Annotated in this window: 43 protein-coding genes and 1 pseudogene (1 of these 44 only partly in view); 17 read left to right on the top strand and 27 right to left on the bottom strand. The window is 72.9% G+C overall.

From position 1 onward, the window contains the following. The first annotated feature begins 198 nt into the window (after positions 1-198). On the top strand, positions 199-651 hold the full coding sequence (locus ACH4E7_RS06650) for a MarR family winged helix-turn-helix transcriptional regulator (RefSeq protein ID WP_396247879.1): 453 nt from the start codon (positions 199-201) through the stop codon (positions 649-651). Positions 652-730: 79 nt separating this feature from the next. On the opposite strand, the gene ACH4E7_RS06645 is transcribed toward ACH4E7_RS06650, so the two are convergent. The 5 genes from ACH4E7_RS06645 to ACH4E7_RS06625 form a co-directional block, all read right to left on the bottom strand. Next, entirely contained in the window at positions 731-1306 is a 576-nt protein-coding gene (locus ACH4E7_RS06645) for a GTP-binding protein (protein ID WP_396247878.1), read from the bottom strand. 53 nt (positions 1307-1359) lie between these two features. Continuing rightward, positions 1360-1743 carry a DUF742 domain-containing protein gene (locus tag ACH4E7_RS06640; RefSeq protein ID WP_355670498.1) on the bottom strand — a complete coding sequence of 128 codons (384 nt, stop codon included), beginning with the start codon at positions 1741-1743 and terminating at the stop codon, positions 1360-1362. After that, the gene (locus tag ACH4E7_RS06635; RefSeq protein ID WP_355670497.1) at positions 1740-2171 is read right to left on the bottom strand and encodes a roadblock/LC7 domain-containing protein; all 432 of its coding nucleotides are present in this window, start codon (positions 2169-2171) and stop codon (positions 1740-1742) included. The genes ACH4E7_RS06640 and ACH4E7_RS06635 overlap by 4 nt, the downstream gene beginning before the upstream one ends. Beyond that, positions 2171-4339, bottom strand: coding sequence for an ATP-binding protein (locus tag ACH4E7_RS06630; RefSeq protein WP_396247877.1), 2169 nt, complete (start codon positions 4337-4339; stop codon positions 2171-2173). The genes ACH4E7_RS06635 and ACH4E7_RS06630 overlap by 1 nt, the downstream gene beginning before the upstream one ends. Before the next feature lie 498 nt (positions 4340-4837). Then, positions 4838-6112: an acyl-CoA dehydrogenase family protein gene (locus ACH4E7_RS06625; RefSeq protein ID WP_396247875.1), complete on the bottom strand. Its 1275-nt coding sequence runs from the start codon at positions 6110-6112 to the stop codon at positions 4838-4840. A 427-nt stretch (positions 6113-6539) separates the two neighbouring features. Here ACH4E7_RS06625 and ACH4E7_RS06620 point away from each other — a divergent pair, with 427 nt between their 5' ends. The 3 genes from ACH4E7_RS06620 to ACH4E7_RS06610 all read left to right on the top strand — a co-directional run bounded on the left by ACH4E7_RS06620 (position 6540) and on the right by ACH4E7_RS06610 (position 11982). After that, a complete protein-coding gene (locus tag ACH4E7_RS06620; RefSeq protein WP_355670495.1) occupies positions 6540-7616 on the top strand; it encodes a GAF domain-containing protein in 1077 nt (358 codons plus the stop codon). Between the two features lie 248 nt (positions 7617-7864). Then, entirely contained in the window at positions 7865-9451 is a 1587-nt protein-coding gene (locus ACH4E7_RS06615) for a lipase maturation factor family protein (RefSeq protein WP_396247902.1), read from the top strand. Positions 9452-9654: 203 nt separating this feature from the next. Continuing rightward, positions 9655-11982 (top strand): hypothetical protein, encoded by a 2328-nt coding sequence (locus ACH4E7_RS06610; RefSeq protein ID WP_396247874.1) that lies wholly within the window; start codon positions 9655-9657, stop codon positions 11980-11982. 83 nt (positions 11983-12065) lie between these two features. Here the strand turns inward: ACH4E7_RS06610 and ACH4E7_RS06605 are convergent, their stop codons facing one another. The 4 genes from ACH4E7_RS06605 to ACH4E7_RS06590 all read right to left on the bottom strand — a co-directional run bounded on the left by ACH4E7_RS06605 (position 12066) and on the right by ACH4E7_RS06590 (position 15025). Further along, entirely contained in the window at positions 12066-13106 is a 1041-nt protein-coding gene (locus ACH4E7_RS06605) for a transglycosylase SLT domain-containing protein (RefSeq protein WP_396247873.1), read from the bottom strand. A gap of 49 nt (positions 13107-13155) precedes the next feature. Then, positions 13156-13962 (bottom strand): helical backbone metal receptor, encoded by an 807-nt coding sequence (locus ACH4E7_RS06600; RefSeq protein ID WP_396247872.1) that lies wholly within the window; start codon positions 13960-13962, stop codon positions 13156-13158. A 123-nt stretch (positions 13963-14085) separates the two neighbouring features. Beyond that, a complete protein-coding gene (locus ACH4E7_RS06595) occupies positions 14086-14241 on the bottom strand; it encodes a hypothetical protein (protein ID WP_396247871.1) in 156 nt (51 codons plus the stop codon). A 220-nt stretch (positions 14242-14461) separates the two neighbouring features. Next, positions 14462-15025, bottom strand: a complete 564-nt coding sequence (locus ACH4E7_RS06590) for a sigma-70 family RNA polymerase sigma factor (RefSeq protein ID WP_396247870.1) — start codon at positions 15023-15025, stop codon at positions 14462-14464. Positions 15026-15083: 58 nt separating this feature from the next. Between ACH4E7_RS06590 and ACH4E7_RS06585 the strand changes: the two genes are divergently transcribed. Next, positions 15084-15350, top strand: a complete 267-nt coding sequence (locus tag ACH4E7_RS06585) for a zf-HC2 domain-containing protein (protein ID WP_396247869.1) — start codon at positions 15084-15086, stop codon at positions 15348-15350. A gap of 330 nt (positions 15351-15680) precedes the next feature. Here ACH4E7_RS06585 and ACH4E7_RS06580 read toward each other — a convergent pair whose 3' ends face one another. After that, complete coding sequence (locus tag ACH4E7_RS06580) at positions 15681-16583, bottom strand: hypothetical protein (RefSeq protein WP_396247868.1); 903 nt, start codon at positions 16581-16583, stop codon at positions 15681-15683. Between the two features lie 102 nt (positions 16584-16685). Here ACH4E7_RS06580 and ACH4E7_RS06575 point away from each other — a divergent pair. Then, a pseudogene (locus tag ACH4E7_RS06575) lies at positions 16686-17023 on the top strand (cytochrome P450); the annotation flags it as partial. A 23-nt stretch (positions 17024-17046) separates the two neighbouring features. Here ACH4E7_RS06575 and ACH4E7_RS06570 read toward each other — a convergent pair. Continuing rightward, positions 17047-17739 (bottom strand): N-acyl homoserine lactonase family protein, encoded by a 693-nt coding sequence (locus ACH4E7_RS06570; RefSeq protein WP_396247867.1) that lies wholly within the window; start codon positions 17737-17739, stop codon positions 17047-17049. A 233-nt stretch (positions 17740-17972) separates the two neighbouring features. Between ACH4E7_RS06570 and ACH4E7_RS06565 the strand changes: the two genes are divergently transcribed. After that, positions 17973-19412: a CoA transferase gene (locus ACH4E7_RS06565; protein WP_396247865.1), complete on the top strand. Its 1440-nt coding sequence runs from the start codon at positions 17973-17975 to the stop codon at positions 19410-19412. 52 nt (positions 19413-19464) lie between these two features. Further along, positions 19465-20103, top strand: a complete 639-nt coding sequence (locus ACH4E7_RS06560) for a DUF6461 domain-containing protein (protein WP_396247864.1) — start codon at positions 19465-19467, stop codon at positions 20101-20103. A 58-nt stretch (positions 20104-20161) separates the two neighbouring features. On the opposite strand, the gene ACH4E7_RS06555 is transcribed toward ACH4E7_RS06560, so the two are convergent. Continuing rightward, a complete protein-coding gene (locus ACH4E7_RS06555; protein ID WP_396247863.1) occupies positions 20162-20761 on the bottom strand; it encodes an HdeD family acid-resistance protein in 600 nt (199 codons plus the stop codon). 153 nt (positions 20762-20914) lie between these two features. On the opposite strand from ACH4E7_RS06555, the gene ACH4E7_RS06550 reads away from it, so the two are divergent. Beyond that, positions 20915-22729 (top strand): NAD-binding protein, encoded by a 1815-nt coding sequence (locus ACH4E7_RS06550; protein ID WP_396247862.1) that lies wholly within the window; start codon positions 20915-20917, stop codon positions 22727-22729. Positions 22730-22872: 143 nt separating this feature from the next. Here the strand turns inward: ACH4E7_RS06550 and ACH4E7_RS06545 are convergent, their stop codons facing one another. The 3 genes from ACH4E7_RS06545 to ACH4E7_RS06535 form a co-directional block, all read right to left on the bottom strand. After that, positions 22873-23658, bottom strand: a complete 786-nt coding sequence (locus ACH4E7_RS06545; RefSeq protein WP_396247861.1) for an enoyl-CoA hydratase — start codon at positions 23656-23658, stop codon at positions 22873-22875. Between the two features lie 380 nt (positions 23659-24038). Then, positions 24039-25109 (bottom strand): enoyl-CoA hydratase/isomerase family protein, encoded by a 1071-nt coding sequence (locus tag ACH4E7_RS06540; protein ID WP_396247860.1) that lies wholly within the window; start codon positions 25107-25109, stop codon positions 24039-24041. A gap of 115 nt (positions 25110-25224) precedes the next feature. Beyond that, positions 25225-25545 (bottom strand): TetR family transcriptional regulator C-terminal domain-containing protein, encoded by a 321-nt coding sequence (locus ACH4E7_RS06535; protein ID WP_396247901.1) that lies wholly within the window; start codon positions 25543-25545, stop codon positions 25225-25227. A gap of 136 nt (positions 25546-25681) precedes the next feature. Between ACH4E7_RS06535 and ACH4E7_RS06530 the strand changes: the two genes are divergently transcribed. Then, positions 25682-26359 (top strand): SDR family oxidoreductase, encoded by a 678-nt coding sequence (locus ACH4E7_RS06530; RefSeq protein WP_396247900.1) that lies wholly within the window; start codon positions 25682-25684, stop codon positions 26357-26359. Between the two features lie 163 nt (positions 26360-26522). On the opposite strand, the gene fahA is transcribed toward ACH4E7_RS06530, so the two are convergent. The 7 genes from fahA to ACH4E7_RS06495 all read right to left on the bottom strand — a co-directional run bounded on the left by fahA (position 26523) and on the right by ACH4E7_RS06495 (position 35515). After that, a complete protein-coding gene (gene fahA, locus ACH4E7_RS06525) occupies positions 26523-27746 on the bottom strand; it encodes a fumarylacetoacetase (protein WP_396247859.1) in 1224 nt (407 codons plus the stop codon). Then, positions 27743-28654 (bottom strand): hypothetical protein, encoded by a 912-nt coding sequence (locus ACH4E7_RS06520; protein WP_396247858.1) that lies wholly within the window; start codon positions 28652-28654, stop codon positions 27743-27745. The genes fahA and ACH4E7_RS06520 overlap by 4 nt, the downstream gene beginning before the upstream one ends. Then, positions 28651-29853, bottom strand: a complete 1203-nt coding sequence (locus tag ACH4E7_RS06515) for a homogentisate 1,2-dioxygenase (protein WP_396247857.1) — start codon at positions 29851-29853, stop codon at positions 28651-28653. Before ACH4E7_RS06515 ends, ACH4E7_RS06520 begins: the two co-directional genes overlap by 4 nt. Before the next feature lie 58 nt (positions 29854-29911). Continuing rightward, on the bottom strand, positions 29912-31126 hold the full coding sequence (gene hppD / locus ACH4E7_RS06510) for a 4-hydroxyphenylpyruvate dioxygenase (RefSeq protein ID WP_396247856.1): 1215 nt from the start codon (positions 31124-31126) through the stop codon (positions 29912-29914). A gap of 239 nt (positions 31127-31365) precedes the next feature. Next, positions 31366-32745 (bottom strand): phosphoribosyltransferase family protein, encoded by a 1380-nt coding sequence (locus ACH4E7_RS06505; RefSeq protein WP_396247855.1) that lies wholly within the window; start codon positions 32743-32745, stop codon positions 31366-31368. A 349-nt stretch (positions 32746-33094) separates the two neighbouring features. Next, complete coding sequence (locus tag ACH4E7_RS06500) at positions 33095-34795, bottom strand: acyl-CoA dehydrogenase family protein (RefSeq protein ID WP_396247854.1); 1701 nt, start codon at positions 34793-34795, stop codon at positions 33095-33097. Positions 34796-34939: 144 nt separating this feature from the next. Then, positions 34940-35515: a PadR family transcriptional regulator gene (locus ACH4E7_RS06495; protein ID WP_396247853.1), complete on the bottom strand. Its 576-nt coding sequence runs from the start codon at positions 35513-35515 to the stop codon at positions 34940-34942. A gap of 185 nt (positions 35516-35700) precedes the next feature. Here ACH4E7_RS06495 and ACH4E7_RS06490 point away from each other — a divergent pair, with 185 nt between their 5' ends. Further along, positions 35701-36171 carry an SPW repeat protein gene (locus tag ACH4E7_RS06490; protein WP_396247852.1) on the top strand — a complete coding sequence of 157 codons (471 nt, stop codon included), beginning with the start codon at positions 35701-35703 and terminating at the stop codon, positions 36169-36171. A gap of 80 nt (positions 36172-36251) precedes the next feature. Here the strand turns inward: ACH4E7_RS06490 and ACH4E7_RS06485 are convergent, their stop codons facing one another. After that, positions 36252-37658, bottom strand: coding sequence for a class II fumarate hydratase (locus tag ACH4E7_RS06485; protein ID WP_396247851.1), 1407 nt, complete (start codon positions 37656-37658; stop codon positions 36252-36254). 167 nt (positions 37659-37825) lie between these two features. After that, positions 37826-38560 carry a carbon-nitrogen hydrolase family protein gene (locus tag ACH4E7_RS06480; protein WP_396247850.1) on the bottom strand — a complete coding sequence of 245 codons (735 nt, stop codon included), beginning with the start codon at positions 38558-38560 and terminating at the stop codon, positions 37826-37828. Positions 38561-38690: 130 nt separating this feature from the next. On the opposite strand from ACH4E7_RS06480, the gene ACH4E7_RS06475 reads away from it, so the two are divergent. Further along, entirely contained in the window at positions 38691-39014 is a 324-nt protein-coding gene (locus ACH4E7_RS06475; RefSeq protein WP_396247849.1) for a hypothetical protein, read from the top strand. A 187-nt stretch (positions 39015-39201) separates the two neighbouring features. Further along, positions 39202-41124 (top strand): cholesterol oxidase substrate-binding domain-containing protein, encoded by a 1923-nt coding sequence (locus ACH4E7_RS06470; RefSeq protein ID WP_396247848.1) that lies wholly within the window; start codon positions 39202-39204, stop codon positions 41122-41124. 30 nt (positions 41125-41154) lie between these two features. Here ACH4E7_RS06470 and ACH4E7_RS06465 read toward each other — a convergent pair whose 3' ends face one another. Next, positions 41155-41745 carry an XRE family transcriptional regulator gene (locus ACH4E7_RS06465; protein ID WP_355670459.1) on the bottom strand — a complete coding sequence of 197 codons (591 nt, stop codon included), beginning with the start codon at positions 41743-41745 and terminating at the stop codon, positions 41155-41157. Positions 41746-41985: 240 nt separating this feature from the next. On the opposite strand from ACH4E7_RS06465, the gene ACH4E7_RS06460 reads away from it, so the two are divergent. Together ACH4E7_RS06460 and ACH4E7_RS06455 are read left to right on the top strand one after the other, a co-directional pair. Continuing rightward, positions 41986-42759 (top strand): AzlC family ABC transporter permease, encoded by a 774-nt coding sequence (locus tag ACH4E7_RS06460; RefSeq protein WP_396247847.1) that lies wholly within the window; start codon positions 41986-41988, stop codon positions 42757-42759. Further along, positions 42759-43067 (top strand): AzlD domain-containing protein, encoded by a 309-nt coding sequence (locus tag ACH4E7_RS06455; RefSeq protein ID WP_396247899.1) that lies wholly within the window; start codon positions 42759-42761, stop codon positions 43065-43067. Before ACH4E7_RS06460 ends, ACH4E7_RS06455 begins: the two co-directional genes overlap by 1 nt. Positions 43068-43231: 164 nt before the next feature. On the opposite strand, the gene ACH4E7_RS06450 is transcribed toward ACH4E7_RS06455, so the two are convergent. Then, positions 43232-43543 carry a hypothetical protein gene (locus tag ACH4E7_RS06450; RefSeq protein ID WP_396247846.1) on the bottom strand — a complete coding sequence of 104 codons (312 nt, stop codon included), beginning with the start codon at positions 43541-43543 and terminating at the stop codon, positions 43232-43234. A gap of 32 nt (positions 43544-43575) precedes the next feature. Continuing rightward, complete coding sequence (locus tag ACH4E7_RS06445) at positions 43576-44115, bottom strand: GNAT family N-acetyltransferase (protein ID WP_396247845.1); 540 nt, start codon at positions 44113-44115, stop codon at positions 43576-43578. Positions 44116-44204: 89 nt separating this feature from the next. Between ACH4E7_RS06445 and ACH4E7_RS06440 the strand changes: the two genes are divergently transcribed. Both ACH4E7_RS06440 and ACH4E7_RS06435 read left to right on the top strand, forming a co-directional pair. Continuing rightward, on the top strand, positions 44205-45392 hold the full coding sequence (locus ACH4E7_RS06440; RefSeq protein ID WP_396247844.1) for an acyl-CoA dehydrogenase family protein: 1188 nt from the start codon (positions 44205-44207) through the stop codon (positions 45390-45392). A 73-nt stretch (positions 45393-45465) separates the two neighbouring features. Continuing rightward, a protein-coding gene (locus ACH4E7_RS06435; protein WP_396247843.1) for an ADP-ribosylation/crystallin J1 crosses the window boundary here: on the top strand, positions 45466-45675 show its 5' portion. 165 nt of this gene lie beyond the right edge of the window; the window shows 210 of its 375 coding nt (coding positions 1-210); it begins with the start codon at positions 45466-45468; its stop codon lies off the right edge, out of view.

Raw genomic sequence — 45675 nt, 5'->3', positions numbered from 1 at the left:
CTGTCCGCTGCCTAATCAGACGGGCTTGGACCCTCTACCGCTGGGATACCCGGCCTCGAAGCCCCCGCATCCGATGACCTACTGGCGGACGCCCTAAGTCCAAGTAATTGCAGAGACAGATAATCCGCGCCAACTGGCATACTTGTCAGAGGGGAGACGCAACGGGACGTACGGGCGAACGTGAAGGGAAGGCGAGCCATGGGGATCCGCGATGACGCCGCCGAGGTCCGGGCCAGCGGCTGGCGCACGCTCGCCGCACTTCACGGGCTGATCGACACCGCGCTGGAGAAGGCGCTCCAGGCCGAGCACCAGCTCTCGGTGGTCGAGTACACCGTGCTGGAGGCCCTCTCCCGGCAGGACGGCTGGCACATGCGGATGCAGCAGCTGGCCGGCGCGGCGGCGCTCAGCAGCAGTGCGACCACCCGTCTGGTGACCCGCCTGGAGGACCGGGGCCTGCTCAGTCGCTACCTCTGCGCGGACGACCGCCGGGGCATCTACACCGAGCTGACACCGGAGGGTCGCACCCTGCTGGAGGCGGCCCGCCCGGTGCACGACGCCACTCTGGAGGCGACCTTGGCCCAGGCCGCCGACGCCCCCGAACTGGCCCCGCTGGTCGACGCGCTCACCGAACTCACCCCGACCAAGGCCTGACCGGAGGACCGGGAGCAGCCGGAGGACCAGGAACAGTCGGAGGACCGGGAGCAGCCGGAGCAGCGGGAAGCGCCGGGCGTCACCGCCGCCCGGCCGCCAGCGCGTCCCGGTGCACCCGGTCGAGCAGGGCGAGCAGCAGCTCCTTGCTGGACGCCCGCTCCCGGACGTCGCACAGCACCACCGGCACCTCCGGCCCGAGGTCCAGGGCCCGGCGGACGTCCTCCGGGCTGGCCTCGCGGCGGCCGTGGAAGCAGTTGACCCCGATCGCGAACGGGATGCCCCGCTGTTCGAAGAAGTCCACGGCGGCGAAGCTGGATTCGAGCCGCCGGGTGTCCGCGAGGACGATCGCCCCGAGGGCGCCGAGCGCGAGGTCGTCCCACATGAACCAGAACCGGAACTGCCCCGGCGTGCCGAAGAGGTAGAGCACCAGGTCCTCGCGGACGGTGATCCGCCCGAAGTCCATCGCCACCGTGGTGGTCGACTTGTCCTGGACGCCTTCGAGGCTGTCGATCCCGATGCTGGCGCGGGTCATCCGCTCCTCGGTCTGCAGCGGTTCGATCTCGCTGACCGAGCCGACCATGGTGGTCTTCCCGACGCCGAAGCCGCCGGCGACGAGGATCTTGACCGCGCCCGGCACCAGGCTCTGGGTCGTCAATTCGGGTCTCCTGGATGGGAACGGGGTGGTGCGGTGAGGGGCGGGCCCGCCGGTCAGAGCCGGCGGACGCCCTCGATCACGGCCTGGATCAGCGAGATGTCCGGCGCCTCGGCGAGCTGGACCGGGGCCCGGGTGAGGATCAGCCGGGCCTCCGCCAGGTCGTCCAGCAGCACCTTGACCACGCTCACCGGCAGGTCCATGGTGGCCGCGATCTCGGCCACGGCCAGCGGGCGTTCGCGGCACATGTCGAGGATCGCGGCCGGTTCCGGTGCCAACCGGCTGGTGTCGGTGCGCGGGTCGGCGGTGACCACCAGGGTGATCAGCGCGAAGCCGTCACGGACCGGGCCGGTGCGCCCGTTGGTGATCGCGTAGGGGCGGACCAGGTGGCCGGCGTCCTTGTCGTAGAACCAGCCCTCGTCGGCGTCGGCGGTGGTCACGCACCGCCACCCGCGCCGACCTGGCCCGCGTCGCTGCGCGGCGCCGCGGTGAGGTACTGGCCGACCTGCTTGACCAGCATGTTGATCTCGTACGCCATCAGCCCGGCGTCCACCTGCTCGCTGGTGAGGACGGCGAGCCGGGCGCCCTGGCCGGCGGTGGTGACGAACAGGAACAGCTGGTCCATCTCGACCACGGTCTGCCGCACCCGCCCGCCGTTGAAGCGGTGCCCGGCGCCGCGGGCGAGGCTCTGCAGGCCGGAGGCGACGGCGGACAGGTGCTCGGCGTCGGCCCGGTCGAGGCCCTGGGACATGCCGACCAGCAGGCCGTCCTCGGAGAGGACGATGGCGTGCCGGGTCTCGGGTACCCGCGCCACCAGCTGGTCCAGCAGCCAGTTGAGGTCGCGCTGGGTGTCGGTGTGCTGCGTCATCACTGCTGTTCCTTGGCTTCCTGAACGGCGGAGGCTTCCGCAGGGGCTTCCTGAGGGGCGGAAGGGGCGGCCGGGTTGGGGGCAATGGCGGGTGCGTCCGGTTCGGTACCGGCCGCGCGGGCGCTCCGGGTGCCGCGCTGGATGGCGGCCATGGTGGCGCGCGAGCGCGCCGGTGAGGCGTCGGCGGCATCACGGCCGTCGAACCGGGGGCCGCTCGGGGCGGCGTGCGCCCCGGACGGCCGGGACGGCGACGTCGAGGACGCCGGCGACACCGGCGGCATCATCGCGCCGGGAGCGTGGGCCTCGCGGAGCTGCTCGGCGAGGCTGGCGTTGCGGACCCGCTGCGGCAGGACCCGCGGGGTGCGCAGTTCGCCGTCCGGGCCGTGCTCCACGTGGTCCTCCCGCGGGCGTTCGTGGGTGGGAGCCGAGCGATCGGCGGGGACCCCGTCGAAGGCGGCCGCCGGGTCCGCGAACGGTGCGTCCGGAAGACCGGAGGCGCCGGATGCGTGGCCGGAAGCGCCGGAAACCTGGCCGGGAGCGCCGGAGACAGGGCCGGAACCGATGCCGGCGGCGAGGTCCGCCGCGAGCCCGGCGGCGAGCTCCGGGGGATCCGTCGGAAGGTCGTACGGCCGGGGCAGTGCGGGCCGGGGCACGACCACCGCACCGGGCAGCCCGGGGATCTCGGCGCCCACCGGCAGCCCACCGTTGGACGGGGCGGCGCCGTCCTCCCCGTCCTGCCGTCCGAGCAGCTCACCGATGATCACACCACCGTCCGGCTCCCCGGGGTCCGCAGCCACGAGCCCTTCGGGAGCAGGCGGAGCAGACGGAACAGCCGGAGCTGAAGGAGCGGACGAAGCGGACGGACCATCGGTCGGAGCCGCAGACCCCCCGCCCAGCAGCCCGCTCAGTACCCCGGCCAGCGCACCCGACAGCTCCTCGTCGACCTCCCCGAGGTCGCCGTCCGCCGTCGGCTGCTGCTCCGGCACCGGCGTGCGGGTGACCCGTGCACCGGAGGGCAGTCCGGGCACCGCGGCCGGCTGCTCGGCCTGTTCCAGCAGCACCGAGGGCACCAGCACCACGGCCCGGGTGCCGCCGTAGGGCGAGGGCCGCAGGGTGACCTGGATGTCATGCCGGGCGGCCAGCCGCGCGACCACGAACAGGCCGAGCCGCAGGTCGTCGCCGAGCGCGGAGACGTCCAGCTCGGGCGGGTTGGCCAGGTACTCGTTGAGCCGCTCGTACTCGTCCTCGGTCATGCCGAGGCCGCGGTCCTCGACCTCGACCGCCAGGCCCTTGGGGACCTCCTGCGCGGAGACCTGCACCTGGGTGTACGGCGGGGAGAAGGTGGTGCCGTTCTCGATCAGCTCGGCGATCAGGTGGATCACGTCGGCGACGGCCTGCCCGCTGAGCGAGGCCCGGGGCACGCCCTGGACGACCACGCGGGCGTAGTTCTCGGTCTCGGAGACGGCGCTGCGCAGCACGTTGACCACGGGCACGGCGTTGCGCCAGCGCCGGGCGGGCAGCGCGCCGCCGAGGATGACCAGGTTCTCGGCGTTGCGCCGCATCCGGGTGGCCAGGTGGTCGACCGCGAACAGTTCGCGCAGCAGCTCGGGTTCCTCGTGCTCGCGCTCCAGGGCGTCGAGCATGCTGATCTGCCGGTGGATCAGGATCTGGGTGCGGCGGGCGATGTTGAGGAAGACCTTCTTCGTCCCCTCCCGGCCCTGGGCCTGGTGGACGATGGCCGCGACGGCGGCCTGCCGGACGGCGGCCAGGCCGTCCGAGGTCTGCTGGACCTCGTCGCCGATCCGCCGGGAGGGCGCCCAGGTGGGCGGGGTGGGGACGGTCTCCCCGGCGCGCAGCCGCCCGACCACCTCGGGGATCTCCTGCTGGGCGAGCGCGAGGGTGTCGGTCCGCAGGCCGGCCAGCCGGGCGGACAGCGTCCGGGCGGCCCGGACGCCGCGGATCAGGCTGAACAGCAGCACCACGGCGACGACGGCGGTGCCGGCCACCAGCGCGGTGCGGTGTTCGGTGTCGCGCAGCAGGTAGGCGGCGTAGCCCCAGGCGGCGGCGAGGCCCAGGCTGGGGACCAGCACGAGGGCGAGGAGCGAGCTGCGGAGGGAGCCGGACCGGCCGGCGCGGTGGCCCGTGCGGGGGGCCGATATGCCTGGCATCTGATTCCTTGGTGCAGGGCCGAGTTGCAGGCCGGGTCGCGGGTCCGAACGGCGGGGTCGGCCCGTGCGGACCGGACGGGCTTCAGGGCGCCGAGGCCGGGGTTGCCGGACGGAGTGACGGGGTGTCACCGTCCGGGCGGAGTGCAGCCACGGCCGCCGACGGCAGGAAACCTATCAGTCCCAGGTGCCCTCATCGCAACATCAACTGGCGATATGTGAACGGATGATGGCCGCGCCGCCCGCTCCCGGTGGATGCGTTCGTCGACGGAACGCCGCAGTTCAGTGCGGCAACGGCGAAGTGGGAACGGCTCTTCGGGGGACCGGGCGTGCCTCCCGAAGAGCCGTCAGGAACAGGTCAAACAGTCGTCGCGCTGAAGGTTCGCCGCCGTTCGGGCGGCGGTTTCCGGTGGTCTCCAGTGCCCGACGGCGGCCCCCAGCACCGGTTCCGAACCGGACAACCACTCAGCTCGGCCCGGCCCGGCTTCGACTCGGTCCGGCTCAGCTCGCCATGGAGATCGGCACCACCCGACCGCCGCGCGGGCGCGGTGCCTTCGCCTCGGCCTCCAGCTGGTTGAGCTCCGTCCACGCCCAGCTCGCCAGGTCGGCCAGCTCGGCCGACCACTGCTTGCCGTACGTGCCCGAAGCCACTTGGCCCAGCCGCAGCTTCTGCACGTCCGAGGTGCCGGCCGGGGCGTAGATGTGGGTGGCGTCCCGCAGGTAGCGGATGATGTTGTGCTCCTCCTGGGTGCCGCGCGCGGCGAAGATCTCCATCGCCTGGCGCGCCGAATCCATGGCGTACTCGGTGTTGACGAGCTTGGCGTTCATCAGCTCGGCGTCGCAGGCCTTGCCGAGGTCGAGCAGGTGCGAGGCGTGGTAGGCGGCCAACTTGGCCGTCATCAGCCGGGACTGCATCTCGCCCAGCTTCAGCGCGACGCTGTTCAACTGGTTGAGCGGCTTGCCGTACAGCACCCGCTCCTCGGCGTAGCGCACGGTGTCCTCGACGACGGCGACGTGGATGCCGAGCGCGACGGCGCCCAGGTTCAGCCGGCCGTACAGGGTGGAGGAGGAGTAGGCGACGTCGAGGCCCTGGCCCTCCCGGCCCAGCCGGTTGCCCGCCGGGATGCGGCAGTCCTCGAAGACCAGCTCACCGAAGCTGAAGCCGTGCAGCCCGCCCTGGGTGCCGATCGCCCCTGCGCGGAAGCCGGGTCGGTCGCTCTCGACCAGGAAGGCGGACAGGCCCTTGGTGCCGGTGCCGGTGCGGAGGACCACGCCGTGGACGTCGCCGATGTGCGAGTTGCCGACGAACACCTTGCGGCCGTTGAGCACGTACTCGTCGCCCTCGCGGCGGGCGGTGCCGGACATGCCGAGCACGTGGCCGCCGGACTCCGGCTCGGTGACCGCGATGGTCGGCAGCAACTCCCCGGACGCGAACTTCGGTAGCCACTTGCGCCGTTGGGCGTTCGAGCCGAAGTGGATGACCTTGGCGACGCCGAGCTGGGAGGCCTGTGTCATCGCGCCCATCGCACCGCTGACCCGGGCCAGCTCCTCCACGATGATGGTCTTGGCGAGGTGTCCCAGCCCGAGGCCGCCGAACTCGCGCGGGATGGTGACGCCTATCCAGCCGCGGCGGGCGATCTCGCGGGAGATCCCGAACTCGACCTCCCGGTCGGCCTCCATTCTGGCCACTTCGGGGCGCACCTCCTTCTCCGCGAACTCACGGACCTCCGTCCGGAGACTCTCGTGGCGCTCGTCGGTGAAGTAGTCCATCGCCATGCTCTGGTCCTCTCGTCGCGTGGGTGTCGTGCCTCCGTTCGTGCCGTCGATTCCGCTCCGACCGCTCCCCCGTGGATTTCGGGTGGGGGTGTGGAGGTGTGGCGGGGCCGATCGCGTTCTCACAACCGGGCCAATGCGGACCCCCGGGGCGGGTTGTCCCAGAGGGCGGGAACTACCGTCCGTGTCTTCGGCAGGGCTCATTGTCATATGCACACCCGGGCTCCACAGGTAGTTGATCTTGGATTGGCGGAATCCGGCTCATCTTTTTATCGAGTGGTTTGGTGTGGCGCCGGGAGGGAAGTGATCTTCATCCGCTCCGCCGATCCGCCGTGGGGCCGCTCACATGCTGCTTTGACTGTTCATCAGCAGGGGTGGCGAACGATCCCGATAGCACCGCGGCGCCCCGATGTCTGATTACATGTGCGCCATGACTGATGTGATGAGCACTCAAGGCCAGTTCCCGGGTGCTGCCGGGGAGTCCGAACGGACCCGCAGGCTGCGCAGCCTGGGACTCAACGAACCCTCCGCGGACGAGGCCTTCGACCGCTTCGCCCACCTGGCAGCCAGCATCACCCGCGCTCCCATCGCGATGGTCAACTTCATCAACGACGAGCGCCAGATGTTCCGGGGGCTCTACATTCCGCCAAACTCGTCCGACGTCGCGTCCGACGAAGGCGCCTCCTGGGCGGATCGGGGCATCGCCTTCGACCTCCCCACCCGTCAGATGCCGTTGAGTCACGGCTTCTGCCCGCACGTCGTCGCCCAGCGCTCGCCCCTCGCACTGGACGACATCCTCGCCTACCCCCGGTTCGCCGGAAACCCGGTCGTGGACGAGCTCGGCGTCCGGGCCTACCTCGGCGCCCCCCTCGTCGACGACACCAACACCGTCATCGGCACCGTCTGCGTCCTCGACCGGGAACCCCGGCAGTGGGGCCGCGAGCGACTGCGCGACATCCAGCACCTCGCCGAGGCGCTGCTCTCCGAGATCCGGCTGCGCGACAACCTGCTCGCCCAGCAGCAGGAGATGTTCGCCGCCTTCGACGGTTCCCCGTTCCCGATCATGCTGACCGACGGCCCCGGCCAGGAGATCCGCTACGCCAACGCCCAGCACGCCGACACCTTCGGTGCCCCGGTGGCGTACGGGTCGATCGGCACGGCCTACCCGCAGCTCGGCGCGGCCGGCCTCCAGCAGGCCGTCACGGAGGCGTACCACACCGGCCGCGCCACCGTCCTCAACGACGTCCGGGTCCAGTCCGGCCGCCCCGAGGCGCAGCGCATCCAGCAGATCTTCAGCTTCACCTGCACCCCGCTGCGCGGCGTGCGCACCGGCCAGGTCAACGGCGTCCTCACCGTCGGCATGGACGTCACCGCGCAGTCCCGCACCGAGGAGGAACTCGGCACGCTGGCCGCGCTGCTGGTCGACCGGCTCCAGCAGAACGGCGCCGCCACCGCGACCGGCCGCCCCGGCCTCGCCGGCGGGTCCGGACTCGTCCTGCCGAGCTGAGCCGCCGACCCGCCGCCCGCGCGCGGCACCGCGGCCGCCGGCTCCATCGTCCGTACCGTCCACCACCGTGGCGGGGCGCCTCTCACCCCCGAGGAGAGGCTCCCCGCCACGGTGCTGTGCGGGGGCATCGCGCAGCGGCGTACGGGCGCGCACCCCACCCCTCCGTCCCGGGCCGAGCGGGTGAACCGCCCGCCGCCCGCGCCCCGGCCGGGCCCGGCCGGGGGCCGTCGATGGTAGGCATGGGCCGCATGGACTGGTTCGCCGCCCCCGACTACTGGCTGAGCCGGCTGCTCGTCCAACGCCTGCTCGCCGGCCTCTACCTGATCGGATTCCTCGCCGCCGTCGCGCAGTTCCGCGCCCTCATCGGCGCCGACGGCATGCTGCCGGTGCCCCGCTTCACCGCTCGCGTCCCGTTCCGCCAAGCGCCCAGCCTCTTCCACCTCCACTACAGCGACCGCTTCTTCGCCGCCGTCGCCTGGGGCGGCGCCGCCCTGGCCGCCGCCGTCGCCGCCGGGCTCGGCGACGCCGTCCCGCTCTGGGCCTCCGTCCTGTTCTGGGCGGTGCTCTGGGTCCTCTACCTCTCCATCGTCAACGTCGGCCAGACCTGGTATTCCTTCGGCTGGGAGTCCCTGCTGCTCGAAGCGGGCTTCCTCGCCGCCTTCCTCGGCAACGCCGACACCGCGCCGCCGACCCTCGTCCTGTGGCTGATGCGCTGGCTGGCCTTCCGGGTCGAGTTCGGCGCCGGACTGATCAAACTGCGCGGCGACACCTGCTGGCGCGACCTGACCTGCCTGCGCTACCACCACGAGACCCAGCCGATGCCCGGACCGCTCAGCTGGTTCTTCCACCACCTGCCCGACCCGCTGCACCGGGTCGAGGTCGCCGCCAACCACGTCGTCCAGCTCGTCGTCCCGGTCTGTCTGCTGCTCCCGCAGCCGTTCGCGAGCTACGCGGCCTGCGCCGTGGTCGCCACCCAGCTGTGGCTGGTCGCCTCCGGCAACTTCGCCTGGCTCAACTGGCTGACCATCGCCCTCGCCCTCGCCGCGGTCGAACCGGCCCGCCTCGGCCTGCCCGTCCACGCCCGCCGCTACCCCGGCACCCCCGTCTGGTACGAGGTGCTGGTGATCGCGCTGACCGTCGCCGTCCTGGTGCTCAGCTACTGGCCGGTGACCAACATGGTCTCCCGCCGCCAGGTGATGAACCGCTCCTTCAACCGGATCCACCTCGTCAACACCTACGGTGCCTTCGGCAGCGTCAACCGGCTGCGCCAGGAGGTCGTGGTCGAGGGCACCGAGGACGCCGTGCTCACCCCGCACACCGTCTGGCGTGAGTACGGCTTCAAGGGCAAACCCGGCGACGTGCGCCGCCTCCCGCGCCAGTACGCCCCCTACCACCTGCGGCTGGACTGGCTGATGTGGTTCGCCGGCATCTCACCCGCCTACGCCCGCCCCTGGTTCCTGCCCTTCGTCGCCCGTCTGCTGGCCGGCGACCGGGCGACCCTGAGGCTGCTGCGCCACAACCCCTTCCCCGACGCCCCGCCGACCCACGTCCGGGCGACCCTCTATCTCTACCGGTTCACCGGATGGCGCGAGCTACGGGAAACCGGAGCGTGGTGGCACCGCATCGCGCTGCACGAGTACCTCGCGCCGGTCGACCGACACGCCCTCGGCCGGGCCGGGTACCATCCGCCGCTCGGCCGACCGGCCCGCGGCGTCCGCAAGGTCCCGCTGGACGGGCTCCGGCGGCGCCGACCGCCCCGGACGGAGCACCCCGGCCACCGGCCCGGCCACCCGTCCGGACCAGGGGCGGAGCACCCGGGTGGCCGTCCCGAGTAGCGGCCAGGCGGGCGGTATGGCATGCGACACCGGCCCGTCCGGCGGTGGGTGCGTGCAAGGCTCGAACGGGCACCCGTATTCTGGGCCTCCACAACCGGCGGCCCGACCGCGCGCCCCGGCCCCGCCCCAGGGGCATCCGCGCACCCGGTCCGTCGCCCCCCTCGCCGCCAGCCCCGCCGTCGACGCCCAGAACCGGACCACACATGACAGTGCTTCACTCGCGCAACGCCGACGCAGCCGACCCGGCGGACGTCGCCGGCGCCGCAGACGTCAAGGACCCCCAGGACGCCGCCGCGGAGCCCGACCTCCGCGAGGACCTCGGCCGCTACGCGGAACTCGGGGCCTTCACCCTCAGCGCCGACACCCACGCCTGGTACGCGGCCGTCGACACCGTCGCCACCCCCGATGACGCCCGCGGCGCCTCCACCGTCCTGGCCGAGCTGCGCGGCCGCGACCTCCAGCAGACCTGGGAAGCCGTCACCGCGCTGGCCGCCGAGGTCAAGCTCGACGAGCCCGACAGCGTCGCCAAGACCGCGCTGCTGGTCGAGCTGCTCCAGCGGGTCCACCGCACCTCCGCCGTCCTCACCTCGGCCGCCTACGACGTCGACCTCACCGCCCTCGCAGCCGCCACCGCCGACAGCAACTGGCGCCGAGAGAACGGCGTCAAGCTCTCCTGGCTGCGCGGCCGCTCGCTGCGCAAGCAGGCCGCCGCCCTGGCCACCGACCGCCGGGTCCGCCGTGAGGACCTGCACGAGGCCCTCACCTCCGCCGAGATCGAGCGCCGCGCCTGGGCCGCCCTCGCCCCTGCGGGCACCCTCCCGAGAGTGCCCGCCGACGGCTCCCTGGTCGACCGCACCGCCCAGGCCTTCGAGGCCATCAACACCGGCCTGCGCGACCTCACCCGCCTGCTGCCCGACCACGACCTGGACGGGCTCGCCTTCGCGGACCTGGTCGACCTGGTCGAGCGCCTCGCCGCCGACGAGGGCACCCTCTACCGCCTGCCCACCGTCCGCAGCCTGCGCGCCACCCTGGAAGAGGCCGGCCTCGGCGACCTGCTCGCCGAGCTCACCGCCGCCAAGGCCGACCGCCGTGCGGCCGAGGCCGCGTACGCGGCGCGGCAGGCGCTGGCGGGCGGGCAGCGGGACGGGCTGGCGGATTCGGGCGAGCTGGTTGCCGAGGAGCAGCGCGTCGAGGAGCCGGACGTCGAGGAGTCGGACGTCGACGCCGAGGCTGCTGCGCGTCAGGCGCTGGCCGGTGGACAGCGGGACGGGCTCGCCGAGGAGGCGCCGGTCTCGGTGACCGCTCCGGTTCAGGCCGAGGTTGTCGCGGCCGAGGTTCCGGCCGAGGCCGACACTGAGGTTGTCGAGGCGGCTTCGGACTCGGACCCGGACTCCGTCGAGGTCGAGTCGGCTGCGGCGGAGGAGGTGACGGAGGAGGAGGCCCCGGCGGCCGTGGTGTCCCTTCCGGCGCCGTCCCCGGCCGCGGACGACCTGGTGGCCGCCGCGACTGCGGCCCTGGCCGAGGCAGAGCAGGCGGAGGAGCCTGCCGCTGAGGTTGCGGCCGTTGAGGAGGCGCCGGAGGAGGCCGCCGAGACCGTGGCCGAGGCGGTTGAGCCCGAGGCTGCTGTCGAGGTTCCCGCCGTTGAGGTTGAGGAGTCGGCCGAGGCTTTGATCGCCGAGCCTGAGGCGGTCGAGGTGGAGGAATCGGCCGCTGAGGTCGAGGTTGCCGTCGAGGCCCCCACCGTCGAGGTCGAGGACGCTGCTGACGAGGTTGAGGAGCCCGTCGAGGCTTCGATCGTCGAGGCCGAGGCCGAGGCCGTTGTCGTCGAGCTCGAAGAGGCGGCAGCCGTTGAGGTCGAGGCTGCTGTCGAGGTTCCCGCCGTTGAGGTTGAGGAGCCGGCGGCCGAGGTTGAGGAGTCGGCCGAGGCTTTGATCGCCGAGCCTGAGGCGGTCGAGGTGGAGGAATCGGCCGCTGAGGTCGAGGTTGCCGTCGAGGCCCCCACCGTCGAGGTCGAGGACGCTGCTGACGAGGTTGAGGAGCCCGTCGAGGCTTCGATCGTCGAGGCCGAGGCCGTTGTCGTCGAGCTCGAAGAGGCGGCAGCCGTTGAGCCGGTGGCCGAGGTCGAGACTGTCGAGGAGTCGGCCGTCGAGCTCGTTGCTGAGCCCGAGCCCGAGGCCGTTGAGGTGGAGGAGCCGACGGCTGAGGTCGAGGTTGCCGTCGAGGCTGAGGAGCCTGTCGCCGAGCCCGAGGCTGTCGAGGAAGCCCCGGCCGTCGAGCCCGAGCCCGCAGCCGCCGAGCCCGCTGAGGCCCCCGTCGGCCGTCCCGAGAAGCCGGACTTCACCCCCGGCCGCCCCGTGACCGCCTACTCGGCCGACGAGTTGCTCGCCGTCGTCCGGTGGATCGACGGCGACGGTACCGAGCGGAGCGACGAGGAGCTGCTCCGGGCCGCCATGAAGGAGTTGGGCTTCGCCCGCCTCGGTCCCCGCATCAAGGAGGCGCTGGGCGCCGCCGTCTCCGCCGCGCGCGGCTGACGCCTCAGCACCCGACAGCAGGGCCCGGGACGCCCCAAAGCGTCCCGGGCCCTGTGCCGTATCCGTATCCGTATCCGCAGCCGTCAGCCGGCCTTGTTCCACGGCTGGCTGGACATCAGTGCCTTCACGTTGGCCACGTACTTCGGGTTCGGGATGTCCAGACTGCCGACGACCTCGCCCGTGGTCGGGTCGGTGACGGTGTTGTAGTGCACGTTGCCCGCGCCCGCGTTGTACGCCGAGACCACCACATCGAGCAGCGGCGTCTTGCCGGTGGCCGGGTCGGGGGAGAGGTCGTACTTGCCGCCGAAGGAGGAGTCGCCGTAGTAGGCGACCAGCCAGTCGAGCAGCTGGGTGCCGAGCTGGACGTTGCCGGTCAGGGTCTTGGGGTCGGAGGTGGTGCCGAACTTGCCGTTCATCCAGCTGACGGTGTTCGGCATGACCTGCATGGTGCCGATCCCGCCGTCGCAGGCGAGGATGCCGGACTGCCAGCCGCTCTCCTGCCAGGCGATGGCCTTGACCAGGTTGACCGGCAGCGGCGGGAGCTTGTCGGTGCCGCCCGAGCTGAGGGTGAGCACCCGGGACTGGCCGGCCGCCGCCGTGAGCGCGGTGCCGACGGCCTCCTTGGGCTCGTCCGGCTGGGGCTTGCTGGGCTGGCAGCCGCTCTGCAACGGCGGCACGTGCGGGGCCGGCGGTGCGGGCGGCGGCGGGAGCGCGACCGCGCCGGGCTTGGCGGTCGGCACCGGGGCGGCGATGACGGGCTTGGCGACCGGCGGCTGGGTGGCGGGCGCGGCGGCCGCGTTGCCGGTGGCTGCCTTGGCGTTGCCCGCCGGGCTGCTCGGTGCGGCCTTCGCCGTCTTGCCCGTGCCGGCACTGGCAGCGGCGCTCGGGCCGCGCGAGGCGCCGGGGCCGGCCGACGCCGAGTCGGTCGGCGCCGGGGTGGCGCTCGCGGACGGGCTCGCGCTCGGCGTCTCGCTCGACGAGGCGGTGGCCGCCGCGGGCGTACCGCTTGCGGCCGCGTTCTGATGGTCGTCGGCCTGCTTGGTGCCGCAACCCGCCAGGAAGGCGGTGGAGACGGCCGCGGTGGACACCATGATCAGTGTCCGCCGGGTGGTGCTCAGCTTCATGCGTGGTCCCCCCACTTGTCGCCGGTGATCCCGGCGAGTGGCGGTCATCCTACGGTGTGCCCAACGAGCCTTGTACGAACGGGTGCTCGATCGCTTGGCGCAGCACGGTCGGAGCGGTCGCCAGGGAGGGGCCGTACCAGGTGAGGTGCCGTCCGCTGACCAGGGCGGCCGGGACGTCCGGGAACGCCTCCGGGCCGTCCTCGGCGGTGAAGCGGTACGGCTCGTCCGGCAGTACCACCAACTCGGGTCGGCTCGCCAGGAGTTCGGGCAGCGGAACGGCCGGGTAGCGCTCGGGGTGGTCGGCGTGGACCAGCCGCAGGCCGAGGCGGTGCAGCAGGTCCCCGGCGAAGGTGTCGCGGCCCAGCACCATCCACGGGCGGCGCCAGATCGGCACCACGGCCCGTGGGCCGTCCGCCGCCGGCCGCACGTCGTGCCAGGCCGCTTCGGCCTCGTCCAGCCAGGCCGGGCGGGGCAGTCGGCAGGCGGCGGTGAGCAGTTGGTCCAGCGAGCGGAACGCGTCGTCCAGGGTGCGGATGTCGGTGACCCAGACCGGCACCCCGGCGGCCCGCAGCGCATCCAGGTCGGGGCGCCGGTTCTCCTCGTCGTTGGCGAGGACGAGGTCCGGTTCGAGCGCGAGGATGCCCGGCACGTCAGGGTTCTTGGTGCCGCCGATCCGGGTGACGGTCAGGTCGGCGGGGTGGCTGCACCAGTCGGTCGCGCCGACCAGCAGGCCGGGTGCGGTGGCGGCGACCGCCTCGGTGAGCGACGGCACCAGTGAGACCACCCGTCGCGGCGGGTGCGGCCCGAGCCGTACGGGCAGGTCGAGGTCGTCGCGCAGCACGGTGGGTTCGGCCATCCGGCCACCCTATGCGCCGGGCCACCGGGCGGGGCCGGCCGGCGGTCCGGACATCGCCGGGAACCCGCCGTGGGTGCCGCCCGACTACCTGGTCCGGGTCCGCAGTTCGGGCCCGCAGCACGATCACCGACCAGGAGTTGTCATGCGTCCTCGCGTTGTCATGTCGAGCATGGCGACGAACGAGAGCAGCCCGGCGGCGACGACCAGGCTCCAGCGGTCGACGGGTTGTGCCTGGTCGTCGGTCAGCGAGGCTGCGGTCGCCCGGTGTTGCGCCGCCATGAGATCCTCCGTTTCCCCGTAGCCGTTCCGGGCGCCGCCTCGGCGGCGGGGTTCGGTACAGCAGTCGGGGGCGCGGCGGCTCCGGTACCGAACACCTGGGGGAATTTTTCGAGGGGCGGCTTTCAGGTGACAGATGGCAGATGACGGCTGACAGATGTCGAAATCTGTCAGCCGTCATCTGTTATTTGTTATCTGTTATCCGTCGTCCGTTGGCCGCCGCTCAGCAGGCCGCCGCGAGCTCCCCGGTCTCGGCCGCCCGCAGTCGCGCCATCAGTTCCTCCCGCGCCCGGGCGACCCGGGAGCGTACGGTGCCGACCGGGCAGCCAGCGACCGCCGCCGCCTCCGCGTAGCTCAGACCGATCACCTGGGTCAGCACGAAGGCCTCCCGTCGCTGCGCGGGCACCCGGTCGAGCAGGTCCCCGAGGGCGATCCCGTCCTCGAATCCGGCCGTCGGGGTGCCGCTCTGCCGTTCCACCGCCTCCTGCCAGTCCGGCAGTGCCGCGCAGCGCGGCCGGGCGGCGGCCATCCGGTACCGGTCGATCACCGTGCGCCGGGCGATGGACAGCAACCAGGTGCGGGCCGAGGAACGTCCGGCGAAGGCGGGCAGGCCGCGCAGCGCGCGCAGGAAGGTTTCCTGGGCGAGGTCGTCGGCGGACTGGACGTCCGTCAGGTGGGCGACGAAGCGCCACACGTCCCGCTGGGTCGCGCGGACGAAGGCCTCGACGTCGGCCGCCCGGCCCGAGCGGGCGGTCAGCGCGAGCATGGTGAGCTGGTCGTCATCCACGACGGCCCCCCGTCCGGCCCGCCGTCCCGGTGCGGCAGTCGTGCGGGACGATGGTCACATGAGATGCGCGCAGTTCCGTACCGCTCTGTCCGCCCGGCTCGACGGTGAACCGAGCGGCCTGCCGGGCACCCGGCTGGACAAGCACCTCGCGCGCTGCACCGGCTGTCGGGAGTGGCTGGATCGGGCCGAACGGCTGCGCGGCCGGGTGCAGGCGGCCGCCGCCGACGGGCCGTCGGCGGAGTGGTCGGCCCGGCTGCTGACCCGGCTGAGGGCGGACGGTCCGGTCGGTGAGGCTCCGGAGGGGCCGCAGGCCGCGGAGCGGTAGGACGGTGGCGTCGGCCGGAGCCGGGGTGCCGTCGTAGTCAGGCATGGGAAGGTCCCGAGGGGAAGGCTGGGAACGGTGCCGCGCGGAGCGGCACCGAAGGAGTCCGTGGGCAGCCGCGCGGCACACCGCACTTCCTGTGGGAGGCGTCGGCGAACGCGGGCCCGAGCCCGGTCGGTACGGCGCACGGCGTACGGCGGCGCAGTGGCCCAGGGCGCTACGGCAGTGGGCACAGCGGCGACGGCGACGGCGGCGGTACGACGGGGCGACCTGCCCGTCGCGGAGGTCCCAGCGCGGACCGAGTTCGGCCGGGGGAGCGGTGCGGCGGGCGCGTCAGCAGGCGAGGGCGAACGTCGGCGGCCCGCGCCGGACGACGGCATGCGTGAGCGGCACCGACCGGGGCCGCCGGGCCGGTCGGTCGGCGGGCCGGGGCGGCGTCGGCGGCCGGTACCCGAACGGGCGCGCGAACAGCACCAGCAGCGGGAGCAGCAGCGCCCCCGCGACCACGCTCCCGAACGCGCCGAGCAGTTCGAAGAGCCGCACCAACGCCACGTCACCACGCCAGAGCAGCAGCGCACAGGCCAGCGCCGCCAGGATGTGGGCGACGGCCATCCCCGGCGACATGCCGTGGGACATCGCGTGCGCCATCCCGTCGGACATGCCGTGCGACATCCCGTCCGGCATCCCCGAGGACATCGGGTGCCGCATCCCCGGGGCCATGCCCGGCATCCCCGTCATCCCGGACAGCCCCATGTCCATGGCCATCCCGTCGGTCGACCCCGCCGCCACCCCGTGGTGCATCCCCGCCATCGGGCGCAGGCTGCCGGGGGTCGGCGGGACGTCCGGGTCGATGCCCGCCATCCGCGCCAGTTCGACGGGGGAGAGCCCGCCCGGTGCCCGGTCCGGGTTACAGAGCAGCAGGGCGGCCCAGTCCGTGGTGGCGAGCCGGCCGAGACCGCCGCCCGCACGGCCGAGCGACCCGGCCTGTTCGAACAGCAGGTGCAGTACGCTCTGCGCCGCGACCATCCAGGCGCTGATCACGCCGAGCCCGCGCCGCCTCCCGGCCAGCAGCCAGGTCAGCCCGAGGATCGACCCGAACGCGCCGAGCAGCACCGGCGGCGAGACCCCGGCCCCGGCCATGGCGACGTGCGCCGTGGCGGCCATCGCCACGCACAGCGCGGCGAAGACCGCGGCGCGCAGCAGGCGGATCCGGTCGGTCATCACGATGGCACTCATCGTCGCACCCGGCCCGCCCGGCCCGGACCGCACCCTCCGGTATTGGCCGGTTCCGCCCCGTGAGACCATGCCCGGCCGCCGACCAGCTGTCGCCCGCATGGCCGCCGCACCGTCGCCGTCGACCACGAGCTGGGCGGCCCCGGCGGAACGCTGCTGCGGGCGGGGAGAAGGTCGCGCTGCACGACGGCTCGGCGAACCGGGACGAGGCGCTCTTCCCCGACCCGGACACCTTCGACATCACCCGCAGCCCCAACCCCCACCTCGGCTTCGGCGGCGGCGGTCCGCACTACTGCCTGGGTGCCCACCTGGCCCGGCAGGGGACGGCGGCGCTGCCGCGCGAGCTGTACACCCGGCTGCCCGACGTCGGGTCGATTGGGGAGCCGGAGTTCGTCCCGTCCAGCTTCGACCACCGGGTCCGCTCGCTGCGGTTCGCCTTCTGAGCCCCGGCTGATCCGTCGACCCGTCAGACGAGCTCCCAGACCGCCTGGTCGTGTGCGAAGAGCACCCGGCGCGGCCCGTGCTCCGCCACCCGGTCCAGCCAGCCGCGGTACCCGGGCAGCGGCGCCGCCACCCCTTCGCGCGCGGCCTGCCGGGCGAGCACCGCCTGCCCGTACTCGGTGGCGAAGTCGTACGCCTGCCCGGCCAGCAGGACGGTGCAGTCGCCCAGCCGCTCGACCAGCAGGGACTGGTGGCCGTCGGTGTGTCCGGGGGTGGGCAGCACCCGGACGCCGGGCCAGACCTCGGCCTCGCCGTCGAGCTCGCGGTAGACGGCGTGGGGGAAGTCGACCAGTGCGTCGATGGTGTAGTCGCCGCGCCGGGCGGTCGCCAGCTCCTTCGCCTGGACCAGGACCGGTGTCCCGGCGAGCAGCGGGTTGCCGCCGCAGTGGTCGAAGTGCAGGTGGCAGTTGACCACCAGGTCGATGTCCGAGACCGAGACGCCGGCCGTGGCGAGCGCCTCCGGCAGCGGGCGGCGGACCGGACGGTAGTGCGCCTCGGTCTCCGGCGAGCCGGCGCCGATCCCGGTGTCGAACAGCAGCAGCCCCTCCGGGCCCCGGACCAGGTACGCCAGCACCGGCTCCACCCGCGGCTCGGGGCCGCCCACCTCGGAGGCCGGCCGGACGAAGTAGCCCAGGTCGAGACGGCGGATCGTGTACATTCGTCCCCCCTTGTCACTCGGCCCCCGTGCGTACGGCCGAACCGGCCGCCGTTTCGCACCCTACCCGCGGACCGCCGGCCGACCGCCGGTCCTTCACCGCTTCCCCATCGGACCCGGGCTGACCTGCGCGATTCCCGGCGGACCGGAGGGCGGACCGCCCGGGCTGAGAGCGTCGTCGGCGCTGGTGGCGGGCGTCACGGCGGGTGCCGGGGAAGCGGAGCACAATGCCGGACATGACTGATCGTCCGATGCCGCCCGAGGGCGAGCCCGCCGACCGTCCGACCGCCCACCGTCGGACCGCCGACCGTCCGACCACCGACCGTCCGACCGCCGACGCCTGGGCCGCCCTCGGCGGACCGGCCGAACTCCTGGACCGGGTGGGCTTCCACGGCCCGCAGGACGTCCTGCCCTCCGGTCTGCCGGTGCGCCGGTTCGCCCGCGCCACCGTGGCCGCCTGCTCGCTGGCCGCCGCCGAGCTGGCCGCCCACCGCGCCGGCGGCGCCGTCCCCGCCGTCCGGGTGGACGAGGGGGCCGTCGCCACCGCCTTCGTCAGCGAGCGGCACCTGACCGTCGACGGCCGTACGCCCGTCAGCTTCGCCCCGCACTCCGGCTTCTGGCGCACCGCCGACGGCTGGGTCCGCACCCACGCCAACTATCCGCACCACCGCGCCCGGCTGCTCGCCGCCCTCGACCTCGCGCCCGACGCCGGGCCCGAGCAGCTGGCCGAGGCGCTCGGCAAGCTACCGGCCGAGCAGATCCAGGAGCGCGCGTACCCGGCTGGGGCGCTCGCCGTGGCGGTCGCGCCGGTGAGCGCGGCCGTGCACCCCCTGGCGGAGCGCCGGGAGATCGGGGCCGCGCCCGTCCGTCCGCTCGGTGCGGCCCCGGTGGACCGGCCCGCCGCCGGGGTCCGGGTCCTCGACCTCACCCGGGTGATCGCCGGACCGGTCGCCACCCGCACCCTGGCCCTTCTCGGCGCCGACGTGCTGCGGATCGACTCGCCCCGGCTGCCCGAGGCGGAGGACGCCCACGCCGACACCGGCTTCGGCAAGCGCTCCGCCCGCCTCGACCTCGCCGACCCCGCCGACCGCGTCATCTTCGAGGGCCTGCTCGACACCGCCGACGTCGTGGTCACCGGCTACCGCCCCGGCGCCCTGGACGCCCACGGCCTCGCCCCCGACGCCCTGTTCACCCGCCGCCCCGACCTGATCGTCGCCCAGCTCTGCGCCTGGGGCTGGACCGGTCCCTGGGCCGGACGCCGTGGCTTCGACAGCCTGGTCCAGGTCGGCGTCGGCATCGCCGCCCACGAGGCGGCCCCCGACGGCCGCCCCGGTGTCCTGCCCGCCCAGGCCCTCGACCACGGCACCGGCTACCTGGTCGCCGCCGCCGTCCTGCGCGCCCTCACCGACCAGCGCACCGACCGCCCCGGCGGCCGCCACCTGCGCTTCTCGCTGGCCGGAACCGCCTCCTGGCTGCTGCACGGCATCCCGCCCGAGGAGCCGGTCGATCCGCGCGAGAGCGCCGAGCCGTACGACCCGGCGAGCTGGCTCACCGAGACCGACTCGGCGTACGGGCGGCTGCGGCACGCCCTGCCGCCCATCGGCTATGAGGGCGCGCCCACCGACTGGGCTCGCCCGCCGGGGCGTTGGGGGACGGACGTGCCGGTCTGGCTCTGAGCGGCCAGGGGTGCGGCGGGCGGTGTCAGCGGGGTCTGGCAGCATCCTGCGCATGACTGCCGCACACGCCACCGACTACACCTGGTTCGAGAAGCGCTACCCGGTCCTGGGCGAGGCCTACTGCCTCACCCAGGTCCAGGGAGTCGGTGCCGACGAACTGCTGCGCCGCTTCAAGGCCCTGACCGGCCGGGAAGTCACCGGGCTGGCCGCGGTGCTCGCCGCCTGGGAGACCTTCGACGACGGGGAGGACGAGGAGGCCGAGGAGCTGTTCGACCTGAACGAGGACCGGATCCTCGTCGCCGTCACCGAGTTCGACGGTTGGGCCCTGGCGGTCGAGCCGTACGGCTACCTCGGCAGCCTGTACGAGGTCGTCCCCCGGCTCGGCGAGGGCACCCGGCTGGTCTCGCGCTTCCGGAACGTCAACGCGGCGGACGACTTCCACTGGTGGGAGCACGGCACCTGCCGGCTGCACTTCGAGCCGCTCTTCGCCGACCAGCGGGACGGCACGGACGCCGAGGCCCCGAGCACCGTGGAGCTGCTGACGGCCTGCGGTTTCCAGCTGGACGGGGAGCGCCACGAGCTGCACACCGAGGCGGCGTTCGCGCTCGCCGAGCGGCTGACCGACGTCCGACTCAGCCCGGAACGACTGGAGGCCGCCACCTTCCGGCTCGGCTACGCGCCCCGGCCCTGAGCACGAGGCGGTAGCGCGGCGCCGAGATCGGTGGCGGCCTCCGGTGCGGTGGCGCTGGTCAGACCCCCGAGGGGATCTGCTTGGCCTGGCCGCGAATCCGGAGGGCCGTCGCGATCTCGACCACGCCCAGGATCAGCAGCCAGCACCCGGCCAGCACGGTCAGTGCGGTGATCGAGCCGACCGGCCAGACCATCAGCAGCACGCCGGCCAGGGTGTTGGCCGCGCCCGCGAAGGCCTGCCAACCGCGGGCGGGCATCAGCGGGTCGGAGATCGCGGCGGCGAGCTGGGTGATGCCGCGGAACAGCCAGCCGATGCCGATCCAGAGCGCGAGCAGCAGCAGTGACTGCGCGGCGCTGCGGAAGCAGAGCAGCCCGAGCAGCACGCAGATCGCGCCGCTGATGAAGGCCAGCACCCGCATCGCGGTGGTGGCGTGGGTGCCGAACGCGGCGACCAGCTGCACGATGCCGATCAGCAGCAGGTAGAGCCCGAACAGCACGCCCACCACCAGCAGCGTCTCCCGGGGCCAGGCGAAGACCGCGATCCCGAGGGCGAGCGAGGCCGCACCGGCGGCCAGCAGCACCTGCCAGGCGGCCCGGGCGAGCATGCCGAGCGGGCCCTGGACCGGGGAACCGTCGGGGGTGATGATCGGAGGGGCCACGGTGACGTACTCCTCGGGGCTGGGGGCGGAGAGCGAACCCCAGCCTCTTCGCTCCTCCGTCAGACCGCGCGTCGGGTACGTCCGTTCGAGTGACTTCCGACGGTCGCCGGAACGACACCCTCCGGTCGCTCGTCGTCGATATCATCCCTCGGTATGACTTCTGAAGGGTGGGGGACCCCTCCGGTCGAGCCGATCAGCCAGCACTACATCGTCTGCGGAGGCAACGCGCTGGCGCACCGGCTGGTGCTGGAACTCGTCGAGCACTACGAGGTCCCGGTCGTCGTCCTGGTCGCCGACCGTACCCGCGACCACGCGCCGCAGATCGAGCAACTCCCGGGCGTCGCCGCCGTGGTGGAGTACCCGAGCATCACCGACGAGGCGCTGCGCGCGGTCTCCATCGGCACCGCCCGGGGACTCGCCCTGGTCGAGGGCAGCGACCAGGACAACATCCACGCCGCGCTCAGCGCCCAGGGCCACAACGCCGACATCCGGATCGTGTTCCGGATGTTCAACCAGCGCCTCGGCGAGAACATCCAACGGCTGCTCAAGAACGGCGCCGCGCTCTCCGGTTCCGCCACCGCCGCCCCGGCCTTCGCCGCCGCCGCGCTCGGGCGGCCCAACTCGGTCGAGATCGACGGACGGTACCTGCACATCGCCTTCGACGACGCCATCGCCTCCGACCGGATCTGCGTGGTCGCCGACCAGGTCGACCGGCAGGACCTCAGCAAGATCCGCCTGCTGCCGGAGCAGGAGGGCGACTCGGCCGGCTTCGTCCGCCTCGCCCGCGAGTTCGGCGACGACGGACCGGTCATTCCCGGCGGGGTGCGCCGCGATCCGGTGTCGACCGGCGAACCCCAGGAACCGCCGGGCGGGAGGGCCGCGCTGCAGGCGCTGCCCATCGAGCCCCGGGAGCCGATCAGCTGGGTGCGACGGCTGCGCTGGCGGGTGCTCGACACCATGCGCTTCCTCACCAGCGCCCGGCTGCGGGTGGTGCTGCTCACCGCGCTCGCCGCGGTGCTGATGGCCTTCGGCGTGCTCTGGTACCTCAACCGGGACTTCGGCTGGACCGTCTACACCGCGCTGCTCGACCTGGCCGGCGCCGCCCAGCCCGACCAGCAGGCCGACGTCGCCGCCGGGACCGGGACGGGCGGGCTCTGGCAACGGGTCGCCCAGGTGGTCATCACCATCTGCGGGATCACCTTCGCGCCGGTCGCCACCGCCATCGCGGTCGAGGTGCTCGGCTCCGGGCGGCGAGGGCTGCCCCGCAACCCCAGCGCGGGCACCCGGGACCACGTCATCGTCGTCGGGCTCGGCAACGTCGGCACCCGTGTCGCGACCCAGCTGCACGAGATGGGCGTGCCGGTGGTCTGCATGGAACGCGACCCGCAGGCCCGCGGCATCGCCGCCGTCCGGGCGCTCGGCATCCCGGTGGTGCTGGGCGACGGGCCGTTCGAGGAGCAGCTGCGCCGGGCCCGGCTGAAGCACAGCCGGGCGGTGGTCGCGGTCAGCGGGGACGACGCCACCAACCTGGAGGCGGCACTGGAGGCGCGGCACGGCAACCCCGAGGTGCGGGTGGTGGTGCGGCTGTTCGACGACAACTTCGCCGGCCACTTCTACAAGACGCTGGACAACGCGGCCTCCCGGTCGGTGTCCTACCTGGCCGCACCTGCCTTCGCCGCCGCCCTGATGGGCAGCGAGGTGCGCGGGACGCTGTCGGTGTTCCGGCACGCGCTGCTGATCGCCGAGCTGACGGTGGAGGACAGCAGCGGGCTGATCGGCCTGAACCGGCACGACCTGGAGGACCCGGGCGGAGTCCGGGTGATCGCCGCCCGCTTCGCACGTAGCGACCACCTGCAGTGGAACTTCCCGGACCGCACCCGGCGGCTGACCCCGGGCGATCTGATCGTGGTCGCCGCCACCCGCAGCGGACTGGCGCGGCTCAACACGGTGCTGGTGGAGGAGGGGTGACGCGCGGTGGCGGCGACGGGACGCCGGGGCCGGGCGACGGTAGTGGGTGTCGGGTGACGGCGAACGGATGCCCGCGAACAGATGACGGCTGACAGATTTCAGATGATGAAATCTGTCAGCCGTCATCCGTCAGTTGTGCGCCGTCAGCGGTTCTCGAACTTCGGCGGGCGCTTCTCGGCGAAGGCCGCCATGCCCTCCTTCTGGTCCGCCGTGGCGAAGGCCGCGTGGAAGAGCCGGCGCTCGAAGCGGACGCCCTCGGCGAGCGTGGTCTCGAAGGCGCGGTTGACGCTCTCCTTCATCATGATCGCCGCCGGGGTGGACATCGCCGCGACGGTCTCGGCGGTGGCCAGCGCCTCCGCGAGCAGCTGGTCGGCCGGGACGATGCGGGAGACCAGGCCGGCCCGCTCGGCCTCCTCGGCGCCCATCATCCGGCCGGTCAGGCACAGCTCCATCGCCTTCGCCTTGCCGACCGCCCGGGTCAGCCGCTGCGAGCCGCCGATGCCCGGGATCACACCGAGCTTGATCTCCGGCTGCCCGAACTTCGCGGTGTCCGCCGCCAGCAGGATGTCGCACAGCATCGCCAGCTCGCAGCCGCCGCCCAGCGCGAAGCCGGCCACCGCCGCGACGACCGGCTTGCGCAGCTGGCCGAGCCGGTCCCAGGGGCCCAGCCAGTCGTCCAGGTAGACGTCCGGGAAGTGGTTGCCCTGCATCTCCTTGATGTCGGCGCCGGCCGCGAAGGCCTTCTCCGAACCGGTGATCACCAGACACCCGATCTCCGGGTCCCGGTCGAAGGCGGTGGCGGCCGCCACCACCTCGTTCATCAGCTGGGTGTTCAGCGCGTTGAGCGCCTTGGGCCGGTTGAGCGTGATCAGCCCCACCCGGCCCTTGCGCTCGACCAGGATCGTCTCGTAGGTCTCGGTCTCGGTCATCGCCGTTGACTCCCATTCCGCTGCTCGGCGCCGCACGGGCGCGCCCTGACCACCCAACGATCTACGACGCGCCCCGCCTTGCGCCAGTCTTGGCATGCGAGACGCCGGTCACCAGCGTGGCGGGGCCCCTCGGAACCGGACGCCGTAGCGCTCCTCACCCAGCCGAACGGTCTCGGCCTTGACCTCGCCCCGGCGGACCGGCGCGGCCGGGGCCGCGACCGTCACCGACTGTCGCGCCACTCCGCGATCCCCTCGGCATCGACGGTGGACGGGATCAGTGGAGCGGTCGGTCAGGCGGAGCGGTCGGCGGCACCGGGTGGGGCGTGGCGGGCTCCAGGCGGCCGGGTAGGGGAGTCGGTGGATCCGGTCCGGTCCGATGGTCAGGCCAGGCCCAGCTCGTCGCCCTCGCGCGGGGCGAGGAAGCGCGCGACGTCGGCCTCCGTCACCTCGTCGAGCGTGCCCGGCGACCAGCGCGGGTTGCGGTCCTTGTCGACGACCTGGGCGCGGATGCCCTCGACCAGGTCGTGGCCGTCCAGCGCGGCGCAGGAGATGCGGTATTCCTGGTCCAGTACGGCCTTCAGCGAGGGCAGCGTCCGGGCCCGGCGCAGCGCGGCCAGGGTGACCTTGACGGCGGTGGGGGAGTTCCCGAGGACCAGTTCGGCGGCCTCCTTCGCCTCCGGCACACCGGAGTCGAGCAGCCGGTCGACGATCTCCTCGACGGTGTCGGCCGCGTAGCAGGCGTCGATCCACTCGCGCCGGGCGGCGAGCGCGGCGGGCGGGGCGGCCTCGGCGTGCTCGGTGACGGTGGCGGCCGGATCGGCGCTACGGGCGAGGGCGTCGAGCAGCTCGGGCAGGCGCGCGGACGGGACGTAGTGGTCCGCGAAGCCGCACAGCAGGGCGTCGCCGGGGCCCATCGAGGCCGAGGTGAGTCCGAGGTGGGTGCCCAACTCGCCCGGGGCGTGGGCGAGCAGGCGGCTGCCGCCGACGTCCGGGACGAGGCCGATCCGGGTCTCGGGCATCGCGACCGTGGAGCGCTCGGTGACGATCCGTACCGCGGCGTGGGCGGACAGGCCGACGCCGCCGCCCATGGTGATGCCGTCCATCACCGCGACGTACGGCTTCGGATAGTCGGCGATCAGCGCGTTCAGCCGGTACTCGTCGCGGAAGAAGGCGCGGGTGCCGGCCCCGCCCGCCTTGGCGTCGTCGTGCATCGCGCGGATGTCCGCGCCCGCGCAGAGGCCGCGCTCGCCGGCGCCGGTCAGCACGACGGCGCGCACCCGGTCGTCGGCGGCCCAGTCGTTCAGGGTCGTGCGCAGGGCGGTGACCATGCCGTGGGTCAGCGAGTTGAGCGCCCGCGGGCGGTTCAGGACGATCCGGCCGAGGCCGCCGTCGTCGCCGCCGTCGTTGGCGCGGTCCAGGAAGGTCTGAACCTCCGCCGCCTCTGCGTTCATCGGACCCGCTCCCGTCCCTCGGTGATGTGGAATTCCACGGTCCACCGTACCGGGGGGGCTGTTGTGATCACCGTGCCGGTGATCACGCCGCTTGGACGGGGGTGCGGCGGGTGCGTCACGGCCAGGCGCGCAGGGCGAGTTCGGCGGTGCGGGCCAGGTCGGCGGCGGTGGCGCCGTCGCGGGCCTGCTGGGACATGCCCTGGACGACCGCGGCGAAGTAGCCGGCCAGGGCCTTCGGGTCGGCGTCGGGCGGCAGTTCGCCCTCCTGTCGGGCGGCGCGGAGCCGGTCCTCGAAGGCCCGCAGGTTGCGGTTGCGCAGGTCGCGAAGCTGGGCCTGGACCTCGGCGTCCTGTGGGGAGACGTTGGTGGCGGCGGTGATCACCAGGCAGCCGGCCGGGTGCGAGGGATCGGGGTAGGTGGCGGCGGCCTCGCGCAGGATGCGGGCGATCGCCGCGCGGGCGGTGGTCTCCTCCTCCAGGGCGCGGCCCGCGAAGGCGCCGACCCGGGTGCTGCCGTAGTGGCGGACGACCTCCTCGAAGAGCGTCCTCTTGTCGCCGAAGGCGGCGTAGAGGCTGCCCGGGCGGGACGGCGCCGTCGTCGCGGTCGGCTACGCCCGGGACGTGGTCGAGGGCATCCGGGGTGACGGCGGGCAGGCCTTCGCGGTACGCGCCGAACTCGGACGGCACGGGGACGCGGCCGCGCTGTGGGAGGCCTTCGATGCCGGGATCGGCGCGTACGGGCCGGGCGGCGGAGTCGACATCATCGTGAACAACGCCGGGATCGGGCGCAGTTCGGACCTCGACGGGCTGACCGAGGAGGGGTTCGACGAGGTGTTCGCGGTCAACGTCCGGGCGCCGTTCTTCGCCGTCGAGCACGGGTTGAAGCGGATGCGGGACGGCGGGCGGATCATCAACATCTCCAGCGGCGCCGCCCGGCTGGCCATGCCGGAGATCATCGCCTACGGCGCGACCAAGGGCGCGTTGGACACCTTCACGCTCAACCTGGCCAAGCAGCTCGGCCCGCGCGGAATCACCGCCAACTCGGTCGCGCCCGGCATCGTGGACACCGACGTCAACGCCGGCTGGCTGCGCGGCAATGTCGAGGCGGAGGCCTACGCGGCCTCGGTCGCGGCGCTCGGCCGGGTCGGTCAGCCGGAGGACATCGCGGACATCGTCGCGTTCCTGGCCTCCGAGGATGCGCGCTGGGTCACCGGGCGGGTCATCGACGCCACGGGTGGGGCGGGGCTGTAAGGGCGGGCTGTTGGCAAAGGTGGGCAAACGGATAACAGCTGACAGATGATGAACTCTGTCAGCTGCTATCCGTCATCTGTTATCTGTTCGCTGAAGTCTGAACCCCGTCAGCGGTCAGCCGTCAGCCGGGCAGCTGCGCGCCTCGGCCGGCAGCTGCGGGATCTCAGCCCCGCACCCGCCCCGCGACCTCGCCGAACCCGACCACCGCGCCGTCCGGCCCCGGGGCCGTCGCCGTGATGACGACCTCGTCGCCGTCCTCCAGGAAGGTCCGGGTCGTCCCGTCCGGCAGCTTCAGCGGCTCCTCGCCGTTCCAGGTCAGCTCGATCAGCGCACCGCGGGTGTCCGGCTCCGGCCCGCTGACCGTGCCCGAGGCGAACAGGTCGCCCGTGCGCAGCGAGGCGCCGTTGACGGTCATGTGGGCCAGCTGCTGCTGCGCCGTCCAGTACATCGCGGCGAACGGCGGCCGGGAGACCAGGTGCCCGTTCAGTCGAACCTCCATCGCCAGGTCCAGGCCCCACGGCTCGTTGCCGCGGTCGTCCAGGTACGGCAGCGGCTCGACGTCGCGCTCCGGCGGCGCGACCCGGGCGTGCTGCAGGGCGTCCAGCGGCACGATCCACGGCGAGACCGAGGTCGCGAAGGACTTGCCGAGGAAGGGGCCGAGCGGCACGTACTCCCAGGCCTGGATGTCGCGCGCCGACCAGTCGTTGAGCAGGCAGACGCCGAACACGTGCTCGCGGAAGTCGTCCAGCACGACCGGCCGCCCCAGCTGCGACGGCGTGCCGACGACGAAGCCGACCTCGGCCTCGATGTCCAGCCGGCGCGACGGCCCGAAGGTCGGCGCGGCGTCGGCGGGCGCCTTGCGCTGCCCGTGCGGACGCACCACCGGCGTGCCGGAGACCACCACGGTGCCCGCCCGGCCGTGGTAGCCGATCGGCAGGTGCTTCCAGTTGGGGGTGAGCGGCTCCGAGCCCGGGCGGAAGATCCGGCCCAGGTTGGTCGCGTGGTGCTCGGAGGCGTAGAAGTCGACGTAGTCCGCGACCTCGAACGGCAGGTGCAGCTCGACCTCGTCGGCCGGCAGCAGCGCGGGCGCGACCGCCTCGCGGAAGGACTCGTCGGTCAGCCAGCGGGTCAGGTCGGCCCGGACCTGCGTCCAGGCCGAACGCCCGGCCGCCATCAGCGGGTTGAGCGAGTCCGCGGCCAGCAGCACGGACGGCGCCCCGGCCGCGTGGGCGGCCGCCCCGGCGTCCAGCACGAAGTCCCCGACCCGCACGCCGATCCGGCGCCGGCCGGGCTGGTCGGCGGCGGTGAAGACGCCGTGCGGCAGGTTGTGCACGCCGAACGGCGAGTCCTGGGCGCTGGCGAGCCAGCTGCTGGGGGTGGTGCTCAACGGTCCTCCTGGGGCAGTGGATCGGGCGACGACAGCAGGCCGAGCGCGGCCAGGTCGCCCAGCGGCTCGGCGATGCTGCAGGTGCCGAACGCGGTGAACGAGTTGCGGATCACGGTAACCTGACGGTCGGTCAGCGCGCGTACCGCCTTGGCCAGCGCCTCGCCGTCCCGTTCCGCCAGCACCGCCGCCGCTGCCGCCCGGTCGGTCTCCTGCGCGGCCAGCAGCACGTTCAGGAAGCCGTGATGCTCGAAGCCGGTCTCCGGGTCGGTGTGCCGGACGGCGTTGTGCAGCCCGGCCGTGCACTTGTACGGCAGGCCGCGCTGCGCGCAGCCGGTGAGGAAGGCGGCCAGCTCGTCCTCGTCCGGGAACGCCTCGGCGACCAGCCCGCCGGTGCGGAACTTCGCCCGGTACGGGCTGTCGACCAGCACGTCCAGCACCGCGTCCAGCCCGTCCCCGCGCAGGAGTTCGCGCGGTAGCTCGACGGCGGCCGGCACGTGTGGAGGCAGCAGCCGGTCCAGCTCGGCGACCGCCTCGGCGGCGTCCTTGGCGGCCAGTTCGACGCCGGCCAGCTCGAACGGTGCGGCGGCGGCGAGCGCCGGTGCGAGCTCCGCACTGCCCCCCGGCAGCACGAGTCCGACCCTGAGCGGCGCGGCGCCCGCCTCCTCCACACCTCCCGCGGTCGCGCCGCCCACAGCACCGGAGGCCGGGGGCACTGCGGCCAACTCGCCCAGCCGGCCCGCCCCGCAGAGGAACGGGCCGACCGCCTCGGCGTACCAGGCCGCGCGGTGGACGCGGTGCGCGGGTACCGCCTCGGCGACCGGCAGGTTCCCCGGGGGGAACACCGCCGCGTCGTCGAAGAGCCCGCGGAACAGCTCGGGGATCACCCCCGCGGAGACCGGAGCGCTCATCGCCCGGGCCCCCGACCGGCCCAGGTCCAGGCATAGCCGGCGTCCTCGCTGGCCCGCCCTCCCTCGCCGAGCTCCAGCGGCCGGAAGGTGTCCACCATGACCGCCAGCTCGTCGAAGAACTCCGCGCCGATGCTGCGCTCGTAGGCGCCCGGCTGCGGACCGTGGGTGTGCCCGCCGGGGTGCAGCGAGATCGAGCCCTGGGCGATGCCCGAGCCCTTGCGGGCCGCGTAGTCGCCGCCGCAGTAGAACATGACCTCGTCACTGTCCACGTTGGCGTGGTAGTACGGAACCGGGATCGACAACGGGTGGTAGTCCACCTTGCGGGGGACGAAGTTGCAGATCACGAAGTTGTTGCCCTCGAACACCTGGTGGGCCGGCGGCGGCTGGTGGATCCGGCCGGTGATCGGCTCGAAGTCGCTGATGTTGAAGGCGTACGGGTACAGGCAGCCGTCCCAGCCGACCACGTCGAAGGGGTGGTGCGGCACGGTGTAGCGGGTGCCCGAAACCCCGCTCGGGCCACGGTGCTTGACCAGTACGTCGACGTCCCCGGGGGTGTCGACCACGAGCGGGCCGACCGGCCCGCGGAAGTCCCGCTCGCAGTACGGCGCGTGCTCCAGCAGCTGCCCGTACTTGGACAGGTAGCGCTTGACCGGGGTGATGTGGCTGTTCGCCTCGATGCAGTAGGCGCGCAGCGGCTCGTCCCCGGACGGCACCCAGCGGTGGGTGGTGGCCCGCGGGATGATCACGTAGTCGCCCTGGCCGACCTCGATCGAGCCGAAGACCGTCTCGACCGTGCCCGAGCCGGACTCCACGTACACGCACTCGTCGCCGAGCCCGTTGCGGTACAGCTCGCTCGGGGCCCCGGCGGCGACGTACGAGATCCGCACGTCACCGTTGCCGAGGACCAGGCGGCGGCTGCTCACGACGTCCGCGGACTTCCACTCCTGGCCCGCGAACAGCTCGTGCAGCTTGAGGTGGCGGGGGAGCAGGGGATGGTTGGGTACCGTGGACTGGTCCGGCAGCTCCCAGGGCACCGCGTTGACCACCGCCGAGGGGATGCCCCGGTGGTAGAGCAGCGACGAGTCGGAGGAGAACCCCTCCTCGCCCATCAACTCCTCGTAGTACAGCCCGCCTTCGGGTGTGCGGTGCTGGGTGTGCCGCTTGGGCGGGATGTTGCCCAGCTGCCGGTAGTACGCCATCTCCGTGCTCCTCCTCGACCGTCCGTCAGGGCCGGCGTCAATCAGGGTTGGCCGACGCTCACAGGTTGCCGCGACGGTCCTGCTCGCGCTCGATGGACTCGAACAGCGCCTTGAAGTTGCCCTTGCCGAAGCCCAGCGAACCGTGGCGCTCGATGAACTCGTAGAAGACGGTGGGGCGGTCGCCGATCGGCTTGGTGAAGATCTGCAGCAGGTAGCCGTCCTCGTCGCGGTCGACCAGGATGCCGCGCTTCTTCAGCTCCTCGATCGGCACCCGGACCTTGCCGATCCGCTCGCGCAGCTCCGGGTCGTCGTAGTACGCGTCCGGGGTGTTGAGGAACTCCACGCCGCGCGAACGCAGCACGTCCACGGTGGTGAGGATGTCGTTGGTGGCGAGCGCCATGTGCTGGCAGCCCGGGCCGGTGTAGAACTCCAGGTACTCGTCGATCTGGGACTTCTTCTTGGCGATGGCCGGCTCGTTGAGCGGGAACTTCACCCGGTGGTTGCCGCTGGCGACGACCTTGGACATCAGGGCGGAGTACTCGGTGGCGATGTCGTCGCCGACGAACTCGGCCATGTTCACGAAGCCCATGACCCGGTTGTAGAACCGGACCCACTCGTCCATCCGGCCCAGCTCGACGTTGCCCACGGCGTGGTCGAGGGCCTGGAACAGGCGCTTGGGCGAGCCCTCCGGGTGGGTGACGCTGCTCTGCGCGGCGACGTAGCCCGGCAGGTACGGGCCGTGGTAGCGGGAGCGGTCGATCAGGGTGTGGCGGGTCTCGCCGTAGGTGGCGATGGCCGCGCGGCGCACGGTGCCGTTCTCGTCCGAGACGTCGTTCGGCTCCTCCAGGACGGTGGCGCCGGTCGCGCGGGCGTGCTCGATGCACTTGTCGACGTCCGGGACCTCCAGGGCGAGGTCGACCACGCCGTCGCCGTGGCGGCGGTGGTGGTCCAGCAGCGGGCTGTCCGGCCGGACGCCGCCCTTGATCACGAAGCGGCAGGAGCCGGAGCGGAGCACGTAGGCCTTGCGGTCGCGGCGGCCGGTCTCCGGGCCGGAGTAGGCGACCAGCTCCATGCCGAACACGACCTGGTAGAACTGGGCCGTCTGGGTGGCGTTGCCGACCACGAAGACGACCGCGTCCTGGGCGGTGACCGGGAACGGGTCGGTAGCGGCGTCGTGCTCGACGAGGCCGACGAGGCGGCGCAGCTGGTCGGCGTCGAGACCGGCCTCGCGCTCCTCGGGGGTCAGCTCAAGGGCGTGGGTCTGCGGGGTCATCGCTCGTTCCTCCACTCTGGGCCTCGGCGCTGAGGCTTTTGCTGGATCGCGTGGATCGCGGCCGCACGGCGAACGGGTGGCGGTGCGGCTGGCGCAGAGCTTGCTCCTGTCGGAGTGGTTGGGCAACAGGTCGATTTTTCACTGCTCAATGTGTACAAGCTGATTAGGAAATCCCGTCTCGGGCTGCGCAAAATGCGCTGCTCCGCAATGGTTGTCGCACGAATACTGCGCAACGGCCACTACGGGCTCTCGCCGGACGAGTCACCGGAGGGGACGCCGGACGTACCGCCGGACGGCTCGGTGGACGTCCCGGCAGGTGGGAGGTGGTGCAGGAACCAGTCCCCGGCCAGTTCGGCGACCCGGTCGAGCGTTCCCGGCTCCTCGAACAGGTGGCTCGCGTGCGGCACCACCACGAGCTCACTCTCGCAGCGCAGCCGGGCCCGGGCCTGCCGGTTGAGGTCGATCACGACGGTGTCCAGCGCGCCGACCAGCAGCAGCGTCGGGGCACTCACCCGGCCCAGCACCTCCGGTCCGGCGAGGTCCGGGCGCCCGCCCCGGGAGACCACGGCGCGCACCGCAGGGCCCAGCTCGCCGGCGGTGTGCAAAGCGGCTGCGGCACCGGTGCTGGCGCCGAACAGGCCGAGCGGCAGGCCCCGGGTCGCCGTGAGTCCGTCCAGCTGCCCGGCGACGGCGGTCAGCCGCGAACCCAGCAGGCCGACGTCGAACACCTTGCGCCGGTCCGGCTCCTCGGCCTCGGTCAGCAGGTCGAACAGCAGCGTGCCCAGCCCGGCGCGGTTCAGGTAGCGGGCGACGTACCGGTTGCGCGGGCTGTGCCGCCCGCTGCCGCTGCCGTGCGCGAAGACCACGACCCCGCGCGCCCCGCCCGGGACGGTCAGCCGGCCCGCGAGCCGGACCCCGGCGGCGGGCAGCACCAGCTCGCGGTCGACCGGGGCGGGCTCCGGGGGCTGTTCGCCCCAGGCCTGGGCCAGCAGCGCCAGCACCTCCTCGTCGTCGGTCTGCGAGAAGTCGGCGTAGAACTCGCCGATCGCGAAGAACGGGGACGGCGTGTCGACGCAGATCAGCTCGTCGGCGACCTCGGTCAGGCGGTCCGTCCAGTCCGGGGGCGCCACCGGGACGGCCAGCACCACCCGCGCCGCGCCGCGCGCCCGGACGATCCGGCAGGCGGCCTTGGCGGTGGAGCCGGTGGCGATGCCGTCGTCCACCACGACCACGGTGCGCCCACGCAGGTCGGCGGCCGGACGGTCGCCCCGGTAGGCGCGGGCCCGGCGCTCCAACTCGGCGCGCTCGCTGCGCTCCACCGCCGCCAGCTGGTCATCGGTGACCCCGGCGATCCGGATGACCTGCTCGTTCAGCACCCGCACGCCGTCCTCGCCGATCGCCCCCATGCCCAGCTCGGGCTGGTACGGCACGCCGAGCTTGCGGATCACGCAGATGTCCAGCGGCGCGGCGAGCGCCGCCGCCACCTCGGCGGCCACCGGCACCCCGCCGCGCGGCAGCGCGACCACCACGGTGTCGGGAGCGCCCAGGTGGCCGAGGCGGGCGGCCAGGCGCCGGCCCGCGTCGGTGCGGTCGGTGAAGTGGGTTCCGGTGACGTGCATGACACGGCCTCCACGTACCACCGTACGCCGATCCGGCAGGCCGCTCCCGGGCGTGTCAGGGCGGGCCCGGGACACGGCTGGCGCGGGAGCCAGAGCGGCGGCACGCAGCAGACGGTCGCGCTGATCACGTCGCACACAGCCCGGAGCGCCACCGCCGCGCCCACGATGCCCGGGTCGGACACCTCCGCCGACACGGGCGCGGACGCGGCGTTGGGCGGGATCGGTCGAGCGGCACCGGCCCGACGTGGTGATCACACGGGGCGCGGCGACGGCTGAGCCCGCCGGAGGTGATCCGGGGGTGCCGGCCCGCCGACCGGCACCCCCGGGGTCTTACCCGGTGTTCCCCGCCTTACGGCTGCATCTCGTAGACGCCCGAGAGCGCCTCGACCCGCGCCCACACCTTCGCCGCGCGCTCCGCGTCCGCGACCGGGCGGCGCACGTTCGCCAGCGCCCAGGCGGCCTGCTCCTCGGTGGTGGAGGACTTGCCGTGCAGCTCGGTGGCGTGCGCGGAGAAGTCGCGGACCAGCGCGTCGAAGATCTGGTCCAGCACGTCGGCCGGCAGGTCGGTCAACTCGGCCTGCTCCAGCACCAGCTGGCCGTAGACGATCAGAGCGAACAGCTGGCCGATCTCCAGCAGGAAGTCCAGGTCGGCCTGCTGCTCCTTGCCCGGCGCGTGCTTGAGCAGCAACTCGCAGAAGCCGTCGGCCTGCTCGCGGAAGCGGGCGACGTTCGGAAGCTCCGCGTGGCGGTCGTAGGCGGTGCGCCAGTCGTGGAAGCGGATCGCGCCGAGGCCGCGGGCCGGACCCTGGCGGAACAGGAAGGTGTCGTCGGCGGCGTCCAGGCGGGTCGGCACCGGGGCGTAGTCGGCGGGCGCGAACAGGTAGTTGCCCATGAACTTGAGGATCAGCGCCAGGTTGACGTGGACGGTGCCCTCCAGCTTCGGCAGGCCGCGGATGTCCTTGGCGGCCTTGTCGAAGTAGGTGTCCGCCTCGAAGCCCTTGGCCGCGATGACGTCCCACATCAGGTCGATGACCTTCTCGCCCTCGGTGGTGACCTTCATCTTGGTCATCGGGTTGAACAGCAGGTAGCGGCGGTCCTCGGGGGAGGCGGTGCGGAAGTAGTCCACGGCCCGGGCACTGAACAGCTTCATCGCCACGAGGCGCGCGTAGGCGTCGGTCAACTCCCGTCGCACGTGCGGGAAGTCGGTGACCTTCCGGCCGTACAGCACCCGGTTGTGGGCGTGCGTGACGGCCTCGTACATCGCGTGCTCGCAGATGCCGACCGAGGCGGTGCAGAGGTTGAACTTGCCGACGTTGACGGTGTTCAGCGCGGCGTCGAAGGCGGCCTGGCCGGTGTGCAGCACGTCCTCGGCGCGGACCGGGTAGTCCTCCAGCCGGAACTCGCTGACGTACATCTGGGCGTTCACCACGTTCTTGACCAGGTGGTACGCCTCGTGGCGGCTGTCGGCGGCGAAGAAGACGTAGCCCTCCGGGCCCTCGACGTCCGAGCGGCGGCCGAAGACCGAGACCAGGCCGGCCACGTTGCCGTTGCCGATGTAGTACTTGGGGCCGGTCGCGGTGAAGCCGCCCTCGCCGTCCGGGGTGAGGATCATGTCGGTGGAGTAGATGTCGGCGCCGTGGGTGCGCTCGGACAGGCCGAAGGCCATCACGTGGCCCTCGGCGAGGAGCTTGGCGGCGCGGGCCCGGACGGCCTCGTTCTCGCTCTGCCAGACCGGGCCGAGGCCCAGGATGGTGACCTGCCAGGTGTACCAGTAGCCGAGGCCGTAGAAGCCGAGGATCTCGTTCAGCTCGGCGATCCGCGCGGTGTCCCAGCGCTTGTCGGGGTCGGCCGCGGAGGGGGTCAGGAACTCCGCGAACAGGCCTTCCCGGGCGGCGAATTCGAGGAAGTCGGCGTACCAGGTGCGGTCGATGTAGGTGTCGATGAGCGCCTTCTTGCCGCGGGACTCGAACCAGTCGACGGTCGCGCGCAGCAGGCGGCGGGTCGGCTCGTCGAACTGCGCGGGGTCGTAGGTGCGCGGGTTGAAGAGCATCAGGGGCTCCCGGGGGTCGAGGGTATGAGGGCTCGGCGAACAGGCGTCAGGCGACGGTGTTCGGATGGCGACTTTCGGCGAACGGAGCTCAGCGAACGGAGCTCAGCGAACAGAGTTCAGGTAACAGATTTCGGATGACAGATTTCAGACTCTGTCATCCGAACCCTGCCCCCGCCCCTCGCCAGCGAGCCGGCGCAGCGTGGTGAGCACGTCGTCCAGCCAGGCGAGGGTCATCCGCTCGTACTCGATGCCGCCGCGCAGCACCACGTGCTGGAGATCCTGCCGGGCGTCGAGCGCGGAGAGGTCGGGGAAGTCCCGCTGCTCGCCGTGCAGGTAGCGGGCGAGCAGGGCGGCGTGGCTCTCCCGGTGCCGCTCGACCTCGGAGATCAGCGCGCCAGGGTCGTCGAAGGCGGCGGCGCGGATCTTGACCGCCAGCTCGTGTCGCACGGTCTCCGGCTCGACCGGTTCGCGCAGCCAGCCGGCCAACGCGACCCGTCCGGGCTCGGCGGCCGAGTAGACCTTCTTGTCCGGGCGGCCGTCCTGGGCGACCTCCTCCGCCGCGATCCAGCCGTCCGCCTCCATCCGCCGTAGCACCCGGTAGATCTGCTGGTGGGTGGCGGTCCAGAAGCGCCCGATGGAGCGGTCGAAGCGTCGGGCCAGCTCGTAGCCGGAGCCGGGCTGCTCCAGCAGCGAGACGAGGATCGCGTGCTCCAGTGCCATGCCCGCATCCTCCTATGCAACGAGTTGCATAGGCAATGGGCCCTCGGAGTGTTGAGACGCAGGTCACCGGCGTGATCAGATGGTTATCGATCATTCCGGACCATCGGGTGCAAAACCATGGATAAGCGCCAGAATGGGTACGGGGCAAGCCCCTTCCATGGTCCGAGCCACAGGAGGTGGTATCGGTGGCAACCCATATGCCGACGGGCATGGAGCACCACCCGGACATCGTTGAACTCCGGGAACACTACGAGCGGGTCACCTCGACCCCTCGCGCCCAGGGCGTGGAAGCCCTGGCAGTACTGGCCGGCCTCTTCCTGGCGACATCGCCGTGGATCGTCGGTTTCACCGCTTTCAGCACCCTGACCGTGACCTGCCTGATCGTGGGTCTGGCGTACACGGCGCTGATGGCCGGCTACGGATCGGCCTACGAACGGACACACGCGCGGGCCTGGGCGGCCGCCGCGCTCGGTATCTGGACGATCCTCTCCCCCTGGGTCATCTCGGGGTCCGTCGCGCGCGGCAAGAACATCACCACCTGCGTCATCGTCGGCGCCGTGATGTTCCTGCTCGGTCTCGCGGCGATCTCGATGGCCACGATCACGGCGAACGGAGCAGCGATGCGGCTCGGCCGGGCCGGCCGCGCCAAGGGCTGATCTTCCCCCCAGCCCGTGTCCGGGGCGCGGAGGGCGCGAGCCCGCCGCGCCCCGGCGCACGTCCGGCCGGGGCGGGGTGGCTACGGGTGTGTCATCCGCAGCACGTCCAGGGCCTGGTCCAACTGTTCCTCGGTGAGCTTGCCCTGCTCGACGTAGCCGCGCTCCAGCACCACCTGACGGATCGTCTTCCGCTCGGCCAGCGCCTGCTTGGCGACCTTCGCCGCCTCCTCGTACCCGATGTACCGGTTCAGCGGCGTCACCACCGAGGGCGAGGACTCCGCGTACTCGCGGGCCCGCTCGACGTTGGCGGTGACGCCGTCCACCGTCCGGTCCGCCAGCAGCCGGGCGCTGTTGGCCAGCAGCCGCACCGACTCCAGCACGTTGCGGGCGATCACCGGGAGCATCACGTTCAGCTCGAAGTTGCCGCTCGCGCCGGCCAGCGTCACCGTCGCGTCGTTGCCCACCACCTGGGCGGCGACCATCAGCACCACCTCGGGCAGCACCGGGTTCACCTTGCCCGGCATGATGGACGAACCGGGCTGCAGGTCCGGCAGGTTGATCTCGCCGAGGCCGGTGCGCGGACCGGAGCCCATCCACCGCAGGTCGTTCGCGATCTTCGTGAACCCGACCGCCACCGTGCGCAGTTGGCCGCTCAGCTCGACCAGCGCGTCCCGGGCGCCCTGCGCCTCGAAGTGGTCCCGGGCCTCGGTCAGCGGCAGGTCGGTGGCGCGGGACACCTCCTCGATGACCGCCGCCGGGAAGCCGGGCGGAGTGTTGATGCCGGTGCCCACCGCCGTTCCACCGAGCGGCAGTTCGGCGACCCGGGGGAGTGTCGCCAGCAGCCGCTCCCGCCCGTGCCGCACCTGCGCCGCGTAGCCGCCGAACTCCTGGCCGAGGGTGACGGGCGTGGCGTCCATCAGGTGCGTGCGGCCCGACTTGACCACCTGGGCGAACTCGGCGGCCTTGCGCTCCAGTGCCTCCGCCAGGTGCTCCAGTGCCGGGATCAGGTCGTGGGTGACGGCGGCGGTCGCCGCGATGTGGATCGAGGACGGGAACACGTCGTTGGACGACTGGCTCGCGTTCACCTGGTCGTTCGGGTGCACCGGTCGCCCGAGCCGCTCGCCGGCCAGGGTGGCGATCACCTCGTTGGCGTTCATGTTGGACGAGGTGCCCGAACCGGTCTGGAATACGTCCACCGGGAACTGGTCGTCCCAGCGGCCCTCCGCGACCTCCTCGGCCGCCGCCGTGATCGCCCCGGCCGTCTCCTCGTCCAGGACCCCGAGGCGGGCGTTGACCCGGGCCGCGGCCGCCTTGATCCGGGCCAGCGCGGCGATGTGCGCGCGCTCCAGCCGCTGGCCGGACACCGGGAAGTTCTCCACCGCCCGCTGGGTCTGTGCCTGCCACTTCGCGGCGGCCGGCACCCGCACCTCGCCCATCGAGTCGTGCTCGATCCGGTACTCCCGCGGCTTCTCCCGCTCGTCACCCATCGCGCGCTGCACCTCCTGTACGGGCCCGCTCGGCCCGGTCACGGGTCCGCCGATCGGCCGGTCCATCGATCCGCCGATCCACTGGTTCAGTGATTCACCGATCACGACAGCCCCGCGCGGGCCCCGGGTATTTCCACCCGGGGCCGAATGATCCACCGGCGGGCCCGTCACCGCCGGGTCAGCTCGGCGCGGGCCAGGTCGCCCGCCGCGGTGCCGGCCCGGGCGACCACCTCACCGTCCGGCGCCCAGACGCCGGAGCCACCCGAGCTGTCCGGGAACACGCCGGTGAGGCCCGCGGAGGTGGACAGCACGACCCAGACCCCGTGTGCGGTGGAACGGGCCCGGCAGTGGCCGTCCCGCCGCTCGGCCTGCGCGGCGCCCGGACCGTACAGGGTGGAGGCGACGTAGGCGTCGATGCCGAGGGCGGCGGTCTCCTCGGCGTGAGTCGGATCGGCGGCGTCGGCGCAGATCGCGAGACCGAGCCGCAGGCCGTCCAGCTCCAGTACGACGGGCTTCTCGCCCGGGGTGAAACGGTCGGGCTCGCCTTCGCCGTGCAGCCGCATCTTCCGGTAGACCACGGCGGCACCCTCGCCGGTGACCGCCAGGGTGGCGATGGACTCGGGCCCGCCGACCTCCCTGACCGGCGCGCCGACCAGTGCGAGGGCGCCGGTGGCGGCGCAGGCCTCGACCAGCGGGGCGAGCCGCGGGTCCGCCGGGTCGACGGCGGGGGCGGCCAGGTCGTAACCGGTCAGCGACAGCTCGGGGAACACCACCAGGCGGGTCCCGGCCGCCCGGACCGCCTCGGCGTGCCGCTCGACGTTGACGGACACGGTGTCCGGGCGCCCGGGCTCGGCGCAGACGGGCTGGGCGACGGTGACGGTCAGCGGCGCGGACGAGGGCATGGCGGGGCCTCCGGGCGGGCGGGGTCGGTGATCAAGAGCAATCTATGTGCCCGCCGAGGAGCCGGGCAACAGCCGACGAGCCGGGACGGCCGCGGTGGCCGTTCGCCAGGTCGGGCCCCACCATGGCGGCATGACCAGCAACGATGCCGCCGCCACCCGCTACGAGACGATCGCCGAGGAACTCGCGCCCCGCGGCGCCCGGCGCTCCCGGATGTTCGGCATGCCCTGCCTGAAGGACCCCGACGGCAAGGCCTTCGTCGGGCTGACCGGGGACGAACTGGTCTGCCGGCTGGGCCGGGACTCGGCCGAGCACGCGGAGGCCCTCGCGCTGGCGGGGGCGCACCTGTTCGACCCGGCGGGCGGGCGGCCCATGAAGGACTGGGTCTGCGTGCCCGACGCGGCGGGTGAGCGGTGGCAGCACTACGCGGAGGCGGCCCTCGCGGCGCCGCGTTGAGCGCCGTCACGGGTGAGGGCCGCAGCTGTTCGAGCCGTGATCACTCGAAGGAGTGAGAATCTGGCCGGTTCGCTTCAAACGGCCGTACGGCGCTTCGTACGCTCCTGACCAAGGTCGGGCGGACACCGGCCCGCCCCGGACCGCCGCAGCTCGGCCCGGGGACACCAGCGCAGGGGGGCGGACCCGGATGACCACAGGACCCGGTGTGAACGGCGGAGCGGGCGGACGAGCGGGCGGCGAGGGGAGCGACCCGGGCCGCAACCGGGGGAGCGGCCTGAGCAGACGCCGGCTGCTCGGCGCCTCGGCGGCACTCGGCGGTGCGGCCTGGCTGCTGCGCGGAACCGTCGGCCCGGACAGCGCCGAGGCCGCCACACCCGTACCGCCCGGCCTGCCCGCCGGCACCGAGCTCTACCAGCAGGTCTTCCAGAACTGGTCCGGCGAGATCCGCACCGACCAGCTGTGGACCTGTGCGCCGCGCACCCCGGAGGAGGTCCCGGCGCTCGCCGACTGGGCATACGCCAACGGCTGGCGGCTGCGCGCCACCGGCTACCGGCACACCTGGGCGCCGCTCACCGTCGCCAACGGGACCCCGGACAGCGCCCGCGTGCTGCTCCTGGACACCAGCCGCCACCTCACCGCCCTCACCGCCGACTCGCCCACCACCGTCCGGGCGCAGACCGGCGCGAGCATGGAGGCGCTGCTCGCCCACCTGGCCGACCGGGGCCTCGGCCTGACCGCCTGCCCGGCCCCGGGCGACCTCACCGTCGGCGGCGTGCTCGCCATCGGCGGTCACGGTACGGCCGCCCCCGCCGCCGGCGAACTGCGGCCGGACGGGCACGGCTACGGCTCGGTCAGCAACCAGGTGGTCCGGCTCACCGCCGTCGTCCTCGACCCGGCCACCGGCCGCTACACCCTGCGCACCTTCGACCGCGCCGAGGCCGACAGCGCCGCCTTCCTGGTGCACCTGGGGCGCGCCTTCCTCACCGAGGTCGTGCTGCGGGTTGGAGCCGACCGGCCGCTGCGCTGCGTCAGCCGACTCGACATCCCGGCCACCGAGTTGTTCGCCCGCCCGGGCGGCGGCAGCGGCGGCGGACTGCTCGGGGGAGTGCTCGGCGGACTGCTGGGCGGCGGCGGCCCGCGCACCCTGGCCGACTTCGTCGAGCGTGATGGTCGGGTCGAGGCGATCTGGTTCGCCTACACCGACTACCCGTGGCTCAAGACCTGGACCGTCACCTCGGCTAAGCCGCTCGCCGCCCGGGCCGTCGACCAGCCCTACAACTACCCGTTCTCGGACAGCATTCCGGAACCGGTCGCCCGGCTGGCCGGCCAAATCGTCAGCGGAGCCTGGGGATCGGCCCCGCTGTTCGGCCAACTCCAGTACCTCATCGCCAAGGTGGCGCTCACCGGTGACCTCACCGACGTCCTGCTGTCCGGCGGCCTGCTGCGCGACCTGCTCACCGGCGACCTGATCACCCACCTGCTCGCCGGCGGCCTGCGCTCCGACCTCTGGGGCCCCTCACGCACCCTGCTGCAGTACGTCCGGCCCACCACGCTGCGGGTCACCGCCAACGGCTACGCGATCCTGACCAAGCGCGCCGACCTGCAGTGGGTGGTCAGCGAATTCGCCGCCTACTACCGGCAGTTGCTCGGCGAGTACCAGGCCCGGGGCGAGTTCCCGGTGAACGGCGCGGTGGAGATCCGGGTCACCGGCCTGGACGACCCTTCGTCCTCCGGCGTCCCCGGCGCCCGCCCGCCGCTGCTGTCCGCGCTGCGGCCCCGGGCCGACCGGCCGGAGTGGGACACCGCGGTCTGGCTCGACGTGCTCGCCCTCCCAGGCACCCCCGGCCTGGAGCGCTTCGCCCGGGACCTGGAGCAGTGGCTGCTGCGCACCTTCGACGGCACCCGAGCGGGAACGCGCGTCGAGTGGTCCAAGGGCTGGGCCTACACCGCCGACGCGGTCTGGGCCGACCCGGACCTGCTCGGCCGGGTCATCCCCGACAGCCTGCGCGTCGGGGGCGGGCCCGGCTGGGACGAGGCGGTCGCCGTACTGGACCGGCACGACCCGCACCGGGTGTTCGGAAACCCCTTCCTGGACGGGCTGTTGAAGTAGCCGGCCGCTGGCCTCCCGGGGGCGTGGCGGTCAGATGTGCTCCATCACGATCACCGCGAGGGTGTCCGGGGCCAGGGCACGGAACAGGTGCGGGGCGTCGCCCGGGTAGCTGATGTAGTCGCCCGGGCCCAGCTCGACCGGCGCCTCGGCCGGGCCGACCAGGGCCCGGCCCGAGCCGATCATCACGTGCTCGACGGTGCCGGGCATGTGCGGGTCGGAGGCCCTGGTCTCGCCCGGCTGGGCCTCGATCCGGTAGATGTCGCGCCGGGCGTTCGGCGGGCAGGAGGACAGCACGGTGGCCGCGTAGTTGGCCTGCTCGGAGTGGGTCACCGGGCCCTCCCCGGCCCGCAGCACCTTGACGGTCGGGCGCGGCGGGTCGACCAGGCGGCTGAACGGCACGTTCAGCGCGACCCCGAGCGCCCAGAGCGTCTCCACGCTCGGGTTGCCCGCGCCCGACTCCAGCTGCGAGAGCGTCGACTTGGCGATGCCCGCGCGCCGGGCCAGCTCGGTCATCGACAGACCGCTGCGCTCGCGCTCACGCCGGATGGAGGCGGCGATCTGGCCGATCAGCTCCGTGCCGGAGCCGTTGGCGCCCGTGGGCTGGGAGGTCTGGTCACTCATGCTCGCCACTCACGCTTTCTCCGGGCTCCTCTGTCGTTTCTCGGGCGGGTTCTCGGGCGGCTCTCGGGTCGGTCTGCGGGTCGGTTCCCGACTGGTCGATTGCCGGTGCTCGGTGCTTGGTGCTGCTCGGTGCCTGGTGTCGTTCATGCTGCCACGGTCGTCCGCGCCGATGTGCGTTCGCTCTGTCGGTCTTCCTGTTCGCCTTGACGAACTGCGGGTAGCGGGTTCACTCTGATGGACATGCGTTCGCTACTCCGAACACTGGAATACGCCACTCTTCGCGACATCGCCTTGGTCTGCCTCGCCGATGCCCTGGTCGGCGCCTCCTTCGGCGCGATCAGCGTGTCCGGCGGCCTGCCCCTCTGGGTGCCGATCGCCCTCTCCGCCCTCGTCTTCGCGGGCGGTTCGCAATTCGCCGCCGTCGGCGTGGTGCTGTCCGGCGGCGGCGCGCTCGCGGCCGTCGCCACCGGGCTGGTGCTCAACGCCCGGCTGCTGCCGTTCGGGTTCGCGGTGGCCGATGTGCTCCAAGGGCCTTGGTGGCGAAGGCTGTTGGGCGCCCAGCTGCTCACCGATGAGAGCGCCGCGTTCGCGATCCAGCAGCGTGACCCGCGCCAGCGCCGGGCGGCGTTCTGGATCTGCGGGATCGCGCTGTTCGTGGTGTGGAACGCCGCGGTGGTGCTCGGGGCGCTCGCGGGCGGGCTGATCGGGAACACGGACGCGGTGGGCCTGGATGCGGCCTTCCCTGCGGTGCTGCTGGCGCTCGTCCTGCCCTCGCTCGCGGACCGCCGGACCCGGACGGCGGCGCTGGTGGGCGCGGTCGCGGCGGTCGCGGCGACGCCGTTCGTCCCGGCCGGACTGCCGGTGCTGCTGGCCCTGGTCGGGCTGCTGTTCGCCGGGCGGTCGGAGGCGGGGGAGGCGGCCCAGTCTGCTGGGACTCCCGAGTCTGCCGAACCTGCCGGGTCCGCCGCCGTAGCCGCGGTCGACGTGGTGGCCGTGAAGGGGGAAGCCCGATGATGCCGCTGTGCGCCGTCCTGCTGCTGGCGGTCGGGACGTACGCCTACCGGGTCGCCGGACCGCTGTTGGGGCGCCGGCTCGCGCTCTCGGAGCGGCTGCGGCACCTGCTGGCCGTCGCGGCGGCGGTGCTGCTGGTCGCGCTGGTGGCGACCGGCGCGCTGACCCAGGGGCATGGCTTCGCAGGGTGGGCGCGCCCGGCGGGCGTGCTGGTCGCGGGGGTGCTCGCCTGGCGTCGGGCGCCGTTCCCGGCGGTGGTCGTCGCGGGCGCGGCGGCCACGGCGCTGCTGCGGCTGTGCGGGGTGGGGTGACGGCGAGCGACCCGGGGGCGGCGGTCGGGCGGTCGGCCGGCAGGCTTCAGCTGACAGATTTCAGCTGACAGATTTCAGCTGACAGATTTCAGCTGACAGATTTCAGCGAACAGCTGACAGATTTCGAAATCTGTCAGCTGTTCGCTGAAATCCGCCCCTCCCGCTCACTCCTCCGCGATGCGCTCCGCCTGCACCTCCGGCCGCTTGCTGTCCCACAGCAGTTCCCACACCTTGAACACGCAGTGGTAGTCCCGCATGCTCCCCCGCGAGATCAGCAGGTAGGTGTCCCCGTCCCGGAGCAGCGTCTGCCGCCGGCTGTTGAACGGGTGCTGCGGGGTGAAGGTCGGGACGATCCGCTGCAGTTCCTCGACGGCCTCCTCGCGGGTGCCGACGACCTCGCCGAGTACCTTGCTGCCCCAGGTTCGATCGTCGCCGACACCCACCGTCTCCTCGACGACCAGCGCCCAACGCGCCATGTTCCGCCTCCCCTTCCGTTCCGGTTGTTCCGTCACCGCACCAGCGACTTGAAGAAGACGGTGGTCGGGTGCAGGGTGCCCTCAGGGTCGGCCGCGTAGTCCGGCACCGAGCCGACCCGGGTCCAGCCCACCGCCTCGTACAGTCGCTCGGCAGGGCTGTCCGTCTCGGTGTCCAGCACCAGCAGCCGAAGGCCCGACCGCGCCGCCCGCTTCTCCAGCGCCGCCAGCAGACGCCCGGCCAGACGGTGCCCGCGGTCCGCCGGGTGCACCATCAGTTTGGCCACCTCGCCCCGGTGTCGGCCGTTCGTTGGCGTAGCCGGCCGCAGCTGCACCGTCCCGGCGAGCCGCCCGTCGGCCTCCGCCCGAGCCGTCCACACCACCCGCCGTCCGGCCGCGACGTCCGGGATGAGGGGCCGCCACCACGCCGAGGACTCGCCCGGCTCCAGCGGGGCGAGGAACCCGACCGAGGCGCCGCCGTTGACAGTCTCCACCAGCAGCCCGGCGAGCTCCTCCGCCGAGCGGTCCAGTTCCTCCGCTGTCACTTCGTCGACCACGTACGCCGTGCTGGACATGTCGCCTTCCTCACTCGCTCCCGTCCACCCGAGGCAGCGCGGGGTGCGGAATACTCCCCGGTATTCCGCCGAGAGTACAAGGAGCTTCAATGACGAAGCCGACCCGGATCGACCCGTCCGACCTGCTCGCGGTCGGCGACCTCCTCTCCGACGAGGAGCGGCTGATTCGCGACACCGTCCGCAAGTTCACCGAGGAGCGGATCCGCCCGCACATCGGCGACTGGTTCGAGCGCGGCGTCTTCCCGGCCCGTGAACTCGCCCCCGAACTCGGCGCCCTCGGCGTGCTCGGCATGCACCTCGACGGCTACGGCTGCGCGGGCGCCGATGCCGTGGCCTACGGGGTCGCCTGCATGGAGCTGGAGGCCGCGGACTCCGGGTTGCGCAGCTTCGTCTCCGTCCAGGGCTCGCTGGCGATGCGTTCGATCCACGCCTTCGGCTCCGAGGAGCAGAAGCAGCGCTGGCTGCCCGGGATGGCGGCCGGCGAGCTGATCGGGTGCTTCGGCCTCACCGAGCCGGACTTCGGTTCCGACCCGGCCAACATGCGTACCCGGGCGGTCCAGAAGGGCGGCAAGGGCGGCGACTGGGTGCTGTCCGGCAGCAAGATGTGGATCACCAACGGCAGCATCGCGGACGTGGCCGTGGTCTGGGCGCAGACCGAGGAGGGTGTGCGCGGCTTCCTGGTCGAGCGCGGCACCCGCGGCCTGACGGCCACCGACGTGCACGGCAAGCTCTCGCTGCGCGCCTCGGTCACCAGCGAGCTCGCCTTCGACGAGGTGGTGCTGCCCGCCGACGCCGTGCTGCCCGGTGTCACCGGCCTGCGTGGACCGCTCTCCTCCCTCAACGAGGCCCGTTACGGCATCCTCTGGGGCACCGTCGGCGCCGCCCGCGACTGCTACACGGCCGCCCTGGACTACGCCAAGAGCCGGATCCAGTTCGACCGCCCGATCGCCGGCTTCCAGCTCACCCAGCAGAAGCTGGTCGAGATGATGCTGGAGGTCGAGAAGGCCTACCTGGTGGCGCTGCGGATCGGCCGGCTCAAGGAGGAGGGCGCGGCCCGCGCGCCGCACATCAGCTTCGGCAAGCTGAACAACGTCCGCACCGCGCTGGAGATCGCCCGCAGCGCCCGGACCGTCCTCGGTGCCAACGGCATCACCACCGAGTACCCGGTGCTGCGGCACGCCAACAACCTGGAGTCGGTGCTCACCTACGAGGGCACCAGCGAGATCCACACCCTGGTCCTCGGCGAGGCCATCACCGGCGAGCCCGCCTACCGCTGACGGCTCGTCCACGCCGGTCGACCAGCGGAAATCCGGTAGCCGGGCCTGTCGCGGCCCGGCTACCGTTCCCGCCATGAACGGCCAGACCACCCGGACGCCCCCGACCACCACCCTCTGGCGCCCCACCGGGCCGCAGGAGCTGGCGCTGGTCGAGGCCGCCGACTGGCGTGCCTGGCCGCCCCGGCTGCCCGAGCAGCCGATCTTCTACCCCGTCCTCAACGAGGACTACGCGATCCGGATCGCCCGCGACTGGAACGTGCCCGCCTCCGGCGTCGGCTACGTC

Origin of the sequence: Kitasatospora sp. NPDC018058 (assembly GCF_044327205.1) — a bacterium.
Classification (GTDB): Bacteria; Actinomycetota; Actinomycetes; order Streptomycetales; family Streptomycetaceae; genus Kitasatospora.
Note: the sequence above shows the minus strand (reverse complement) of the source record. Positions and strands in the feature narration are given on the sequence as shown.

Bases quoted from the DNA above. Each gene is read 5' to 3' on its own strand.
- ACH4E7_RS06550 (WP_396247862.1), top strand. From the start codon at position 20,915: ATGACTTCTGAAGGGTGGGGGACCCCTCCGGTCGAGCCGATCAGCCAG.
- ACH4E7_RS06455 (WP_396247899.1), top strand. From the start codon at position 42,759: ATGCCGCTGTGCGCCGTCCTGCTGCTGGCGGTCGGGACGTACGCCTAC.
- ACH4E7_RS06605 (WP_396247873.1), bottom strand. From the start codon at position 13,106: ATGAAGCTGAGCACCACCCGGCGGACACTGATCATGGTGTCCACCGCG.
- ACH4E7_RS06545 (WP_396247861.1), bottom strand. From the start codon at position 23,658: ATGACCGAGACCGAGACCTACGAGACGATCCTGGTCGAGCGCAAGGGC.
- ACH4E7_RS06560 (WP_396247864.1), top strand. From the start codon at position 19,465: ATGACTGCCGCACACGCCACCGACTACACCTGGTTCGAGAAGCGCTAC.
- ACH4E7_RS06565 (WP_396247865.1), top strand. From the start codon at position 17,973: ATGACTGATCGTCCGATGCCGCCCGAGGGCGAGCCCGCCGACCGTCCG.
- ACH4E7_RS06630 (WP_396247877.1), bottom strand. From the start codon at position 4,339: ATGCCAGGCATATCGGCCCCCCGCACGGGCCACCGCGCCGGCCGGTCC.
- ACH4E7_RS06620 (WP_355670495.1), top strand. From the start codon at position 6,540: ATGACTGATGTGATGAGCACTCAAGGCCAGTTCCCGGGTGCTGCCGGG.
- ACH4E7_RS06440 (WP_396247844.1), top strand. From the start codon at position 44,205: ATGACGAAGCCGACCCGGATCGACCCGTCCGACCTGCTCGCGGTCGGC.
- ACH4E7_RS06580 (WP_396247868.1), bottom strand. From the start codon at position 16,583: ATGAGTGCCATCGTGATGACCGACCGGATCCGCCTGCTGCGCGCCGCG.
- ACH4E7_RS06585 (WP_396247869.1), top strand. From the start codon at position 15,084: ATGAGATGCGCGCAGTTCCGTACCGCTCTGTCCGCCCGGCTCGACGGT.
- ACH4E7_RS06635 (WP_355670497.1), bottom strand. From the start codon at position 2,171: ATGACGCAGCACACCGACACCCAGCGCGACCTCAACTGGCTGCTGGAC.
- ACH4E7_RS06465 (WP_355670459.1), bottom strand. From the start codon at position 41,745: ATGAGTGACCAGACCTCCCAGCCCACGGGCGCCAACGGCTCCGGCACG.
- ACH4E7_RS06595 (WP_396247871.1), bottom strand. From the start codon at position 14,241: ATGGCGGCGCAACACCGGGCGACCGCAGCCTCGCTGACCGACGACCAG.
- ACH4E7_RS06515 (WP_396247857.1), bottom strand. From the start codon at position 29,853: ATGGCGTACTACCGGCAGCTGGGCAACATCCCGCCCAAGCGGCACACC.
- ACH4E7_RS06480 (WP_396247850.1), bottom strand. From the start codon at position 38,560: ATGCCCTCGTCCGCGCCGCTGACCGTCACCGTCGCCCAGCCCGTCTGC.
- ACH4E7_RS06445 (WP_396247845.1), bottom strand. From the start codon at position 44,115: ATGTCCAGCACGGCGTACGTGGTCGACGAAGTGACAGCGGAGGAACTG.
- ACH4E7_RS06570 (WP_396247867.1), bottom strand. From the start codon at position 17,739: ATGTACACGATCCGCCGTCTCGACCTGGGCTACTTCGTCCGGCCGGCC.
- ACH4E7_RS06600 (WP_396247872.1), bottom strand. From the start codon at position 13,962: ATGGCCGAACCCACCGTGCTGCGCGACGACCTCGACCTGCCCGTACGG.
- hppD (WP_396247856.1), bottom strand. From the start codon at position 31,126: ATGACCCCGCAGACCCACGCCCTTGAGCTGACCCCCGAGGAGCGCGAG.
- ACH4E7_RS06520 (WP_396247858.1), bottom strand. From the start codon at position 28,654: ATGAGCGCTCCGGTCTCCGCGGGGGTGATCCCCGAGCTGTTCCGCGGG.
- ACH4E7_RS06470 (WP_396247848.1), top strand. From the start codon at position 39,202: ATGACCACAGGACCCGGTGTGAACGGCGGAGCGGGCGGACGAGCGGGC.
- ACH4E7_RS06540 (WP_396247860.1), bottom strand. From the start codon at position 25,109: ATGAACGCAGAGGCGGCGGAGGTTCAGACCTTCCTGGACCGCGCCAAC.
- ACH4E7_RS06615 (WP_396247902.1), top strand. From the start codon at position 7,865: ATGGACTGGTTCGCCGCCCCCGACTACTGGCTGAGCCGGCTGCTCGTC.
- ACH4E7_RS06475 (WP_396247849.1), top strand. From the start codon at position 38,691: ATGACCAGCAACGATGCCGCCGCCACCCGCTACGAGACGATCGCCGAG.
- ACH4E7_RS06650 (WP_396247879.1), top strand. From the start codon at position 199: ATGGGGATCCGCGATGACGCCGCCGAGGTCCGGGCCAGCGGCTGGCGC.
- ACH4E7_RS06485 (WP_396247851.1), bottom strand. From the start codon at position 37,658: ATGGGTGACGAGCGGGAGAAGCCGCGGGAGTACCGGATCGAGCACGAC.
- ACH4E7_RS06450 (WP_396247846.1), bottom strand. From the start codon at position 43,543: ATGGCGCGTTGGGCGCTGGTCGTCGAGGAGACGGTGGGTGTCGGCGAC.
- ACH4E7_RS06500 (WP_396247854.1), bottom strand. From the start codon at position 34,795: ATGCTCTTCAACCCGCGCACCTACGACCCCGCGCAGTTCGACGAGCCG.
- ACH4E7_RS06625 (WP_396247875.1), bottom strand. From the start codon at position 6,112: ATGGCGATGGACTACTTCACCGACGAGCGCCACGAGAGTCTCCGGACG.
- ACH4E7_RS06495 (WP_396247853.1), bottom strand. From the start codon at position 35,515: ATGGCACTGGAGCACGCGATCCTCGTCTCGCTGCTGGAGCAGCCCGGC.
- ACH4E7_RS06610 (WP_396247874.1), top strand. From the start codon at position 9,655: ATGACAGTGCTTCACTCGCGCAACGCCGACGCAGCCGACCCGGCGGAC.
- ACH4E7_RS06460 (WP_396247847.1), top strand. From the start codon at position 41,986: ATGCGTTCGCTACTCCGAACACTGGAATACGCCACTCTTCGCGACATC.
- ACH4E7_RS06505 (WP_396247855.1), bottom strand. From the start codon at position 32,745: ATGCACGTCACCGGAACCCACTTCACCGACCGCACCGACGCGGGCCGG.